The sequence below is a fragment of the Streptomyces sp. NPDC002623 genome (assembly GCF_053592635.1).
Window position 1 is genome coordinate 1 of sequence record NZ_JBSFWB010000037.1, and the last position, 57,671, is coordinate 57,671.

47 protein-coding genes and 1 pseudogene (1 of these 48 running past the window's edge) are annotated in these 57,671 nt (G+C 71.1%); 19 read left to right on the forward strand and 29 right to left on the reverse strand.

The genetic code is table 11. The annotated features are described in order from the left end of the window. From ACWD4O_RS40300 to ACWD4O_RS40315, 4 genes and pseudogenes are all read right to left on the reverse strand, one after another. Positions 1 to 96, reverse strand: a pseudogene (locus ACWD4O_RS40300) (TetR family transcriptional regulator); the annotation flags it as partial. Positions 97 to 127: 31 nt separating this feature from the next. Continuing rightward, entirely contained in the window at positions 128 to 1,612 is a 1,485-nt protein-coding gene (gene gltX / locus ACWD4O_RS40305; protein ID WP_451288024.1) for a glutamate--tRNA ligase, read from the reverse strand. Further along, a complete protein-coding gene (locus ACWD4O_RS40310; RefSeq protein ID WP_451288025.1) occupies positions 1,605 to 2,390 on the reverse strand; it encodes a fumarylacetoacetate hydrolase family protein in 786 nt (261 codons plus the stop codon). Before ACWD4O_RS40310 ends, gltX begins: the two co-directional genes overlap by 8 nt. A 147-nt stretch (positions 2,391 to 2,537) precedes the next feature. Further along, entirely contained in the window at positions 2,538 to 2,726 is a 189-nt protein-coding gene (locus ACWD4O_RS40315; protein WP_351911671.1) for a hypothetical protein, read from the reverse strand. Between the two features lie 601 nt (positions 2,727 to 3,327). Here ACWD4O_RS40315 and ACWD4O_RS40320 point away from each other — a divergent pair. The 8 genes from ACWD4O_RS40320 to ACWD4O_RS40355 all read left to right on the forward strand — a co-directional run bounded on the left by ACWD4O_RS40320 (position 3,328) and on the right by ACWD4O_RS40355 (position 13,928). Continuing rightward, the gene (locus tag ACWD4O_RS40320) at positions 3,328 to 7,071 is read left to right on the forward strand and encodes a nitrate- and nitrite sensing domain-containing protein (protein ID WP_451288026.1); all 3,744 of its coding nucleotides are present in this window, start codon (positions 3,328 to 3,330) and stop codon (positions 7,069 to 7,071) included. Between the two features lie 9 nt (positions 7,072 to 7,080). Then, a complete protein-coding gene (locus tag ACWD4O_RS40325; protein WP_003993189.1) occupies positions 7,081 to 7,494 on the forward strand; it encodes a roadblock/LC7 domain-containing protein in 414 nt (137 codons plus the stop codon). A 113-nt stretch (positions 7,495 to 7,607) separates the two neighbouring features. Then, a complete protein-coding gene (locus ACWD4O_RS40330; RefSeq protein ID WP_009190816.1) occupies positions 7,608 to 8,006 on the forward strand; it encodes a DUF742 domain-containing protein in 399 nt (132 codons plus the stop codon). Beyond that, complete coding sequence (locus ACWD4O_RS40335) at positions 7,987 to 8,562, forward strand: GTP-binding protein (RefSeq protein WP_054239771.1); 576 nt, start codon at positions 7,987 to 7,989, stop codon at positions 8,560 to 8,562. Before ACWD4O_RS40330 ends, ACWD4O_RS40335 begins: the two co-directional genes overlap by 20 nt. Before the next feature lie 375 nt (positions 8,563 to 8,937). Beyond that, complete coding sequence (locus ACWD4O_RS40340; protein WP_451288027.1) at positions 8,938 to 12,258, forward strand: sensor histidine kinase; 3,321 nt, start codon at positions 8,938 to 8,940, stop codon at positions 12,256 to 12,258. A gap of 10 nt (positions 12,259 to 12,268) precedes the next feature. Continuing rightward, a complete protein-coding gene (locus ACWD4O_RS40345) occupies positions 12,269 to 12,682 on the forward strand; it encodes a roadblock/LC7 domain-containing protein (RefSeq protein WP_037737006.1) in 414 nt (137 codons plus the stop codon). Between the two features lie 96 nt (positions 12,683 to 12,778). Continuing rightward, the gene (locus ACWD4O_RS40350; RefSeq protein WP_450950721.1) at positions 12,779 to 13,366 is read left to right on the forward strand and encodes a DUF742 domain-containing protein; all 588 of its coding nucleotides are present in this window, start codon (positions 12,779 to 12,781) and stop codon (positions 13,364 to 13,366) included. Next, a complete protein-coding gene (locus ACWD4O_RS40355; protein ID WP_006375305.1) occupies positions 13,347 to 13,928 on the forward strand; it encodes a GTP-binding protein in 582 nt (193 codons plus the stop codon). The genes ACWD4O_RS40350 and ACWD4O_RS40355 overlap by 20 nt, the downstream gene beginning before the upstream one ends. Positions 13,929 to 14,074: 146 nt before the next feature. Here ACWD4O_RS40355 and ACWD4O_RS40360 read toward each other — a convergent pair whose 3' ends face one another. Continuing rightward, complete coding sequence (locus tag ACWD4O_RS40360; protein WP_451288028.1) at positions 14,075 to 14,266, reverse strand: acyl-CoA carboxylase subunit epsilon; 192 nt, start codon at positions 14,264 to 14,266, stop codon at positions 14,075 to 14,077. A gap of 46 nt (positions 14,267 to 14,312) precedes the next feature. Continuing rightward, on the reverse strand, positions 14,313 to 15,908 hold the full coding sequence (locus tag ACWD4O_RS40365; RefSeq protein WP_451288029.1) for an acyl-CoA carboxylase subunit beta: 1,596 nt from the start codon (positions 15,906 to 15,908) through the stop codon (positions 14,313 to 14,315). Positions 15,909 to 16,297: 389 nt separating this feature from the next. On the opposite strand from ACWD4O_RS40365, the gene ACWD4O_RS40370 reads away from it, so the two are divergent. The 4 genes from ACWD4O_RS40370 to ACWD4O_RS40385 all read left to right on the forward strand — a co-directional run bounded on the left by ACWD4O_RS40370 (position 16,298) and on the right by ACWD4O_RS40385 (position 19,318). Further along, entirely contained in the window at positions 16,298 to 16,915 is a 618-nt protein-coding gene (locus ACWD4O_RS40370) for a YceI family protein (RefSeq protein WP_451288030.1), read from the forward strand. 93 nt (positions 16,916 to 17,008) lie between these two features. Next, positions 17,009 to 17,647: a hypothetical protein gene (locus ACWD4O_RS40375; protein ID WP_451288031.1), complete on the forward strand. Its 639-nt coding sequence runs from the start codon at positions 17,009 to 17,011 to the stop codon at positions 17,645 to 17,647. Between the two features lie 215 nt (positions 17,648 to 17,862). Further along, on the forward strand, positions 17,863 to 18,390 hold the full coding sequence (locus tag ACWD4O_RS40380) for an N-acetyltransferase family protein (protein WP_451288032.1): 528 nt from the start codon (positions 17,863 to 17,865) through the stop codon (positions 18,388 to 18,390). A gap of 142 nt (positions 18,391 to 18,532) precedes the next feature. After that, a complete protein-coding gene (locus ACWD4O_RS40385) occupies positions 18,533 to 19,318 on the forward strand; it encodes a S1 family peptidase (RefSeq protein WP_451288033.1) in 786 nt (261 codons plus the stop codon). 118 nt (positions 19,319 to 19,436) lie between these two features. On the opposite strand, the gene ACWD4O_RS40390 is transcribed toward ACWD4O_RS40385, so the two are convergent. The 8 genes from ACWD4O_RS40390 to ACWD4O_RS40425 form a co-directional block, all read right to left on the reverse strand. Next, a complete protein-coding gene (locus ACWD4O_RS40390) occupies positions 19,437 to 20,813 on the reverse strand; it encodes a hypothetical protein (RefSeq protein WP_451288034.1) in 1,377 nt (458 codons plus the stop codon). A gap of 52 nt (positions 20,814 to 20,865) precedes the next feature. Beyond that, positions 20,866 to 22,470, reverse strand: a complete 1,605-nt coding sequence (gene cimA / locus ACWD4O_RS40395) for a citramalate synthase (RefSeq protein WP_450950728.1) — start codon at positions 22,468 to 22,470, stop codon at positions 20,866 to 20,868. 328 nt (positions 22,471 to 22,798) lie between these two features. Then, entirely contained in the window at positions 22,799 to 23,887 is a 1,089-nt protein-coding gene (locus ACWD4O_RS40400) for a branched-chain amino acid aminotransferase (protein WP_451288035.1), read from the reverse strand. Positions 23,888 to 24,136: 249 nt separating this feature from the next. Further along, positions 24,137 to 25,180, reverse strand: a complete 1,044-nt coding sequence (locus tag ACWD4O_RS40405) for a 3-isopropylmalate dehydrogenase (RefSeq protein WP_451288036.1) — start codon at positions 25,178 to 25,180, stop codon at positions 24,137 to 24,139. Positions 25,181 to 25,342: 162 nt separating this feature from the next. Continuing rightward, the gene (locus ACWD4O_RS40410; RefSeq protein ID WP_351911685.1) at positions 25,343 to 25,474 is read right to left on the reverse strand and encodes a hypothetical protein; all 132 of its coding nucleotides are present in this window, start codon (positions 25,472 to 25,474) and stop codon (positions 25,343 to 25,345) included. A 196-nt stretch (positions 25,475 to 25,670) separates the two neighbouring features. Continuing rightward, positions 25,671 to 26,552 (reverse strand): alpha/beta fold hydrolase, encoded by an 882-nt coding sequence (locus ACWD4O_RS40415; protein WP_451288037.1) that lies wholly within the window; start codon positions 26,550 to 26,552, stop codon positions 25,671 to 25,673. Between the two features lie 42 nt (positions 26,553 to 26,594). After that, positions 26,595 to 28,226, reverse strand: a complete 1,632-nt coding sequence (gene pruA, locus ACWD4O_RS40420) for an L-glutamate gamma-semialdehyde dehydrogenase (protein WP_451288038.1) — start codon at positions 28,224 to 28,226, stop codon at positions 26,595 to 26,597. Positions 28,227 to 28,265: 39 nt separating this feature from the next. Continuing rightward, positions 28,266 to 29,192 (reverse strand): proline dehydrogenase family protein, encoded by a 927-nt coding sequence (locus ACWD4O_RS40425; RefSeq protein ID WP_451288039.1) that lies wholly within the window; start codon positions 29,190 to 29,192, stop codon positions 28,266 to 28,268. A gap of 127 nt (positions 29,193 to 29,319) precedes the next feature. Between ACWD4O_RS40425 and ACWD4O_RS40430 the strand changes: the two genes are divergently transcribed. From ACWD4O_RS40430 to ACWD4O_RS40450, 5 genes are all read left to right on the forward strand, one after another. Continuing rightward, complete coding sequence (locus ACWD4O_RS40430; RefSeq protein ID WP_451288040.1) at positions 29,320 to 30,504, forward strand: PucR family transcriptional regulator; 1,185 nt, start codon at positions 29,320 to 29,322, stop codon at positions 30,502 to 30,504. Positions 30,505 to 30,604: 100 nt separating this feature from the next. After that, on the forward strand, positions 30,605 to 32,101 hold the full coding sequence (locus tag ACWD4O_RS40435; protein ID WP_451288041.1) for an ABC transporter substrate-binding protein: 1,497 nt from the start codon (positions 30,605 to 30,607) through the stop codon (positions 32,099 to 32,101). Between the two features lie 17 nt (positions 32,102 to 32,118). Next, entirely contained in the window at positions 32,119 to 33,966 is a 1,848-nt protein-coding gene (locus tag ACWD4O_RS40440; protein WP_451288042.1) for an ABC transporter permease subunit, read from the forward strand. Beyond that, positions 33,926 to 34,885 carry an ABC transporter ATP-binding protein gene (locus tag ACWD4O_RS40445; protein ID WP_451288043.1) on the forward strand — a complete coding sequence of 320 codons (960 nt, stop codon included), beginning with the start codon at positions 33,926 to 33,928 and terminating at the stop codon, positions 34,883 to 34,885. Before ACWD4O_RS40440 ends, ACWD4O_RS40445 begins: the two co-directional genes overlap by 41 nt. After that, positions 34,882 to 35,556 (forward strand): ATP-binding cassette domain-containing protein, encoded by a 675-nt coding sequence (locus tag ACWD4O_RS40450; RefSeq protein ID WP_451288044.1) that lies wholly within the window; start codon positions 34,882 to 34,884, stop codon positions 35,554 to 35,556. Before ACWD4O_RS40445 ends, ACWD4O_RS40450 begins: the two co-directional genes overlap by 4 nt. A 119-nt stretch (positions 35,557 to 35,675) precedes the next feature. On the opposite strand, the gene serA is transcribed toward ACWD4O_RS40450, so the two are convergent. From serA to ACWD4O_RS40480, 6 genes are all read right to left on the reverse strand, one after another. After that, positions 35,676 to 37,265: a phosphoglycerate dehydrogenase gene (gene serA, locus ACWD4O_RS40455; protein ID WP_450950741.1), complete on the reverse strand. Its 1,590-nt coding sequence runs from the start codon at positions 37,263 to 37,265 to the stop codon at positions 35,676 to 35,678. Positions 37,266 to 37,490: 225 nt separating this feature from the next. Continuing rightward, the gene (gene ilvC, locus ACWD4O_RS40460) at positions 37,491 to 38,489 is read right to left on the reverse strand and encodes a ketol-acid reductoisomerase (RefSeq protein ID WP_358806558.1); all 999 of its coding nucleotides are present in this window, start codon (positions 38,487 to 38,489) and stop codon (positions 37,491 to 37,493) included. 130 nt (positions 38,490 to 38,619) lie between these two features. Further along, entirely contained in the window at positions 38,620 to 39,144 is a 525-nt protein-coding gene (ilvN, locus tag ACWD4O_RS40465) for an acetolactate synthase small subunit (protein ID WP_351916523.1), read from the reverse strand. A 22-nt stretch (positions 39,145 to 39,166) separates the two neighbouring features. Further along, entirely contained in the window at positions 39,167 to 41,014 is a 1,848-nt protein-coding gene (locus tag ACWD4O_RS40470; protein ID WP_451288045.1) for an acetolactate synthase large subunit, read from the reverse strand. Positions 41,015 to 41,269: 255 nt separating this feature from the next. Beyond that, on the reverse strand, positions 41,270 to 44,329 hold the full coding sequence (locus ACWD4O_RS40475) for a putative bifunctional diguanylate cyclase/phosphodiesterase (RefSeq protein WP_451288046.1): 3,060 nt from the start codon (positions 44,327 to 44,329) through the stop codon (positions 41,270 to 41,272). Between the two features lie 384 nt (positions 44,330 to 44,713). After that, complete coding sequence (locus tag ACWD4O_RS40480) at positions 44,714 to 45,679, reverse strand: 2-hydroxyacid dehydrogenase (RefSeq protein WP_451288072.1); 966 nt, start codon at positions 45,677 to 45,679, stop codon at positions 44,714 to 44,716. A gap of 88 nt (positions 45,680 to 45,767) precedes the next feature. On the opposite strand from ACWD4O_RS40480, the gene ACWD4O_RS40485 reads away from it, so the two are divergent. Both ACWD4O_RS40485 and ACWD4O_RS40490 read left to right on the forward strand, forming a co-directional pair. Next, on the forward strand, positions 45,768 to 46,766 hold the full coding sequence (locus tag ACWD4O_RS40485) for an aldo/keto reductase (RefSeq protein WP_451288047.1): 999 nt from the start codon (positions 45,768 to 45,770) through the stop codon (positions 46,764 to 46,766). A gap of 173 nt (positions 46,767 to 46,939) precedes the next feature. Next, on the forward strand, positions 46,940 to 48,112 hold the full coding sequence (locus ACWD4O_RS40490) for a PQQ-dependent sugar dehydrogenase (protein WP_451288048.1): 1,173 nt from the start codon (positions 46,940 to 46,942) through the stop codon (positions 48,110 to 48,112). Between the two features lie 129 nt (positions 48,113 to 48,241). Here the strand turns inward: ACWD4O_RS40490 and ACWD4O_RS40495 are convergent, their stop codons facing one another. The 9 genes from ACWD4O_RS40495 to ACWD4O_RS40535 all read right to left on the reverse strand — a co-directional run. After that, positions 48,242 to 48,430 carry a DUF6191 domain-containing protein gene (locus ACWD4O_RS40495; protein ID WP_351916513.1) on the reverse strand — a complete coding sequence of 63 codons (189 nt, stop codon included), beginning with the start codon at positions 48,428 to 48,430 and terminating at the stop codon, positions 48,242 to 48,244. Positions 48,431 to 48,462: 32 nt separating this feature from the next. Continuing rightward, entirely contained in the window at positions 48,463 to 51,507 is a 3,045-nt protein-coding gene (locus tag ACWD4O_RS40500; protein ID WP_451288049.1) for an ATP-binding protein, read from the reverse strand. 119 nt (positions 51,508 to 51,626) lie between these two features. After that, positions 51,627 to 51,836, reverse strand: coding sequence for a hypothetical protein (locus ACWD4O_RS40505; RefSeq protein ID WP_451288050.1), 210 nt, complete (start codon positions 51,834 to 51,836; stop codon positions 51,627 to 51,629). 198 nt (positions 51,837 to 52,034) lie between these two features. Continuing rightward, positions 52,035 to 52,634, reverse strand: a complete 600-nt coding sequence (locus tag ACWD4O_RS40510) for a hypothetical protein (RefSeq protein ID WP_451288051.1) — start codon at positions 52,632 to 52,634, stop codon at positions 52,035 to 52,037. Between the two features lie 35 nt (positions 52,635 to 52,669). Further along, positions 52,670 to 53,245 carry a GNAT family N-acetyltransferase gene (locus tag ACWD4O_RS40515; protein ID WP_451288052.1) on the reverse strand — a complete coding sequence of 192 codons (576 nt, stop codon included), beginning with the start codon at positions 53,243 to 53,245 and terminating at the stop codon, positions 52,670 to 52,672. Next, complete coding sequence (locus tag ACWD4O_RS40520) at positions 53,223 to 55,487, reverse strand: MMPL family transporter (protein ID WP_451288053.1); 2,265 nt, start codon at positions 55,485 to 55,487, stop codon at positions 53,223 to 53,225. Before ACWD4O_RS40520 ends, ACWD4O_RS40515 begins: the two co-directional genes overlap by 23 nt. Positions 55,488 to 55,671: 184 nt before the next feature. Further along, on the reverse strand, positions 55,672 to 56,025 hold the full coding sequence (locus tag ACWD4O_RS40525) for a hypothetical protein (RefSeq protein WP_451288054.1): 354 nt from the start codon (positions 56,023 to 56,025) through the stop codon (positions 55,672 to 55,674). 86 nt (positions 56,026 to 56,111) lie between these two features. Beyond that, the gene (gatB, locus tag ACWD4O_RS40530) at positions 56,112 to 57,626 is read right to left on the reverse strand and encodes an Asp-tRNA(Asn)/Glu-tRNA(Gln) amidotransferase subunit GatB (protein WP_451288055.1); all 1,515 of its coding nucleotides are present in this window, start codon (positions 57,624 to 57,626) and stop codon (positions 56,112 to 56,114) included. A gap of 15 nt (positions 57,627 to 57,641) precedes the next feature. Beyond that, positions 57,642 to 57,671 carry the 3' portion of a hypothetical protein gene (locus ACWD4O_RS40535; RefSeq protein WP_351916502.1) on the reverse strand. 210 nt of this gene lie beyond the right edge of the window, so the window shows 30 of its 240 coding nt (coding positions 211–240); the start codon falls outside the window, past its right edge; the stop codon is at positions 57,642 to 57,644.

Here is a 57,671-nt window from a genome sequence, read left to right on the forward strand (position 1 = left end):
ACCCTGCAGCAGGACGAGCAGCATGCGGGCCAGCGCGCGTGGATCACGGTCCTCGGGAAGCTCGCCCTGGGCCCGGGCCCGCACGAGCGAGGAGTTCCGGGTGCCGCCCCTCACCTGTGTCCGCCGGTTACGCCGCCAGCTTCGCCAGCGCCGTGTCGATCCGCGCCAGCGTCTTCTCCTTGCCCAGGATCTCCAGGGACTCGAAGAGGGGGAGGCCGACCGTGCGGCCGGTGACGGCCACGCGGACGGGAGCCTGGGCCTTGCCGAGCTTGAGGCCGTGGGCCTCGCCGGCGGCCAGGACGGCCTCCTTCAGGGACTCGGCGGAGGACCAGTCGGCCGACTCCAGCTTCTCCCGAGCGGTGGTCAGCAGGGCGTCGCTGCCCTCCTTCATCGCCTTCGTCCAGCTCGCCTCGTCGGAGACCGGCTCCGGGAGGAAGAGGAAGTCGACGTTGTCGGTGATCTCCGACAGCACCTTCAGCCGGGTCTGGGCGTGCGGGGCGATCGCCGCCCACTTGGCCTCGTCGAAGTCCTCCGGGGACCAGGGCGCGAAGGGGGCCTTCAGCCAGGGTGCACAGCGCTCCGTGAAATCCTTCACGTCCAGCAGCCGGATGTGGTCGGCGTTGATCGCCTCGCACTTCTTCAGGTCGAAGCGCGCCGGGTTGGGGTTGACGTCCGCGATGTCGAAGGCCGCGGTCATCTCGTCCATCGTGAAGATGTCCTGGTCGGCCGAGAGCGACCAGCCCAGCAGCGAGAGGTAGTTGAGCAGTCCCTCGGGGAGGAAGCCGCGCTCGCGGTAGAGGTTGAGGGACGACTCCGGGTCGCGCTTGGAGAGCTTCTTGTTGCCCTCGCCCATCACGTACGGCAGGTGACCGAAGGCCGGCACGGACTGCGCGATGCCGAGTTCGATCAGCGCCTTGTAGAGGGCGACCTGCCGCGGGGTGGAGGAGAGCAGGTCCTCGCCGCGCAGGACGTGCGTGATCTCCATCAGCGCGTCGTCCACCGGGTTGACCAGCGTGTACAGCGGAGCGCCGTTCGCCCGGACGATGCCGTAGTCGGGCACGTTCTCCGGGGTGAACGTGAGCTCGCCGCGGACCAGGTCCGTGAAGGTGATCGTCTCGTCGGGCATCCGGAAGCGCACGATCGGGGTGCGGCCCTGGGCCCGGTACTCGGCTTCCTGCACCTCGGTGAGGTCGCGGCAGTGGCCGTCGTAGCCGGACGGCCTGCCGGCCGCGCGGGCGGCGTCGCGGCGGGTGTCCAGCTCCTCCTGGGAGCAGTAGCAGCGGTAGGCGTGGCCGGCGGCGAGCAGCTTCTCGGCGACGTCTTTGTAGATGTCCATGCGCTGCGACTGGCGGTAGGGCGCGTGCGGGCCGCCGATCTCCGGGCCCTCGTCCCAGTCGAAGCCCAGCCAGCGCAGCGAGGCCAGGAGCTGCTCGTAGGACTCCTCTGAGTCGCGGGCCGCGTCGGTGTCCTCGATGCGGAAGACCAGGGTGCCCTGGTGGTGCTTGGCGAACGCCCAGTTGAACAGGGCCGTCCGCACCAGGCCCACGTGGGGGTTGCCGGTGGGCGAGGGACAGAAACGGACGCGTACGGGGGAGCCGGGTGCGCTAGCCACGCTTGACAACCTTGTTGGTGAGAGTGCCGATGCCTTCGATGGTGACGGCGACCTCGTCGCCGACAGCCAGGGGGCCGACCCCTGCCGGGGTGCCCGTGAGGATCACGTCGCCGGGGAGCAGCGTCATGGCCTCGGTGATGTTGACGATCAGATCCTCGATCGAGTGGATCATCTCGCTGGTGCGGCCGAGCTGCCGCTGTCCGCCGTTGACCGTGAGCTGGATGGTGAGGTCGCTCGCGGTCTTCAGGTCCAGGCCGGTCTCCACCCAGGGGCCGAGCGGGCAGGAGGTGTCGAAGCCCTTGGCCCGGGCCCACTGCTTCTCGCGCTTCTGGACGTCGCGGGCGGTGATGTCGTTCGCGCAGGTGTAGCCGAGGATCACGTCCTTGACGCGTTCGCGCGGGACCTCGCGGCAGAGCCGGCCGATGACCACGGCGAGCTCTGCCTCGTGGTGGACGTCCGTGGAGAAGGACGGGTACTGGATGTCGTCGCCGGAGCCGATCACCGAGGTGGACGGCTTGAAGAAGGCGAACGGGGCGTCCGGCACCTCGTTGCCCAGCTCACGCGCGTGCGCGGCGTAGTTGCGGCCGAAGGCCACGACCTTGTTGGGCAGCACGGGCGGGAGCAGTCGGACCTTGCTCAGCGGCACCTTCGTGCCGGAGAGCTCGAAGTCCGCGAACGGGATGCCCTTGATGATGTCGAGGACGAGCTCGTCCGGCTTGTCGCCCTCGACCGCGCCGAAGGCGACGTTCCCGTCGATGGAGAACCTGGCGATGCGCACGGGTTGGTTGGCCCCTTGACTGAGCTGGCTGGAGTGTGACGCTCCAGGCTAACGCGGAAGGGCGTCCCCGGCCGGGGACGCCCTTGACATCCGTGGGCGGCCGCCCTGAGCATTCGGCGGCCGGTGCGCGTACTTACCGGTCAGGAACTACTGCGGCGCGGCGGCCGCGACCGGGATCTCCATGAGGATGGTGCGCTTGGGGTTGGCAGTCTGGGCAGGGAGGTCGACGGAGTGCTCCGCCTGCTCCGGGAGCTGCAGTTCGTCGGCGTCCTTGAGGTGAGCCAGCGTCGTGCGTCGCGGGTTGGCGATCTTGTGGAACATCGTCGTCGTCTTCACTGTTGTACTTGACCCTGTCGTTTCCGGGCGCCGGGCGGGCCGTCGATGGGCGTCGCACAGGCGCGGCTTGTCGGGTTTGCCATCCCTGTAAAGCGTCAGGCTAAACACGCGATTCCCGGTGAACGCGTGAAGGTCCCATGATCACCGTGTGAGTTTGCTCACGAATCCATGGGCAAAGCGGTCAATCCAGGCATCCAAGCGATCGCTACGAAACGGACATTGGCCACCTGAAGCGCTCATTCCGCTCCTGATCATGGCGACTGGGACACCCCCCGCACCCCCCTCCTTCGCCCTCTTATGTCCGCCTTATGTGGGAACAGTTTCTACATCCCGTAACTTGACCCTTACGTGGTGTCACGGATGTCACAGCCTGGCCAACGGGCCTTGTTGGAGATCCTGCACTGTGCTGGAATTCCTCGGACCGCCGCGGGATCGAGCCGGCGCACAGGGGCGCACTACGCGCCCGGTGGCGGCGAGACAGGGGGAGCGAGCGCCGGTCATTCACGACCATCCGGGGGGCGTATTCAGGACGCTCCCCAACACGCCGACACCGTCTTTCCGTTCACGCGGAGAGGCGCCTGGTCCAGAGGTTGCGACGCTAGTGCAGGGACGTTTCAAGAGGGATGGCAGCGCTTCGGCCGAGCCGGAGCCGCACGGCGGGACCGGCCCGATGGCAGTCGGCTCCTCGCCCCAGCACGCCCAGAACCCGGGCCCGGCAGCGTCCGGCGACGGCGGTGAGCGCTCCGGGCGCCCCGGCGCGTCCGCGTCGCCGAGTTCTCTCCCCCCGACTCCGACGGCCAAACCACCGACCGGTCCCCCCGGTCCGGGCGCGCGGGTCGCGCTGCGCAACTGGCGCATCTCCACGCGTCTGGTGGCGCTGCTGACCCTGCCCGTGGTCGCGGCCACCACCCTGGGCGCGTTCCGCATCAACCAGTCCATGGACGACATCCAGCAGCTCGACAACATGAAGCTGCTGACGGACATGACCAAGCAGGCCACCGAGCTGGCCGTCCAGCTGCAGAACGAGCGCGACCGCTCCGCCGGCCCGCTGGCGCACGGCAGCTCGGCGACCGACTTCGGCGTCAAGGGCTACCGCGGCAAGACCGACAAGGCCCTGACCGCGTTCCAGGACGCCTCGGAGGAGATCGACGCCGCCAGTACGGACGGCAACCTCCAGGGTGTCCGCGACAGCCTCGTCGGCCTCCTCAGCGACCTCGGCAACCTCGCCAAGATCCGCAGCACCGCCTACGCGGACAAGGGCAACTCCACGCAGACGGTCGAGGCGTACCACCGCCTCATCACCAGCCTGCTGGACCTCTCCCAGGACATGGCGCAGGCCACGAACAACCCGGAGATGATCCAGCGCACGCGTGCCCTGGCCGCCTTCTCCTCCGCCAAGGAGTACGCCTCCATCCAGCGCGCCACCCTGGCGGCCGCGCTGCCCGTGGGCAACACCGCGCAGGGCTCCCTCAACGAGAACGACCGGCAGTACGCCGAGGCCGCTCTCGAGAACCAGGAAACCGAGCTCGCGAGTTTCCGCAGCATCTACGGCGACGACGACTCCGAAGAGCTGCTGCAGCCCATCCAGAAGGGCAACCCGGTCATCGAGGAGGCGGACACCTACGCCACCCGGGCCCTCAGCTCCTCCAACGGTCTGCAGTCGCTGGACAAGCGGTCGTACCAGGACTGGATCGACGACAGCTCGACCAAGATCCAGCAGATGAACAACATCGAGCACACGCTGCTCGAGCAGATGGAGCAGAAGGCGCGTGAGCTGCGCGCCGAGTCGGAGCGCGAAGCGATCATCTCCGGTGCGCTCATCCTGCTCGTCCTCGGTGTCTCGCTGGTCGGCGCGTTCGTCGTCGCCCGGTCCATGATCCGCTCGCTGCGCCGCCTCCAGGAGACCGCCACCAAGGTCGCCCAGGACCGACTGCCCGAGCTGGTCAAGCAGCTGTCCGAGTCCGACCCGCAGGACGTCGACACGTCCGTGGAGTCGGTCGGTGTGCACTCCCGGGACGAGATCGGCCAGGTGGCCGCGGCCTTCGACGACGTGCACCGCGAGGCCGTCCGTCTCGCCGCCGAGCAGGCCCTGCTGCGGGGCAACGTCAACGCGATGTTCACCAACCTCTCGCGCCGCTCCCAGGGTCTGATCCAGCGCCAGCTGTCGCTGATCTCCGAACTGGAGTCCCGCGAGGCCGACCCGGACCAGCTGTCCTCCCTCTTCAAGCTCGACCACCTCGCGACCCGCATGCGCCGTAACGGTGAGAACCTCCTGGTCCTCGCCGGTGAAGAGCCCGGCCGTCGCTGGACCCGTCCGGTCCCGCTGGTCGACGTGCTGCGCGCCGCCGCGTCCGAGGTGGAGCAGTACGAGCGCATCGAGCTGTCCTCGGTGCCGACCACCGAAGTGGCCGGCCGCGTCGTCAACGACCTCGTGCACCTCCTCGCCGAGCTGCTCGAGAACGCGACCTCGTTCTCCTCGCCGCAGACCAAGGTCAAGGTCACCGGTCACGCGCTGCCCGACGGCCGCGTCCTGATCGAGATCCACGACACCGGCATCGGCCTCTCCCCCGAGGACCTCGCCGCGATCAACGAGCGGCTCGCCTCGCCGCCGACCGTGGACGTCTCCGTCTCCCGCCGCATGGGCCTCTTCGTGGTCGGTCGGCTGTCGCAGCGACACGGCATCCGCATCCAGCTGCGCCCGTCCGACTCCGGTGGCACGACCGCGCTGGTCATGCTGCCGGTGGACGTCGCCCAGGGCGGCAAGAAGCCCCAGCCCAAGCCCGGTCAGGGCGCCGGCGCGAGCGGTCCCGCCGCCGCGCAGGCCGCCGCGGGCGTCGCCGCCGCGCGGCGCAACGGTCCGCAGGGCGGCCCCCTCGGCGCCGGCGCACCGGCCGGCGCGGGCGGCAGGCTCGCCGCGGGCCAGGGTCCCCGGGCCGCGCTGCCCGGCCGTGACGGCGGTGGCCGTCCCGGCGGCCAGCCGCCGCGTGGACCGCAGCAGCCCCAGTCCTCCCCCCAGCAGGGCCGACCGGCTCCGGCCGGTGCGGGCGCCGGCTTCGGCGGGCAGGCGCCGGGCGCGCCGCAGGGTCTGCAGGCGGCCGGCACCACCCCGCAGGGCACCGACATGTTCGGCGCCGGACGTCCGCCGCAGCGGGGCAACAAGTCCGAGCAGGGCGGCCGCGGCCGTCAGCCGCAGCTGCCGCCGCGCGGTGGTCCGCGCGCCGAGCTGCCCGGCGGCAACCCGCAGCCGCGCGTGCCCAGCTGGGGCGACGAGAACGCCCAGCCGCCGGTGCCGCGCACCCCGCTGGACGCCCCGCGCGGCCACGAGGAGCCGGACGTCGCCCAGACGTCGCGGATGCCGCGCATCGACGACCGTTCCGGTCCCGCGGCCACCGCCGAGATACCGGCGATCCCCCGGATGGACGAGCGCCAGGGGCCGGCCGGTCCCGCCGACTTCGGCCGGGCCACCTCGAACGGGCTGCACAGCACGGGCCAGTTCCCGGCCGTGACCGACAACTTCCAGTCGGGCCAGTTCCAGCGTCCGGGCACGAACGGACGGCCGGACACCGGCCAGTTCGAGCGGCCCGGCACCAGCGGCCGGCCGGACGAGAACGGCTTCACCCGCTCCGACGTCTTCGGCGCCCCGGGCGGGCAGAACGCTCCTGCGAACCCGAACCAGTTCGCTCCGCAGGCGTACGACAACAGCTCCACCGGCCAGTTCGCCGCCCCCGGCTACGACGGCTCCGCCACCGGACAGCACTCGCTGCCCGGCCGCCAGGACCCCTCGTCCACCGGCCAGTTCGCCGCTCCGCAGCAGAACGGCTACGGCACTCCGCAGCAGCCGGCGGTCCCGCCGCGGCCCAACCGCCGTCCGGAGCCGGAGGCGCTTCCGCCGGCCCCCGGTCCCGGTGACGGACGTACCCCGCTGTACGACACGCTGGAGACCAACTGGTTCCACGGTCAGCAGGCGGCGGGCGGTTCGGCTCCGGATCCCCAGCAGCAGCACCAGCAGCCGCAGGCTCCGGCTGCTCCTCAACGTCCCGCGGCCGCCACTTCCTCCTGGCGCACCTCGCCGAACGACGAACTCGTCCGGCAGGCCGAGCGCGTCAGGCAGCCGGCCGCGGGCGGCGTCACCACTTCCGGACTGCCGCGCCGGGTGCCCAGGGCGAACCTCGTCCCGGGCACGGCTCAGCAGCAACAGCACCAAGCCGGTCCGCAGGTCTCGCGTGCGCCTGACGACGTACGTGGACGGCTGACCAATCTCCGTCGGGGCATCGCGCAGGGTCGTCAGGCCGGCAACGGTCAGACCGGCAGTTTCCCGAGCCCCACTCACCAGCAGGAGCGTTAGTTGAGCCAGATGAGCCAGGCAGCACAGAACCTGAACTGGTTGATCACCAACTTCGTGGACAACACCCCTGGGGTGTCCCACACCGTCGTGGTGTCTGCCGACGGGCTCCTGCTCGCGATGTCAGAGGGCTTCCCGCGCGACCGTGCCGACCAGTTGGCGGCCGTCGCTTCGGGACTGACCTCGCTGACGGCCGGAGCCTCTCGGATCTTCGAGGGCGGCAGCGTTGCGCAGACCGTCGTCGAGATGGAACGAGGCTTCCTCTTCCTCATGTCCGTCTCGGACGGCTCTTCCCTCGCCGTACTGGCGCACCCCGAGTGCGACATCGGCCTCGTGGGCTACGAGATGGCACTCCTTGTCGATCGCGCGGGCGCGGTGCTCACGCCCGACCTGCGCGCCGAGCTCCAGGGCAGTCTGCTCCACTGACCCGCCCCAGTACCACCCACCTCACGAAATCACCGTCTGGCCGACACAATCCCCCCACCCGGCCTCGACGGACGGCACGACTGACCGAGAATGCTGTCCCGCCCGGAGGATCCATGACCCCGCCCACCGCCCATCATGATCCGTACGCGGAGCCGTACGGGGATGAGGGCGACCAGCCGCTGGTGCGTCCGTACGCGATGACCGGTGGCCGGACCCGGCCGCGCTATCAGCTCGCCATCGAGGCGCTGATCAGCACGACGGCCGACCCGGCAGCGCTCATGGGGCTGCTTCCGGAGCATCAGCGCATTTGTCATCTGTGCCGCGAGGTGAAGTCGGTCGCCGAGGTCTCGGCGCTTCTGGCCATGCCGCTGGGTGTGGCGCGGATCCTCGTCGCAGACCTCGCCGAGGCAGGCCTGGTGGCCATCCACCAGCCGGGCGGCGACGAGAACAACGGCGGCGCTCCGGACGTGACGCTGCTCGAAAGGGTGCTCAGTGGACTTCGCAAGCTCTGACGGGGGGCGGGCCACCACCTCCGCGAAGATCGTGGTGGCGGGCGGCTTCGGCGTGGGCAAGACCACGTTCGTGGGCGCCGTCTCCGAGATCAACCCGCTGCGCACGGAGGCCGTGATGACGTCCGCGAGCGCGGGCATCGACGACCTCACCCACACCGGGGACAAGACCACCACCACGGTGGCCATGGACTTCGGCCGTATCACGCTCGACCAGGACCTGATCCTCTACCTGTTCGGCACGCCCGGCCAGGACCGGTTCTGGTTCATGTGGGACGACCTGGTGCGCGGCGCGATCGGTGCGATCGTGCTGGTGGACACGCGCCGCCTCGCCGACTGCTTTCCCGCGGTCGACTACTTCGAGAACAGCGGACTGCCGTTCGTCGTCGCCCTCAACGGCTTCGACGGCTCGCAGCCCTACCAGCCCGAAGAGGTGCGCGAGGCGCTGCAGATCGGCCCGGACACCCCGATCATCACGACGGACGCCCGGCACCGGTCGGACGCCAAGAGCGCGCTGATCACCCTGGTCGAGCACGCGCTGATGGCACGACTGCGGTAGTTTCAAATACTCGGCGCCATACGGCACTTGTCGTAGACGCTTCGGAGCCGGCTGTGGCCTTTGACACGGCCGGCTCCGGTGTTCATAACGTTTCGGCAGAGGAATCGGGTGGTACCGCCACGCGTCGCGGTCACTTGGTCTCGCTGTGCTCACGAAGGCCCCGCCTTTTGGCGGGGCTCGTTCTTTTTGACCGTTTTATCTGGGGTTTACATCACGTCCAACCAACTCTTTCCCATGTTTGGAAGAGGACTGGTCGTCGTGCTGGAATGCCTGAACTGCCCAATAGTCAATGACGTACTCATGGTCGATGGCTGGCCGGGCTCTGAGACACTGCGGCACGACGAAGGTGCCGACCGCCGAGAGGTTGTTGGTCGAGTGAGGCGAAGCAAGAAAAGTCCCGAGCCGGCGGCCCGGGGCAACTTCACGCCGCCGCCGCGCGGAGCGGCGTCCGCCCCTGTGCCCGGATCCGAGCCGACGGCCGCACCCGCGAAGAGCGGCGGCCGTCTCTCCCCGCGCAACTGGCGGGTGCCGACCCGGCTGAACGCGATTCTGCTCATACCCGTGGTGGTCGGCCTGGTCATGGGCGGCTTCCAGGTGAAGAGCTCGATCGACACCTGGCAGGAGGCCGAGGACGCGGAGAACACCGCGCGCCTGGTCCGGGCCGCGCTGAGCTACGGCGACGCCCTCTACAAGGAGCGCGACATCTCGGCCGCGCCCCTCCTCGCGGGCAAGCGGACCGACGCGACGGTCACCGCGGCCCGCAAGGCCACCGACACCGCCGCCGACGCCTTCGACGTGGCCGCGCAGGACATGCCGGCCAAGGCCGGTCTGGAGCGCCGACTGCAGCTGTTCCGCACCGCGGAGACCAAGCTGACGACGCTGCGCGCGGCCGCCTACACCGCCAAGCTCACCGGTGTGCAGACCGAAGAGGGCTACACCCAGGTCGCCCACCCCCTGATGGAGTTCTCCAACGAACTCGGTCTGGGCACCGGAAACATCACCTCCTACGGCCGTACCGTCTACGCCATCTCGCTGACCAAGGCCGCGCTCTCGCTGGAGCGCTCGATCGGCATGCATCTGCTGATCAAGCCGGGTCCCGAGGACACCGACTTCGCCAAGCAGAAGGTCTCCCTCTCCTCCTACGCCTACCTCGAGGGCATCGCCGTCGAGGAGTACATCGGCGGTGGCACCGAGGCCGACGCGAAGAAGCTGGACGACGCCGAGGCGAAGATCAAGTCCGACGGCGCCGCACAGGCCGCCGAGGCGAAGCAGAAGGACCCGGACTACGTACCGCCGCCGTCCGATCCGACCACGATGGTCGGCGCCATCTCCACGATGGAGACGACCTCGGGCGCCGAGCGCGCCGGGCTCGCCGAGAAGGGCATCAGCAAGGAGAACTGGTGGGCGGTCACCACTCTCAAGTACGACGCCTACCGGCAGATCGAGTCGGACATGGCCGACAAGGCCGTGACCGAGGCCTCGGACATCGCCGCTGACGCCAAGACCTCCGCGATCATCACCGGTGCCGCCGTCGTCGTCGCCCTCCTCCTGGCGTTCATCCTCGCCGGCGCCGTGGCCCGCCAGATGAGCCGTGCAATGCGCCAGCTGCGCAACGCGGCCTTCGGCATCGCCGAACAGCGGCTGCCGATGCTGGTCGACCAGCTCTCCCGCACCGACCCCGGCCGGGTCGACACCCGGGTGGCCCCGATCCCGATCACCACCACGGACGAGATCGGCGAGGTCGCCCGCGCCTTCGACCAGGTCCACCGTGAGGCGGTCCGACTGGCCGCCGAGCAGGCCCTGCTGCGGGGCAACATCAACGCGATCTTCACCAACCTGTCGCGCCGCAACCAGTCCCTGATCGAGGGCCAGCTGACCCTGATCACCGACCTGGAGAACAACGAGGCCGACCCCGACCAGCTGGAGAACCTCTTCCGGCTGGACCACCTAGCCACCCGTATGCGCCGCAACGGCGAGAACCTCCTGGTCCTCGCCGGCGAGGAGCCCGGCCGCCGCTGGGACCAGCCGGTCCCGCTGGTCGACGTGCTGCGCGCCGCCTCCTCCGAGGTGGAGCAGTACGAGCGCATCGAGCTGTCGGGCGTCCCGGAGGCCGAGATCCACGGCCGCGCCGTGACCGACCTCGTGCACCTGCTGGCCGAGCTGCTGGAGAACGCCACGACGTTCTCCTCCCCGCAGACCAAGGTTCGGGTCACGGCCACCCGTCTCCCCGACGGTCGGGTCATGATCGAGATCCACGACAAGGGAATCGGCCTCACCGCCGAGGACTTCGCCGACATCAACCACAAGCTGGCCAACCCGCCGACGGTGGACGCCGCGATCTCGCAGCGCATGGGCCTGTTCGTGGTCGGCCGGCTGTCCGACCGGCACGGCATCCGCGTCCAGCTGCGCCCCTCGGGCGAGCAGGCCGGCACCACCTCGCTGGTCATGCTGCCGGACGCCATCACCCACGGCGGTGGCGGCGACAACCAGCAGCCGCGCGACGAGTTCACGGTCTCGCAGATCATCCCGGAGCAGCAGCAGCCGAGCTTCGGCGGCGAGGACTTCAGCAACGGTCTGCCGATGCGCACCGCCGCCGAACTGGGCTTCGACGACAGCCGCTACGAGGTCCCCGACGACATCCGCGAGCTGGACCCGGTCGGGCGCTCCCTGCAGCGCGAGGAACGCCGGGCGGCCCTGGAAACCCACCCGGGCCAGCCGGACCAGCCGAACGCACAGCCGCAGTCCGGCGAGACGCCGGCGTACGGCGAGGGCTTCGACGCCAACCGTCAGCCGTCGGCCTACGACGTCGGCGCGAACGGCTACGACCCGGCTCAGAACGGCGCCCGGGCCGGCTACGACAGCGGTGCGACCGGCTATGCCGAGGCGCCCGCCTCGTTCGACCAGCAGACGGCGTACGAGGAGCAGCAGCGCCCGGCGTACGACGACCAGTACTTCGCGCCGAACGGCGGTGCGCCGCAGAGCGGCGACTCGTTCACCGCGAACGGCGGCTACCCCGACCCGGCGTATGCGGAACCCGTCCAGGAGGACCGGACGGCGGCTCCCGCGGGCGCTCAGGAGAGCTTCCAGCCGTACCAGGAGCAGCAGCCCTACCAGGACGACTGGCCCCAGCAGAACGGCCATGCCAACGGCCGCTCCAACGGCTACCAGAACGGCTACCCGGACCAGTACGCTCCGGAAGCGGAGTCCACGTCGGTCGCTGACGCGGCCGAGCACAACCGCGTAGGCTTCGACCGTCCGGGACCGGCCCCCTCCGCCCCCCATGCGCTGACCGACGCCGGTCTGCCCCGCCGCGGATCCACCGCAAGCGGTTCCAACGGCGCCCGGCCCGCGAAGCAGGAAACGCCGGCCTCCACCCCGGAGAGCAACGGCGGCGGCGGCGACGCCTGGCGTTCGGCGAACGACGAGCGCTGGCAGCAGGCCTCCGCTCTGAAGAAGCCCAAGGCGGGCGGGGTCACCTCCTCCGGTCTGCCGCGGCGGGTGCCCAAGGCCAACCTGGTCGAGGGCGCCGCCGAGAACACCCCCCAGGGAGGCCCACAGGTCTCCCGCGCCCCGGAGGACGTCCGGGGCAGGTTGAGCAACCTGCGACGCGGCGTGCAGCGTGGCCGCAGCGCAGGCAGCAGTGAAACGAACGGCCAGGGCCTCGGTCCTGACAGCACCTACAACCAGGAGCGTTAGTGTGAGCCCGATGAGCCAGGCGGCACAGAACCTGAACTGGGTGATCACCAACTTCGTGGACAACACCCCGGGGGTGTCCCACACGGTGGTGGTCTCCGCCGACGGACTCCTTCTGGCGATGTCCGAAGGCTTCCCCCGCGACCGAGCCGACCAGCTCGCGGCCGTGGCCTCCGGTCTGACGTCCCTGACGGCAGGCGCCTCCCGGATCTTCGAGGGAGGCAGCGTGAACCAGACGGTTGTGGAGATGGAGCGGGGATTCCTCTTCCTCATGTCCATCTCCGACGGTTCCTCGCTCGCCGTTCTCGCCCACCCGGAGGCGGACATCGGCCTCATTGGGTACGAGATGGCACTTCTGGTGGACCGAGCAGGCTCGGTCCTGACGCCCGACCTTCGTGCGGAGCTCCAAGGGAGCCTTCTCAACTAACAGACGGACGGTGCGTTTTGGCGTCCCGAGGCCGTAGGGTTTCGGGACGCGGCGTCCACGTGATGGGTGCCAGGCACAGTCGGAGGAGGAGAGAAAGTGGCAACACCCCCAGGCGGTTCGAATTCGGGTAACTGGTCGTACGGCCCTGCCCAGGGCCAGGGCGACGGTTCCCAGAACCCGAACCGTTACAACTTCCCCTCCGCGCCCAGCCAGCAGCGGCCGTACGCACCCCAGAGCCCGCAGGGCCCCGGGCCGTCGCCGTACGACCAGCCGCAGGCCCCGCGTATCCAGCCTGTGCAGCCGCAGCGCCGCTCCCCCGAGCCGGCGCCCGCCGGAGCGGCACACAACCCGCTGGTGCGTCCGTACGCCATGACCGGTGGCCGGACCCGCCCGCGTTACCAGCTCGCCATCGAGGCGCTGGTGCACACCACTGCGCAGCCGCACCAGATGCAGGGCCAACTGCCCGAGCATCAGCGGATCTGCAACCTCTGCCGAGAGATCAAGTCGGTCGCCGAGATCTCGGCGCTGCTGACCATCCCCCTCGGCGTGGCCAGGATCCTCGTCGCCGATTTGGCGGAGGCGGGCCTGGTCGCCATTCATCAGCCCGGCGGCGACGAGAGCGCCGGCGGCCAGCCAGCCGTGACACTGCTCGAAAGGGTGCTCAGTGGACTTCGCAAGCTCTAGCGGGGGTCCGTCCCGCTCCACCACTTCCGCGAAGATCGTGGTGGCGGGCGGCTTCGGCGTGGGCAAGACCACGTTCGTCGGGGCTGTTTCGGAGATCAATCCGCTGCGTACCGAGGCCGTCATGACGTCCGCGTCGGCGGGCATCGACGACCTCACCCACACCGGGGACAAGACGACCACGACGGTCGCCATGGACTTCGGCCGCATCACCCTGGATCAGGACCTGATCCTGTACCTCTTCGGTACGCCCGGCCAGGACCGGTTCTGGTTCATGTGGGACGACCTGGTGCGCGGCGCGATCGGTGCGATCGTGCTGGTGGACACGCGCCGCCTCGCCGACTGCTTCCCCGCGGTCGACTACTTCGAGAACTCGGGTCTGCCGTTCGTGATCGCCCTGAACGGCTTCGACGGCAGTCAGCCGTACAACCCGGACGAGGTGCGCGAGGCGCTGCAGATCGGCCCCGACACACCGATCATCACGACGGACGCGCGGCATCGCGCCGACGCGAAGTCTGCGCTCATCACTCTGGTGGAGCATGCGTTGATGGCTCGGCTGCGGTAGGTAGCTGCTTGTACGGCCACTGGGCTGCCACGGACGGTTGTATGCCGTCTGCGGCAGCCCTTTCGGCTTGTCGCGCAGTTCCCCGCGCCCCTGAAACGACGGAAGGGCCCCTCTCGCAAGAGAGGGGCCCTTCCGTCGTTTCACACTCAGTGCCAGCTGTGCGGGGCGCGGAAGCCGCCCTCGCGCTCCAGGCGGCGCCAGCCGGCCTTGGGGCGGCTTCGGTGGGTGTCGGCGGTGGCGGGCTGGGCGGCGGCGCGGGCCAGGAGGATCGCCGTGATGGCGGCGACTTCCTCGGGCTCGGCGTGGCCCTTCTCGACGCGAATGTCGGGAGCGTTCATGTGTGTAAGTCTCCGTGGATGAGGTTTCCGCAGGGGATCCGTCGGGTTACTGCGGGGGGTTGCCGTGCTTGCGCGAGGGCAGATCCGCGTGCTTCGACTGGAGCATGGCCAGGGACTTGATGAGGACCTCGCGGGTCTCGGCGGGGTCGATGACGTCGTCGACCAGACCGCGCTCCGCCGCGTAGTACGGGTGCATCAGCTCGGACTTGTACTCCTTGACCATGCGGGCCCGCATCGCGTCGGGGTCCTCGGCCTCGGCGATCTGACGCCGGAAGATGACGTTGGCGGCGCCTTCGGCACCCATCACGGCGATCTCGTTCGTCGGCCACGCGTAGGTGAGGTCGGCGCCGATGGACTGACTGTCCATGACGATGTAGGCGCCTCCATACGCCTTGCGCAGGATCAGCGAGATCCGCGGCACGGTCGCGTTGCAGTAGGCGTAGAGCAGCTTCGCGCCGTGCCTGATGATTCCGCCGTGCTCCTGGTCGACGCCCGGGAGGAATCCGGGGACGTCCAGGAAGGTGACGATCGGGATATTGAAAGCGTCACACATCTGGACAAAGCGTGCAGCTTTTTCCGACGCCTCGATGTCCAGGACACCCGCGAGGGACTGCGGCTGGTTGGCCACGATGCCGACGACCCGGCCGTCGAGCCGGGCCATCGCGCAGATGATGTTGCGGGCCCAGCGCTCGTGGATCTCCACGTACTCGCCGTCGTCGACGATCTCCTCGATGACCTTGGTCATGTCGTACGGACGGTTGCCGTCCGCCGGGACCAGGTCGAGCAGGACGTCGCTGCGGCGGTCGGCGGGGTCGCCCGACTCGACGCGCGGGGGGTTCTCGCGGTTGTTCTGCGGGAGCAGCGAGAGGAGGTAGCGGACCTCCGCGATGCAGGTCTCCTCGTCGTCGTACGCGAAGTGGCAGACGCCGGAGGTCTCGGCGTGCACATCGGCGCCGCCGAGGCCGTTCTGGGTGATCTCCTCGCCGGTGACGGCCTTGACGACGTCCGGGCCGGTGATGAACATCTGCGAGGTCTCGCGGACCATGAAGACGAAGTCGGTGAGGGCGGGGCTGTAGGCCGCGCCGCCGGCGCAGGGGCCGAGCATCACGCTGATCTGCGGGATCACACCGGAGGCGCGGGTGTTGCGCTGGAAGATGCCGCCGTAGCCGGCGAGGGCGGAGACGCCCTCCTGGATACGGGCGCCGGCGCCGTCGTTGAGGGAGACCAGCGGGGCGCCGGCCGCGATGGCCATGTCCATGATCTTGTGGATCTTCGTGGCGTGGGCCTCGCCCAGCGCGCCGCCGAAGATGCGGAAGTCATGGGCGTAGACGAAGACCGTGCGGCCCTCGACCGTGCCCCAGCCGGTGATGACGCCGTCGGTGAACGGCTTCTTGGACTCCAGGCCGAAGCCGGTCGCCCGGTGCCGGCGCAGCTGCTCGACCTCCTGGAAGGACCCCGGGTCCACGAGGAGCTCGATCCGCTCCCGGGCGGTCAGCTTGCCCTTGGCGTGCTGCGCCTGGGTCGCCCTCTCGCTCGGGCCGGCCAGCGCCTGGGCACGGATCTCCAGCAGCTCGGCCACTCGGCCGCGCGCGTCCGTGGGTTCCCCGGTCGGCTCACCCGTCGTCTCTTCCAAAACGGTCATGTAGCGACCTTACGAAGCTCGCCAAGGAAAGAGAGACGTCGACTCCGTACAGTCTCCGGAGCCATTTCCTGGTACCCCTGAACAGAACCCGACCGGCATGCAGCCGTTCCGACTGCTCAGAGGGCCAGGAGCTTGTAGGGGTCGAACAAACCCGGACGCTGAGACCCAGCTCACAATTCCTGCCCGCGCATGCCATCCCCGGGGTGAACGGAGCCCCGGACGACGATTCACGGGCACCGACCTCAGTGCAGGAGGTGCACCCTCGAAAGCAACAGGAGACACGCCGCGAATGAAGTTGAATGTTGAACGGAATAGGTCTACGGTCTCCCGTGTTGACCTCGTTGAAGATTAAACATCAACGATCTTCCCCCGTCCCCAAGGAGCACGTCATGGGCATCTTCGGCCGCAAGAGCACCGACGAGACCACCGCCGCCACCACCGCCGCGGACGGCACGGTGAACCCCGAGCTCGCCGCCCTGACCGGCGAGTACTCGATCGACCCGGCGCACTCGGCGATCGGCTTCGTCGCCCGTCACGCGATGGTCACCAACGTCAAGGGCAAGTTCGGCGACTTCACCGGCACGCTGCACCTGGACGGCGCCGACCCGTCCCGCTCGACCGCCTCCATCGACGTCAAGATGGAGAGCGTCGACACCGGGTCCGCCGACCGTGACGGCCACCTCAAGAGCGCGGACTTCTTCAAGACCGAAGAGTTCCCGACGATGACCTTCCGCTCCACCTCCGCCGAGGCCCTGGGCGGCGACGACTACCGCATCACCGGTGACCTGAGCATCCTCGGCGTCACCAAGCAGCTCGCCATCGACCTGGAGTTCAACGGCTCCGCCAAGGACCCGTTCGGCAACGAGCGCGTCGGCTTCGAGGGCAAGGCCGAGATCCTGCGCTCCGAGTGGGGCCTGACCTGGAACGCCGCGCTGGAGACGGGTGGCGTGCTGGTCTCCGACAAGATCAAGCTGAACTTCGACATCTCGGCGATCAAGAACGCCTAAGCATGCGGCCCATTTCAGAAGAAATCGGCGGATAGGGGCCGGAAGCGAAGAGCTTCCGGCCCCTCGCTGTGTTCCGTGTCACAGTCACAAGGCATGAGCACCAGGACCGGACCCCAGCACTACCCCGGCGCGAACCGCGACCACTGGTACCAGGACGACTTCGGCGGCGACCGCATGGAGGTCAACGTCATCGTCCTGCACACCACGGAGGGCGGCTCGCTGCCCGACTACCAGGGCGGCGCCGTCGCACCCAACCTGACGGCGGTGCCGGACTTCGCCGCCAAACGGCTGAAGTGGTACCAGCACTTCGACATCGACATCTCCTCGCGGGCGCTGGCCAACCGCAGGGGCGGCGTCGAGACGAACACGCTGAACGTCTGCCAGGCGGAACTCGTCGGCACCTGCGACCCCGAACTGCACGCCAAGTGGAAGGCCCGCGGACAGGCCCACATGTACTGGCCGAAGGCCCCGGAGTGGGCACTGCGCGCCGTCGCCCAGTACCTGGCGTGGATGCACATCCACCACGACGTGCCGCTGCGCGGACCGACGCTGTGGCCGGCGTACCCGAAGTCGGCGGGGAACGGCGGCGGGCAGCGGATGAGCGGGGAGCGGTGGAACGGGTTCAAGGGGGTGTGCGGGCACATGCACGTCCCCGAGAACGCGCACGGGGATCCGGGGGCGATCGACTTCGAGGCACTGCTCGGCTTCGCCAAGGCGGCGGTCCAGGACTGACGGCGGTCCGCCGGGAACCGCGACCCCGCTCACCCGGAACCGGCGGCCGCCTCCTCCGACTTCGCGAGCGCGGCCGCCGGTCGGGCCCTGCGGGCCTGCGCCCCTGTCCGCCGGAGGCCTGGAACCGTCCTTCAGGACCAGCCCGCCGCGTCCCCTCCGTCCGAGGGGCGGAATTGCGTGGACACGGCTCGCGGCGGTCGCCCATGATCCTGCGCATGATCCGAGCCGCCACGCCGAACGACGTACCGGAGATCCGCGCGATGATCCGGGAGCTGGCCGCGTACGAGAAGGCGGTCGAGCAGGCCAGGGCCGGCGAGGAACAGGTGCGCGATGCGCTGTTCGGGGAGCATCCCGCGGCCTTCGCCCTGATCGCCGAGGACGACGGCGGCACGGGCGAGGTGCTGGGGTTCGCGCTGTGGTTCCCCCGCTTCTCCACCTGGACCGGGACCCGGGGCATGCATCTGGAGGACCTCTACGTCCGGCCGCAGGCCCGTGGCGGCGGCCACGGCAAGGCGCTGCTCGCCGCTCTCGCCGCGCTCTGCCGGGAGAAGGGCTACGAGCGCTTCGAGTGGTGGGTGCTGGACTGGAACCAGCCGGCGATCGACTTCTACAAGTCGCTCGGGGTGGAGTTCCTGGAGGAGTGGAAGGTCTGCCGGCTGAGCGGTGAGCCCCTCGGCGCGCTCGCCGGCCTCGCTCCTGTCCCGGCCCCGGCACCGGCCGCCCCCGCTGCCGGGCGTGGCTGAATCAGCCCCCTTGTGCAAGGGCTCACAGCCTTCTCATAATCCAACAACAGATTTGACCTGACCATGCCAGCGCATGGGCATTTCTTTGTCCATCGGTTTGACATGATCGCGCCAAACTCAACCCCCCACGGAAGGCAGCACCTTGAAGAAGCTCCTCACGGCGTTCAAGAGATTCGCCGCCGTCGGCGCGGCCGCGCTCGCGATCGCCAGCCTCCAGCCCGTCTCGGCCGCGCAGGCCGCGCCCTCCCCCGTCGTCGGCGGAACCCGTGCCGCGCAGGGCGAGTTCCCGTTCATGGTCCGGCTCTCCATGGGCTGCGGCGGGTCCCTGCTCACCCAGCAGATCGTGCTCACCGCCGCGCACTGCGTCAGCGGGACCGGCGCCAACACCAGCATCACCGCCACCGCCGGCGTCGTGGACCTGCAGTCCACCACCGGCCGGGTCCAGGTCAAGTCCACGTACGTGTACCGGGCCCCCGGCTACAACGGCAACGGCAAGGACTGGGCGCTGATCAAGCTCGCCTCGCCCATCACCACCCAGGCCACCCTGAAGATCGCCACCACCACGCAGTACAACACCGGCACCTTCACCATCGCCGGCTGGGGTTCGGCCTCCGAGGGCGGCGCCCAGCAGCGCTACCTGCTCAAGGCCACCGTGCCGTTCGTGAGTGACGCGACCTGTCGTGCGTACAGCGGCTACAGCGGGCTCGTCGCCAGCGACGAGATCTGCGCCGGTTACGCGGCCGGCGGCACCGACACCTGCCAGGGCGACTCGGGCGGCCCGATGTTCCGCCGGGACGCCGCCAACGCGTGGATCCAGGTCGGCATCGTGAGCTGGGGCATCGGCTGCGCCCGCGCCAACGCCCCCGGCGTCTACTCCGAGGTGTCCACCTTCGCCTCGGCGATCACCGCCGCGGCCGCCACGCTCTGACGCAGGCGACTGCGCCGCCGTGAGCCGCGCTCACGAGCGACGACCTCGTACGAAGGCCACGGGCCCGGCGCCGACCTGCGCCGGGCCCGTGCCCGTTCCCCGTCTCCTGCCCGGGTCTTCAGAACCCGCCGCCGAAGTCGCCCCCGCCACCCCCGCCGAAGTCCCCTCCCCCACCGCCGAAGCCGCCGAAGTCGCCCGCGTCGAAGTCCGCGCCGGAGACGTCGCCGCCCTCGTGACCGCCGCCGAAGTCGCCGTAGCCGGCGCCGTAGTCGGAGGCGTACGACGGGGCGGCCATCAGGGAGCCGAGCATGGTGCCGACGAGCAGACCGGGCAGGATGCCGCCGCCGAAGTAGCCGCCCGCCCAGGGGCCGTAGGCGGGGCCGGCCTCCCAGTACGGGCGGCGGCCGTAGTCGCTGTCGACCTCGCGGATCACGGGGTCGCGGCCGTCGGCCAGCCGGGTCGCGTCCGCCGCGCAGACCGGGACCTCGCGGGTGGCGCCGCCGGACGGCGTCCAGGTGGCGTCGGTGACCGAGGGCCCGTGGCGGGGGTCGAAGAAGCAGGGCGGACGGCGCTCGGGCAGCGGCTCGCCCGCACGGCGGGCGGCGAGCTGGGCGAGGGAGAAGCGGCCGTCCTCCACGGACTGGGTGACGGCGCGGACGTCCTCCGGTCTCGTCGCCGCGGCCATGAGCGACTTCGCCTGCTCGTAGGCGTCCAGGGCGCGTTCGTAGTCGGCGCGCATCAGGTCGTCGGCGCCCGGCTCGGACGGATGGAAGTCCAGCCGGTCGAGTTCCTCGCCGAAGGCCGTGATGTCCTCGTCGACGACGACCCGCAGCCGTTCGAGGGAGGCCCGCTGCTCCTGCTCGTGACGCCGGCGGCCTCGCCGCACGAGGGTGTACGCGCCCGCGCCGCCGGCCACCAGGACCGCGCCCGCGGCGATCAGCGCGGTGGACGAGACGCCGTCGCCGCCGCCCGAGGAGTTCCAGCTCGCGGGGGCCGAGCCGCCCATGTCGGCCAGCGCACGGTCGGTGAAGTCGTCCAGCTGGGTCTTGGCGTCGCTCTCGCCCCGGACGCTGGTGACCAGGTTCTGCACGGCCGTGCGCGACATGACGGAGGAGTCGGCGCGGGCGTCGAAGCGGTCGCCGAGGCGGATCGCGTAGAGGCCGGTGACGCCGGTGGCGGTGCGCAGGTCGGTGAAGAGGTCCGCCGTGGGGTGGCCGGCGGGCAGGACCGCGATGAACAGCGGTTTGTCGGCGTTCTCGATCTGCTGCTGGAGCGCGTGCGCGTCCGCCTGGGACAGCTGGGCGCTCGCGTCGGGGTCGACGTAGACCGGGCTCTTGCGGAGCGAGTCGGCGATGGTCGAGAGGTCGGTCGAGGCCGCGGTGGCTCGCGGGGCGCCCGCCGACAGCACGGTCAGGACCGTCAGGACGGCGAGCGCCAGTGCGAACAGCAGTCCGGTGAGGCCTCGGGGAGGCCGGGTCGAGGTCGCGACCTTCATACCTCGAAGCTACCCGAAACCCACCGATACCAGACATGCCGTGGACGGGGAACTACTCCGCCGGGTCCACGCCCGCCTTCAGCAGCCCGTAGGTGCACGCGTCCTCCAGGGCCTGCCACGAGGCCGCGATGACGTTCTCGGCGACGCCGACCGTGGACCACTCGCCGGCGCCGTCGGTCGTGGAGATCAGGACGCGGGTGGTGGACTCGGTGCCGTGCACGCCCTCCAGGATGCGGACCTTGTAGTCGACCAGCTCGAGCTTGGCCAGCTGGGGGTAGATCTTCTCCAGGGCCACGCGCAGGGCCCGGTCCAGGGCGTTGACCGGGCCGTTGCCCTCCGCCGTCGCGACGATCCGCTCGCCCTTGGCCCACAGCTTGACCGTGGCCTCGTTGGCGTGGGTGCCGTCGGGGCGGTCCTCGACGATGGCGCGCCAGGACTCGACCTCGAAGTACTTCAGCGGCTTGCCCTCGACCTCGGCGCGCAGCAGGAGTTCGAAGGAGGCGTCCGCGGCCTCGTAGGTGTAGCCCTTGAGCTCGCGCTCCTTGACCCGCTCCACGACCCGGGCGACCACTTCGCGGTCGTCGCCCAGGTCGACGCCGAGCTCCTTGCCCTTGAGCTCGACGGAGGCGCGGCCGGCCATGTCGGAGACCAGCATCCGCATGGTGTTGCCGACCTGCTCGGGGTCGATGTGCTGGTAGAGGTCGGGGTCGACCTTGATGGCCGAGGCGTGCAGGCCCGCCTTGTGGGCGAAGGCCGAGACTCCCACGTACGGCTGATGCGTGGACGGCGTGAGGTTGACGACCTCGGCGATCGCGTGCGAGATCCGGGTCATCTCGCGCAGCCGGCCCTCGGGCAGCACCTTCTTGCCGTACTTCAGCTCCAGGGCGGCGACCACCGGGAACAGGTTGGCGTTGCCGACCCGCTCGCCGTAGCCGTTCGCCGTGCACTGGACGTGCGTCGCGCCCGCGTCCACCGCGGCGAGGGTGTTGGCGACCGCGCAGCCGGTGTCGTCCTGGGTGTGGATGCCGAGGCGGGCGCCGGTGTCGGCGAGGACGGTGGAGACGACCGCCTGGATCTGCGCCGGGAGCATGCCGCCGTTGGTGTCGCAGAGGACGACCACGTCCGCGCCGGCCTCGGCGGCCGCCCGGACGACCGCCTTGGCGTACTCCGGGTTCGCGCGGTAGCCGTCGAAGAAGTGCTCGCAGTCGACGAAGACCCGGCGGCCCTGGCTCTTCAGGAAGGACACCGTGTCGCCGACCATCGCCAGGTTCTCGTCCAGCGTCGTGCGCAGGGCCAGCTCGACATGCCGGTCGTGGGACTTCGCGACCAGGGTGATCACCCCGGCGCCCGACTCCAGCAGCGCCCTGACCTGCGGGTCCTCCGCCGCCTTGGCGCCGGCCCGGCGGGTCGCGCCGAAGGCGACCAGCGCCGCGTGCTTGAAGTCGATCTCCGCCTGCGCGCGGGCGAAGAACTCGGTGTCGCGGGGGTTGGCGCCGGGCCAGCCGCCTTCGATGAAGCCCACTCCGAAGTCGTCCAGGTGCCGGGCGATGGCCAGCTTGTCGGCGACGGTGAGGTTGATGCCCTCACGCTGCGCGCCGTCGCGCAGGGTGGTGTCGAAGACGTGGAAAGAGTCGTCGAGTTCGCTGGTTTCGGTCATGGTCTGAAGGCTCCTGTGTTGGATCTCGGTCGTTACCGGAATGACCGGCTCCACCATCCCCCCATGGTCCCTCGCGCTCTCGCTCCCGGCTGTGGGTGGGCCAGAAAAGCGAAAAACCTCTCGCGGGTGCGAGAGGTCTGCGCGCGGGTCGAGGACACGATGTCCGCTCGTACCTTGTCGTACGGAGCGGTCACTGCGGACCGGCGCGCCTGCTGCCAATAATCATGGCGAACGAGAGCACGGGGGCAGTCTGGCACAGACCGCCCCCGCGCTCACGGGTGTCTCAGAATGCGAGCAATGCGCCCACCGGCGATCACCCGTAAGGGCGTCAGCCCAGCTTGTGCATCCACCCGTGCTGGTCCACGGCAGTGCCCCGCTGGATGTCCAGCAGGGCCTGGCGGAGCTTGAGGGTGACCTCGCCGGGCTCGCCGTCCGACTGCTGCCACTCGCCGCCGGTGCGCTTGACCGTGCCGACCGGGGTGATCACAGCGGCGGTGCCGCAGGCGAAGACCTCCTTCAGCGTGCCGTTCTCGGAGTCGCGCTGCCACTGGTCGACGGAGACGCGGCCCTCCTCGGCCGGGTAGCCGAGGTCGCGGGCGACGGTGAGGAGGCTGTCGCGGGTGACGCCCTCCAGGATGGAGCCGGTGAGGGACGGGGTGACGATCTTGTCCTCGTACACGAAGTACAGGTTCATGCCGCCGAGTTCCTCGACCCACTTGCGCTCGACCGCGTCGAGGTAGCAGACCTGGGCGCAGCCCTGTTCGGCGGCCTCGGCCTGGGCGAGCAGGGAGGCCGCGTAGTTGCCGCCCGTCTTGGCGTCGCCCATGCCGCCGGGGACGGCCCGGACGTGCTCCTCGGAGACCCAGATGGAGACGGGCTTCACGCCGCCCGGGAAGTAGGCGCCGGCGGGCGAGGCGATGACCAGGAAGAGGTACTCGTTGGCCGGCTTCACGCCCAGCCCGACCTCGGTCGCGATCATGAAGGGGCGCAGGTAGAGGGACTCCTCGCCGCCGTGCGCGGGCACCCAGTCCTTGTCCTGGCCGACGAGGGCGTCGCACGCCTCGATGAACGTCTCGACCGGCAGCTCGGGCATGGCCAGGCGGCGGGCGGAGCGCTGGAAGCGCTTGGCGTTCTGGTCCGGGCGGAAGGTGGCGACGGAGCCGTCGGGGCGGCGGTAGGCCTTCAGGCCCTCGAAGATCTCCTGCGCGTAGTGCAGGACCATGGTGGCCGGGTCCAGGGGGATCGGCGCGTACGGAACGAGCTGGCCGTCGTGCCAGCCGCGGCCCTCGGTCCACTTGATCGTCACCATGTGGTCGGTGAAGTGGCGGCCGAAACCGGGGTTCGCCAGTATCGCCTGCCGCTCGGCGGCGGAGGTCGGGCTGGCGGAGGGCTTGAGCTCGATCGTGGGCGTCGTCATGAGTGGTTGTCCTTCACCGGTTGTGTAGTGACGGGCCGCGCTCACGTCCGAACGGCCGGTGGCCGGTGCTAGGACGTCCGAGCATTCCCTCATACCGCGGCTCCGCGTTCGATTATCGCAAGCGGGGTCCGAGGAAGAAAACGGCGTGAATGCGACCCAGGGTTGATGGTTGCACCCGGCCGGACATACGAGAAGCCGCCGGGTGCGGATGCGACCCGGCGGCTTCGAAAGGTTTCGTGCAGCGCGGGGTCAGCCGGCTACTCGTACGGAGAGCGCGTCACCGATCTCGGAGGTGCTGCGCGCGGGCAGCGAGCCGCGCTCCGCCAGGTCGGCGGAGACGGCTTCCTCGATGCGGACCGCTTCCGCCTCGTGGCCGAGGTGACGCAGCAGCAGGGCGACGGACAGGACCGTGGCGGTGGGGTCGGCCTTGCCCTGGCCGGCGATGTCCGGGGCCGAGCCGTGCACCGGCTCGAACATGGACGGGAACTCGCCGGACGGGTTGATGTTCCCGCTGGCGGCGACGCCGATGCCGCCGGAGACGGCCGCGGCGAGGTCGGTGATGATGTCGCCGAAGAGGTTGTCGGTGACGATGACGTCGAACCGGCCCGGGTCGGTGACCAGGTAGATCGTGGCCGCGTCGACGTGGATGTAGTCGGTGGTGACCTCGGGGAACTCCTCGGCCACCTTGTTGAAGACGTTCGTCCACAGGTGGCCGGCGAAGGCCAGCACGTTGTTCTTGTGGACCAGCGTCAGCTTCTTGCGGGGGCGGGCCTGGGCGCGGGCGAACGCGTCCCGGACGACACGCTCGACGCCGAAGGCCGTGTTCACGGAGACCTCGGTGGCGACCTCGTGCGGGGTGCCCTTGCGGATGGTGCCGCCGTTGCCGGTGTACGGGCCCTCGGTGCCCTCGCGGACCACGATGAAGTCGATCTCGGGCTGGCCGGCCAGCGGGGTGGCGACGCCCGGGAGGAGCTTCGACGGACGCAGGTTCACATGGTGGTCGAAGAGGAAGCGCAGCTTGAGCAGGAAGCCCCGCTCCAGGACGCCGGACGGGACGCTCGGGTCGCCGATCGCGCCGAGCAGGATGGCGTCGTGCTGCCGAAGCGCCTCGGTGTCGGCGTCGGTGAGGGTCTCACCGGTGGCGTGGTAGCGCCGGGCGCCGAAGTCGTACTCCTTGGTCTCCAGCTTCACATCCTGCGGGAGGACGGCGGAGAGGACCTTGAGACCTTCGGCCACGACCTCCTGGCCGATGCCGTCACCGGGAATCACTGCGAGATTGAGGCTGCGAGACATGCGGGAACCCTACTCCTCCGTCCCATGGGATGACATGAACTGTCCGCCATACGGACGACGGAGTCGAGGTGCGGCGCGGGTCCCGAAGTCCCGTTCGGGGCCCGCGCCACACCCCGTGCGGGTGCGGCTCCCGGACTTGCGGCCGGCTCTGCCCGGCTCGGCTCAGTGGCCGGTCTCGCCGCCGTTGTCACGGCGGTCGAGGGCGCGCTGGAGGGCGGCGGCGGCGTTCTTGCGGTCGGACTCGCTCGTACCGGAGACGTGACGGACTCGGCGGCGGACGGTCGTCTCGGCCATGGGAAATCGACTCCTTCGAATTCCAGGGAGTGCTGAAGGGGGGTTCGAGACGCCGGTGGGCGGGGAGCGGGCCGCAGGGGTTGCCTGCACGGGGCCCGGCTCACGACCGCCATTCGCTTGATCGAGCGAGACGTTCGGCTCCTACAAAGCTAAGCGAGGAGCGCGCGCCTGTCTCTACAAATACTCGGACTTCCTACTATCTGAGACGGCGGCCCCCGTCGAGGGCCGCCGCCACGGCCTCCCGGAAGCCCCTCGGCTGCTCCACCCACGGCAGGTGCCCGGCCTCCGGAAAGATCACCCGCCGTCCCCGCGGCAGGGCCCGCTCCAGCGAGTCGACGGCCGAACGCGGCCGGATGTCGCGGGCGCCGTCGACGATCGTCACGGGCACGTCGAGCGCCTGGCAGGCGGTGTACAGCTCGGGGGCGCCCCAGTCGCGTCCGGTCTCGGCGTTCAGGGCGTCGTTGCACTCCACGTTGATCCCGAACCAGGGGTCGGCCATGCGTCCGGCGTGCTCCAGCGCCCGGTCCCGGTCCTCGAACTCGATCGACCACTGCAGCACGGCCCGCTCGGGGACCTCCTTCGACAGCTCCCGCCAGCGGGCGAGCCGGTCGGGCGCCTCCCCGAGCCGGGCGAGGAAGTTCTCGGAGAACGACCCGTGCCAGGAGGACACCGGGTCGATGCCCGTACCGCTGACGTACAGCAGCGCGCCGACGCGTTCCGGGTGGGCCAGCGCATAGCTCAGCGCGAGCTGCGCGCCCCAGGAGTGGCCGAGCAGCACCATCCGTTCGAGGCCGAAGTGCCGTCGTACGGCGTCCAGATCGGCCACGAAGCGCTCGGTGGTCCACGGTCCGGCGCAGCGCTCCGACCGCCCGCAGCCGCGCTGGTCCCAGCGGATCACCGGCGCCAGGTCGTCGAGCCGGGCGGCCACGTCCTCGAACATGTCCCACAGGCCGGGCCCGCCGTGGCACAGCACCAGCGCTTCGCCCGTCCCGTCGCGCCCCGACCGCGCGGCCCACAGCCGCACTCCGTCGTCGGCCTGCACGGTCACACTCTCCGTCATGCCTGTCATGTCTGTCATGGCGAAGAGTGTGACCGGCGGCCGGGGAAGGCGGAGTGGGTGTCAGCCCATGTGCGGGTACGTGTAGTCGGTCGGCGGGACCAGGGTCTCCTTGATGGCGCGGGTCAGCGTCCAGCGCATCAGGTTCTGCGGGGCGCCGGCCTTGTCGTCGGTGCCGGAGGCGCGGCCGCCGCCGAAGGGCTGCTGGCCGACGACAGCGCCGGTCGACTTGTCGTTGATGTAGAAGTTGCCGGCCGCGTAGCGCAGCTTGTCCATCGTGTACGCGGCGGCCGCGCGGTCGTTCGCGATGACCGAGCCGGTGAGCGCGTAGTCGGACACCGACTCCATCTGCGTCAGCATCTCGTCGTAGGCGTCGTCCTCGTAGACGTGCACGGCGAGGAACGGGCCGAAGTACTCGGTCGTGAAGACCTCGTTCGCCGGGTCGGTGCACTCGACGACGGTCGGGCGGACGAACCAGCCGACCGAGTCGTCGTAGGAGCCGCCCGCGACGATCGTGCAGGTCGGGTCCGCCTTCGCACGGTCGATGGCGGCCTTGTTCTTGGCGAAGGAACGCTCGTCGATGACGGCGCCGACGAAGTTGGCGAGGTCGGTGACGTCGCCCATGGTGAGGTAGTCGACCTCGGCCGCGAACTCCTCCTTGAAGCCGGAGTTCCAGATGGAGGCCGGGATGTAGGCCCGGGAGGTCGCGCTGCACTTCTGGCCCTGGTACTCGAAGGCGCCGCGCGTGAGGGCGGTCTTGAGGACCGCGCGGTCGGCGCTCGGGTGGGCGACGACGAAGTCCTTGCCGCCGGTCTCGCCGACCAGCCGCGGGTAGGAGCGGTACTTCTCGATGTTGGCGCCGACCGTCTTCCACAGGTACTGGAAGGTCTTGGTCGAGCCGGTGAAGTGGATGCCGGCCAGGTCGCGGTGGTTCAGGGCCACGTCGGAGACCTCGATGCCGTCGCCGGTGACGAGGTTGATGACGCCCTTGGGCAGCCCGGCCTCCTCCAGCAACTGCATCAGCAGGACGGCCGCGTGGGTCTGGGTCGGCGACGGCTTCCACACGACCACGTTGCCCATCAGCGCGGGCGCGGTCGGCAGGTTGCCGGCGATGGCCGTGAAGTTGAACGGCGTGATCGCGTAGACGAAGCCCTCGAGCGGACGGTGGTCGAGGCGGTTCCAGACGCCCGGCGAGTTCGCCGGGGGCTGCTCGGCCAGGATCTGGCGGGCGTAGGCGACGTTGAAGCGCCAGAAGTCGACCAGTTCGCAGGGACAGTCGATCTCCGCCTGCTGGGCGGTCTTCGACTGGCCGAGCATGGTGGAGGCGGCCAGCGTCTCGCGCCAGGGACCGGCGAGCAGTTCGGCGGCGCGCAGGATGATCGCGGCGCGGTCGTCGAAGGACATCGCGCGCCAGGCGGGCGCGGCGGCGAGGGCCGCGTCGACGGCGTCCTGGGCGTCCTGCTGCGTGGCATTGGCGTAGGTGCCGAGGCGGGCCTTGCGGTTGTGCGGCTGCACGACGTCGAACCGCTTGCCGCCGCCCATCCGCCGCTCGCCGCCGATGGTGCAGGGCAGCTCGATCGGGTTGTCGGCCAGCTCCTTGAGCCTGGCCTCCAGCCGGGCGCGCTCGGGCGAGCCGGGGGCGTAGCCGTGCACCGGCTCGTTGACGGGGGTGGGGACCTGGGTCACAGCGTCCATGAGATCCGTAACTCCTTGAACTTGAGCGGGTGTTCGGGCTCAGCCTTTGGTGATCATGCTGCGGACGAAGAACCGCAGGTTGGCCGGCTTCTCGGCCAGGCGGCGCATGAAGTAGCCGTACCAGTCGGTGCCGTAGGCGGTGTAGACGCGCATGCGGTGGCCTTCGGCGGCCAGCCGCAGGTGCTCGTCGCTGCGGATGCCGTAGAGCATCTGGAACTCGTACTCGTCGAGCTTGCGGCCGGCGCGGTGGGCGAGCTCCTGCGCGATGGTGATCAGGCGCGGGTCGTGGGATCCGACCATCGGGTACCCGGCGCCGTCCATGAGGGTCTTCAGGATCCGGACGTACGCCTTGTCGATCTCGTGTTTCTGCTGGTGGGCGACCTCGGCGGGCTCCTTGTAGGCGCCCTTGACCAGCCGTACCCGGCTGCCGTTCGCGGCGAGACGGCGGGCGTCGGCCTCGGTGCGGAACAGGTACGCCTGGATGACGCAGCCGGTCTGCGGGAAGTCCTCCCGCAGCGCGTCGTGGATCGCGAACATCGAGTCGAGGGTGGTGTGGTCCTCGGCGTCGAGGGTGACGGTCGTCCCGATGGCGGCCGCGGCCTCCACGACCGGGCGGACGTTGGCGAGGGCCAGCTCATGGCCGCCGTCGAGCGCCTGTCCGAACATGGAGAGCTTGACGGACATCTCGACCCGTTCGCCGAGGTCGAGCGCGCCGAGCCGGTCGATCAGCGCCAGATAGGCGTCGCGGGCGGCGGCGGCCTGCCCGGGGGTGGTGATGTCCTCGCCGACGACGTCCATCGTCAGCTCCAGCCCCTCGGCGGTGAGCTCCTCGATGATCGGGACGATGTCGTCGACCGTCTCACCGGGGATGAAGCGGTCCACGACCTGTTTCGTCACCGGGGCCGCCGAGATCAGGCGTCGCATCCGGTCGCTGCGCGACGCGGCAAGAATCACGGGACCCAGCACGGGGCACCTCCACAAACCAGCAGATAGAACCACCGTGAAACCTAAGGATCCCTCCGATCGTCGGCCATCGACACCTGTCACGCATCCGTGCCGCAGATCTCAGACAGATGTATGAAGGCTTTCGAAAATGCGGGAGAATGCCCGGGTGACAGCCGACTACAAAGGCGACTACCAGGAACTGGTCGATGAGATCTCGGAGCTTCTCGGCGCTCCGGCGACCCTGGAGAACCGGGACTTCGAGCTGATCGCCTTCGGCGCGTACGACAGCGAGGGTGAGCTGGACGCGTCCGCGCTGGATCCGGTGCGCACCCGCTCGATCCTGACCCGCCGCTCCACGGCGGCCGTGCGCACCTGGTTCGAGGGCTTCGGCATCACGCGCGCGAGCGGCCCGGTCCGGATCCCGCCGACCCCGGAGGCGGGGGTGTACCGGGGGCGGGTCTGCCTCCCGGTACGGCACCGGGGGGTCGTCCTCGGTTACGTCTGGCTGCTGGACGACGATCCCGGGCCGTCGGAGGCCCAGTTGTCGGCCGCGATGGAGGTGACCGCCCGGATCGGCGCGCTGCTCGCCGACGAGGCGCAGCACGGGGCCGACCTCACCCGGGAGCTGCGGGCGGTGCTGACCGCGCAGCCCGGCTGGCAGCGGGACATGGCGGTCGCGGAGCTGCGCACCGCGCTGGGCGCCCGCGCGGACGGCCCGCACACGGTGGTGTGCGTGACCCCGTGGCCGTCCGCCGACCCGGACGACGCCCCTTCCGTCCGTACGCTGCCGGGGGCGACGGCGCTGTGCACGGTGCCGTGGGGCACCGCGTCCCAGTCGCTGGCCCTGCTGGTCCGGCTGCGCTCGACGGACACCCTCGCCCCGGCGACCGCGGCGGCGGCCCGGCTCCTCGAGCGGGCGGGAGAGGCGGCGGCGGGAGTGGCCGCGGGGCGCGTCGGTCTGACGGAACTCGGCGCCGCCTGGGAGGAGGCGTCGGCGTCGGCGCGGGCCGCCCTGGCGGAGCCCCGCCTCGGCCCGGTCGCGCAGTGGGCGTCCATCGGCCCGTACCGTCTGCTGACCGCCCTGCCGCCGCAGTCCCTCCAGGACCCGGCCGTACGGTCCCTGCTCGCCCCCGCCCACCGTGAACTCGCCCGCACGGCGGAGGTGTATCTCGACTGCGCGGGCCAGGCGGGCCGCACGGCCGCCGAGCTGGGAATCCACCGCCAGACGCTGTACTACCGGCTGTCCCGGGTGGAACAGCTGACCGGCCTGGACCTGGACGACGGCGAGGACCGACTGCTGCTGCACATGACCTTGAAGGCGGCCCGGCTGTAAATCACGCCCAGAGCGCTTTCAGTCGCTTTACTGAAAACGATTATCATCATGCTAATGTCGGCGCATCCAGTCTTGACCACCCCTTTACCCGGAGGGTTCCGTGCGCCTGCCCGCTCGCCGTCTGCTTCCCGTCACCGCCCTGACGGCCGCCTCCACGCTGCTCACCGGGTGTTTCACCGGTGACGGGTCCGCCGCCGCCGGGGACGCCGAGGGGAAACGGGTGCGGGTCGCGATGATGCAGCCGCCGCGCTCGGGGCTGTCCCCGCTCTCCGACGACGCCTTCAAGCTCTCCCGCTGGTCGACCGCCGAGACCCTCGTCGAACTGGACGCGGACGGCGACCCCAAAGCCTCGCTCGCCACCTCCTGGCGGCAGAGCGGCCGGACCTGGAGCTTCGCGATACGCGACGGCGTCACCTTCCACGACGGCACGAAGCTCGACGCCGAAGCGGTCGTCAGATCGCTGACCAGGGCCGCCACCGCCGCCCCCAAGCCCCGCATCCTGGACGGCGTGCAGCTCACCGTGCGGGCCGCCGACGCCGGCACGGTCACCGTCACCACCGCCGACGAGGACCCCCTGCTCCCGCAGCGGCTCAGCTCGCCGCAGTTGTCGATCCTCGCGGCGAAGGCGTACACCGGGAAGACGGTGAACCCGGTCGGGGCGGGCACCGGCCCCTTCGAGCTGACGAAGGTGAACGGCACGTCCTCCGCCACCCTCGACCGCTACGACGCCTACTGGGGCGGCAAGGCCAGGGCGCCCGGCATCGACGTACGGTTCGTCCCCGACGGCACCGCCCGCGCGGCCGCCCTGCGCAGCGGCGAGGCCGACATCGTCGAGGCGGTTCCCGTCTCGCAGGCCGCGCTGCTGGACGAGGACCTCGTCACCGAGGTGCCCATGCCCCGCACCAACACCCTGTACCTGAACACCGGGAACGGCGTGTTCGAGGACGCCTCGCTGCGGGCCGCCGCCCGGGAGGCAATCGACGCCGAGTCGATCGTGCGGGGCGTCTACGAGGGGCGCGCGGACATCGCCGAGGGCCTGCTCGGACCGGCGCTGCCGTGGGCGGCCGGGCTGCGCACACCGGTGGCCCGCGCGAAGGCGGGCGACCCGGCCGGCAAGGCGATCACCATCGGCACGTTCACCGACCGCGCCGAGTTGCCCGAGGTCGCCGCCGCCCTGCAACAGCAGCTGCAGAAGGCGGGGTTCGAGGTGAAGCTGGAGGTGCGCGAGTACGCCAATATCGAGGCGGACGCGCTGGCCGGCGCCTTCGACGCGTTCATCCTGTCCCGGGCCACCGTCCTGGACTCCGGCGACCCGGCCGCCTACCTCTACAGCGACTTCGCCTCCGACGGCTCCTTCAACATCGCCCAGCTCGACGACCCTGCCGTGGACGCCGCGGTGCGGACGGCCGCCGAGACGCCCACCGGTGAGGCCCGCCGCAAGGCCGTCATCGCCGCCGAGGCCGCCGTCCTGGCCGCCGACGCGGCCGTGCCGATGCTGCACGAGCGGGTCGTCCAGGGCGACGCCGCCGGGGTCGTCGGCGCCGCGCACGACCCGCGGGAGCGGGAGCTGGTCACGGCCGCCACCTACGTCAAGTGAGGTGGCCGGTAAGGGCGTTGAGGCCGTCCCCGGCCGCGGCCACCCGTACCCTCGCGCTTCTCGCGGTGCTCGCCGCCGTGGGTCTGCTGCCCTGGCTCTCGGGCCGCGACCCCGCCCTGACCGTCCTGCGCGCCCGCTCCGCCGAACAGGAACCCACGCCGGAGGCGCTGGCCGCGATCCGGCGCGACCTCGGCCTGGACGCGGGTCCCCTCCCCCTGCTGGGGAGTTGGGCCGCCGACCTGGCGCACGGCGACCTCGGCACGTCCTGGGTCTCCGGCACCGACGTCCTGCCGTCGGTCGCGAGCGGCCTGAAGGTGTCGCTGGCGCTGATGGGCGCGGCCCTCGGCGTGGCGCTGCTGCTCGCCGTCGCGCTGGTCGCGCCGGTGCTGCTGCGCGGGCGGGCCTCGGCCGGTGCGGGCGCGGCGATGCTGGCCGCCGTGCCGGAGTTCCTGCTGGCCACGGTGGGACTGCTGGTGTGCGGGGTGTGGCTGGGCCTGCTGCCGACCTCGGGCTGGGAGGGGCCGCGGCACCTGGTCCTGCCGGCCGTCGCCCTCGGCGTCCCGGCCGGCGGGCTGCTCGGCCGTCTGGTCGCGGACGCGCTGCCCGCCGTCCTGGACGAGCGGTGGGCGCAGCTGTGGCGGGGCGCCGGAGTGAGCGGGGTCCGTGTCTCGGCGGCCGCGTTGCGCCGTGTGCTGCCCCCGCTGCTCCCGCAGTTCGGGATGGCCGCGGTGGGTCTGACGGGCGGCGCGGTCGCGGTGGAGACGGTGTTCGCGGTGCCCGGCATCGGCCGTACGGCCCTCGGGGCGGCCAAGTCGCAGGATCTGCCGCTGCTCCAGGGCTCGGTACTGGCGCTGCTGCTGCTCGGCCTGCTCACCGGCGCGCTCGCGGCACTGGCCCGGCGCCGGCTGCTGGGCCCGGCGCTGCGGGACGCCTCGCTGAGCCTGCCCCCGGCCCGCCCGGCCCGCACGCACCCGGCGATCCCGCTCGCCCTCGCCGCCGTCCTCGGGACGACGATCGGCTGGGGCCTGCTGCGCGACCCGTACGCGGTGGACACGGCCGCCCGGCTGACCCCGCCGTCCTGGGCGCATCCGCTCGGCGCCGACGGACTGGGCCGTGACGTGCTGGCCCGGCTCGGCCATGGCGCCGCCACGACCGTCGGCACGGCGGCGGCCGTCTGTCTCCTGAGTCTGGTCCTGTCGTTGGCGCTGGGCTTTCTGCCGGGCGTCGCGGCGGGCGCGGCGGACATCGCCAACGCGCTGCCCCCGGTGATCGTCGGCATCCTGGTCGCCGCGGCGGCCGGACCCGGTACCGGCGGCGCGGCCCTGGCGGTCGCGCTGATCTCCTGGCCGCCGCTGGCCGCGCACACGGCGGCGCTGGTCCAGGAGGTGCGGGCCTCGTCGTTCCTCACCGCCCAGCGGGCGATCGGCGCGACCCCGTGGTGGATCCTCACCCGGCACGTCCTGCCGTCGGTGGCGGCCCCGGTCGCCCGGCACGCCCTGCTGCGCCTGCCCGGCATCGCCCTCGCGCTGGCCTCCCTGGGCTTCCTCGGCCTGGGCGCCCAGCCGCCCGCCCCCGAGTGGGGGCTGCTCCTCGACGAGTCCCGCGCCTATGTGGAACGGGCCCCGTGGGCGGCCCTCGCGCCGGCGGTCGCCCTGGCCCTGCTGGCGGGCCTGGCCGTGTCGGGAGCGGCGTACACCCAGGGCCGCGGCCGTGGCCGTGGCCGTGGCCGTGGCCGTGGCCGTGCACGAACGACGAAGAAGGAGAACCCCGTTGCCCCCGCTGCCCCCGCTGCCCCCTTCGCCTCCGTCGACCCCGCTGCTCCCCTTGCCCCCGACGGCGTCCGAGCCCCTGCTCCGCGTCCGTGACCTGCGGATCTCCGTCGGCGGCCGGGAGGCCGTGCGCGGGGTGTCGTTCGACGTGCGGGCGCGCGAGGTGTTCGCCCTGGTGGGCGAGTCGGGCGCGGGCAAGAGCCTGACCGCCCGGGCGCTGCTGGGCCTGCTGCCGCGACAGGCCACGACCACCGGCACGGTCCGCCCGGACCTGTCCGGCGCGCGTGGCCGCCGGATCGCGCTGGTCCCGCAGGACGCGCTCGCCGCGCTGTCCCCCGTCCACCCGGTGGGCGACCAACTCGCGGCGGCCGTACGGTCGGTGAGCGGTCTCTCCCGCCGCGAGGCACGGGCGCGCGCGGTGGCCGCGCTGGACCGGGTGGGCATCCCCGACGCGGCCCGCACGGCACGCGCGTACCCGCACGAGTACTCCGGCGGCATGCGCCAGCGGGCCGTCATCGCGATGGCGGTCGTCAACGAACCCGAGATCCTGGTCGCCGACGAGCCGACCACCGCGCTGGACGCCGACCGCCGGGAGTCGGTGCTGAAGCTGCTCGCGGAGCAGCGGGAGGCGGTCGGCGCGGCGCTCGTGCTGGTCACCCATGACATGGACGCGGTACGGCGGCATGCGCACCGGATGCTGGTGATGTACGCCGGCCGCGCGGTGGAGACGGGCCCGGCGCGCGAGATCCTGGCGCACCCGCGGGCACCGTACACCGCGGGCCTGCTGGCCGCCCTCCCCCGGGCCGAAGGCCCCCGGCGCCGTCGGCTGCCCGCCCTCCCCGGCACCCCTCCCCCGCCGGGGACACTGCCGCCGGGCTGTGCGTTCGCCCCGCGCTGCCCCCTGGCCGCCGAGGTCTGCCACCGCGAGGAGCCGGCCGAGCACGAGGTCGCCGGACGCCTGGTCGCCTGTCATCGCGCGGGCGAAGTCACCGATCCCCTGGGGGAGTTCGCATGACAGGGACGACGACCCGCCCCTTGCTGGACGTCCGTGACCTGGTCGTCCGCTACGGCGCGCTGACAGCCGTCGACCACGTCTCCTTCGCCCTCGAACCGGGCGAAACCCTCGCTCTAGACGGCCCGTCCGGCTGCGGCAAGTCCTCCACCGCCCTGGCGGTACTGCAGCTGCGCCGCCCGGACGCGGGCGAAGTCCGCTTCGAGGGAAGGGAGTTGACCACCCTCACCGACCGCGAACTGCGCCCGCTGCGCCCCCGAATGCAGCCGGTCTTCCAGGACCCGTACGGCTCCCTCAGCCCCCGTCACCGGATCCGCGACGCGGTGGCGGAACCGCTGAGGGTGCAGGGCCGCTGGAGCGCGACCGACGGCCCGGCCAAGGTGGCCGAACTCCTCGACCGGGTGGGCCTCGACCCCTCGTACGGCGAGCGTCGTCCGGACGAGCTCTCCGGCGGCCAGTGCCAGCGCGTCGGCATCGCCCGGGCGCTGGCCTCGGACCCGCGGCTGCTGGTCCTCGACGAGCCGGTGTCGGCCCTCGACCCGTCCGTCCGGGCCGGCGTCCTGAACCTGCTGTCCGACCTCCAGGACGACCTGGGCCTCGGCTATCTGTTCATCTGCCACGACCGGGACGTCCTACGGCACTTCGCGGACCGGGTGGTGGAGCTGCCGAAGTGACGGGACAGAAAAACGCCGGACGGGCTGACTCGGTCAGCCCGTCCGGCGTTCGAGGACGAGGCCCCTTCAGGGCCGAAGCGGGGGCCTGGGGGCAGCAGCGCCCAGACCGGGCGGCAACCTCAGACGAGGTTCACCGCACGAGCAGACGTCGCGCCGATCTCCGTCGCGACCTCCGCCAGCACCCCGGCGGGAACCGTGTCGTCGACGGTCAGGACCGCCAGCGCCTCGCCGCCCGCAGCCGCGCGGGCGACCTGCATACCGGCGATGTTGATGCCCGCCTCGCCGAAGACCCGGCCCACGGTGCCGACGACGCCCGGACGGTCCTCGTAGTTGAGGACGACCATGTGGTCGGCGAGCGCGAGGTCGACGTCGTACTCGCCGACGGCGACGATCTTCTGGAGGTGCTTCGGACCGGCCAGCGTGCCGGAGACCGACACCTCCTCGCCGTCCGAGAGCGTGCCGCGCACGGTGACGACATTGCGGTGGTCGGCCGACTCGGAGCTGGTCGTCAGCCGCACCTCGACGCCGCGCTCCTGCGCGAACAGGGGCGCGTTGACGTACGAGACGGTCTCGTCGACGACGTCCTCGAAGACGCCCTTGAGGGCGCTGAGCTCCAGCACCTTCACATCGTGCTGGGTGATCTCGCCGTAGACCTCGACGTCGAGGCGGACCGCGACCTCGCCGGCGAGCGCGGTGAAGATCCGGCCCAGCCGCTCGGCGAGCGGCAGACCGGGCTTGACGTCCTCGGCGATGACTCCGCCCTGGACGTTCACCGCGTCCGGCACGAGCTCACCCGCGAGGGCGAGGCGCACCGAGCGCGCGACCGCGATGCCGGCCTTCTCCTGCGCCTCGTCGGTGGAGGCGCCGAGGTGCGGGGTGGCGACGACCTGGTCGAACTCGAACAGCGGGGAGTCCGTGCAGGGCTCCTTCGCGTACACGTCGAGGCCGGCGCCGGCGACCCGGCCCTCCTTCAGCGCCGAGTACAGCGCCTCCTCGTCGACGATCCCGCCGCGCGCGGCGTTGACGATGCGCACGCTCGGCTTGACCTTGCGCAGCGCCTCGTCGCCGATCAGACCGACCGTCTCGGGGGTCTTCGGCAGGTGGACGGTGATGAAGTCGGAGACCTCGAGCAGCTCGTCCAGCGAGAGCACCTTGACGCCCATCTGGGCGGCGCGCGCGGGCTGGATGTAGGGGTCGTACGCGACGACCTTCATGCCGAAGCCGGACATGCGCTGCGCGACGAGCGCGCCGATGCGGCCGAGGCCGACGACGCCGAGGGTCTTCTCGGCGAGCTCCACGCCCGTGTACTTGCTGCGCTTCCACTCGCCGTTCTTCAGCGCGGCATTGGCCTGCGGAATGTGGCGGGCGGTGGCGAGCAGGAGTCCGCAGGCCAGTTCGGCGGCGGTCACGATGTTGGAGGTCGGGGCGTTGACGACCATCACGCCGGCCTTGGTGGCGGAAGGCACGTCGACGTTGTCCAGGCCGACGCCGGCCCGTGCGACGACCTTCAGCTTGCCGGCGGCGGCGATCGCCTCCGCGTCGACCTTGGTGGCCGAGCGGATCAGGATCGCGTCGACGTCGGCGATGGCGGGGAGCAGTTCGGCTCGGTCCGCTCCGTTGCAGTGCCGGATCTCGAAGTCCGGGCCAAGCGCGTCCACAGTCGCGGGCGACAGCTCTTCAGCGATGAGTACGACAGGTTTCGAGCTCACGTGAGTCCTCACAAGTCCAATGCGTGCGGACGGCCGTCCCGACGGCCGCAGGCGGAGGAGGTGCTAGCCGCGTGGAGACGCACGACGCTGTGGGCCTGTAACGCGTATGTAGTCCAGCAGTCTAGTGCTGCCACAGAGGTCGCCTTACGCCTCCGCGGAATGATCACCCGGGCAGAGCCCCGCGACGGCGCCCCGGAACCGGCGGCGCCGTCGCGGACCCACGGCTTACGCCTCTTCGTTCACCCAGCTCATCAGCTTGCGCAGCTGCTTGCCGGTGGTCTCCAGCAGGTGCTCGGAGTCGGCCGTCTTGTACTCGTTGTACTTCTTCAGACCGCCGTGGTACTCGTCCATCCAGTTCTGCGCGAAGGTGCCGTCCTGGATCTCCGCGAGAACCTGCTTCATCTCGGCCTTGGTGGCGTCGGTGATGATGCGCGGGCCGGTGATGTAGTCGCCCCACTCGGCGGTCTCGGAGACGCTCCAGCGCATCTTCTCCAGGCCGCCCTCGTACATGAGGTCCACGATCAGCTTCAGCTCGTGCAGGCACTCGAAGTACGCGATCTCCGGCTGGTAGCCCGCCTCGACCAGCGTCTCGAAGCCCGCCTTGACCAGCGCCGAGGTGCCACCGCACAGCACGGCCTGCTCACCGAACAGGTCGGTCTCGGTCTCCTCGGTGAAGGTCGTCTTGATGACGCCCGCGCGCGTGCCGCCGATGCCCTTGGCGTACGACAGCGCCAGCGCGAACGCGTTGCCCGTCGCGTCCTGCTCGACCGCGGCGATCGCGGGGACGCCACGACCCTCCTCGTACTGACGGCGCACGAGGTGACCGGGGCCCTTCGGGGCGACCAGGGCCACGTCGACGCCGGCCGGGGCCTTGATGAAGCCGAAGCGGATGTTGAAGCCGTGCGCGAAGAACAGCGCGTCGCCGTCCTTCAGGTTCGGCGCGATGGACTCCTCGTAGACCTGGGCCTGGATCGGGTCCGGGATCAGGATCATGATGACGTCGGCCTCGGCGGCGGCCTCGGCGGGCGTCACCACGCGCAGGCCCTGCTCCTCGGCCTTCGCCTTGGACTTGGAGCCCTCGTGCAGACCGACGCGGACGTCGACGCCCGAGTCACGGAGCGACAGCGCGTGCGCATGGCCCTGGCTGCCGTAACCGATGACCGCGACCTTGCGGCCCTGGATGATGGACAGGTCGGCGTCGGCGTCGTAGAACAGCTCGGCCACTTTGGGTTCTCTCCTTGTGTGCAGGTGTTGCGTCCCACCGTATGACGGCGGGCGGAAGGGAAGTCTCGGGGTCTCGGTATACGGGCGGGACACGGACGGGTCGGTGACGCCGACCCGTCCGTTCCCATACTTACGCCGACCGGTCGAGCGCGCGCAGCGAACGGTCCGTGATCGAACGGGCGCCGCGGCCGATCGCGATCGTGCCGGACTGGACCAGCTCCTTGATGCCGTACGGTTCCAGCATCTTGAGCATGGCGGACAGCTTGTCGTGGCTGCCGGTGGCCTCGATGGTCACGGCCTCCGGGGAGACGTCGACCGTCTTGGCACGGAACAGCTGGACGATCTCGACGATCTGGGAGCGCGTCTCGTTGTCGGAGCGCACCTTCACCAGAACGAGTTCGCGGTGAACGGCCGTCCCGGGCTCCAGTTCGACGATCTTCAGCACCTCGACGAGCTTGTTGAGCTGCTTGGTGACCTGCTCCAGCGGCAGGGCGTCGACGCTCACCACGATCGTGATGCGGGAGATGTCGGCGTGCTCGGTGACGCCGACGGCGAGCGAGTCGATGTTGAAGCCCCGGCGGGAGAACAGGGCGGCGATCCTGGCCAGGATGCCCGGCTTGTTCTCCACCAGGACGGAGAGCGTGTGCTTGGACATGTCTTCTTTACGTCTCTCTCGCTCAGTCGTCTTCGTTGTCGCCGAAGTCGGGGCGGACGTCCCGGGCGGCCAGGATCTCGTCGTTGGAGGTGCCTGCGGCGACCATCGGCCACACCATGGCGTCCTCGTGGACGATGAAGTCGATGACGACCGGGCGGTCGTTGATCGAGTTCGCCTCTTCGATGACCTTGTCGAGGTCGTCCGGGGACTCGCAGCGGATCGCGTAGCAGCCCATGGCCTCCGACAGCTTCACGAAGTCGGGGACGCGGGTGCCGCGGGCGTCGGGGTTGACGTCGTTCGGACCGCTGTGCAGCACGGTGTTGGAGTACCGCTGGTTGTAGAACAGGGTCTGCCACTGGCGGACCATCCCGAGGGCGCCGTTGTTGATGATGGCGACCTTGATCGGAATGTTGTTGAGGGCGCAGGTGGTGAGTTCCTGGTTGGTCATCTGGAAGCAGCCGTCGCCGTCGATCGCCCAGACCGTCCGGTCCGGGGCGCCGGCCTTGGCGCCCATCGCGGCCGGGACCGCGTAGCCCATGGTGCCCGCGCCGCCGGAGTTCAGCCAGGTGGCGGGCTTCTCGTAGCGGATGAAGTGGGCGGCCCACATCTGGTGCTGGCCGACGCCCGCGGTGAAGATCGTGTCCGCCGGGGCGAGCCGCCCGATGCGCTCGATGACCTGCTGCGGGGAGAGCGAGCCGTCGGACGGCTGGTCGTAGCCGAGCGGGTAGGTCTCGCGCCAACGGCTCAGGTCCTTCCACCAGGCGCTGTAGTCGCCCTGCTGGCCCTCGCTGTGCTCCTTCTGGACGGCCTGGACCAGATCCGCGATGACCTCGCGCGCGTCACCGACGATCGGCACGTCGGCGGCGCGGTTCTTGCCGATCTCGGCCGGGTCGATGTCCGCGTGGACGATCTTGGCGTGCGGCGCGAAGCTGTCCAGCTTGCCGGTGACGCGGTCGTCGAAGCGGGCGCCGAGGGCGACGATCAGGTCGGCCTTCTGCAGACCGGTGACGGCGGCCACCGAGCCGTGCATGCCCGGCATGCCCAGGTGCTGCGGGTGGCTGTCGGGGAACGCGCCCAGCGCCATCAGCGTGGTGGTGACGGGCGCGCCGGTCAGCTCGGCGAGGACCTTCAGCTCGGCGGTGGCGCCGGCCTTGAGGACACCGCCGCCGACGTACAGGATCGGCCGCTTGGCGGCGGTGATCAGCTTGGCGGCCTCGCGGATCTGCTTGGCGTGCGGCTTGGTCACCGGGCGGTAGCCGGGCAGGTCCATGACCGGCGGCCAGGAGAACGTCGTCTTCGCCTGGAGGATGTCCTTGGGGATGTCGACCAGGACCGGGCCGGGGCGGCCGGTGGAGGCGATGTGGAAGGCCTGCGCGATCACCCGGGGGATGTCCTCGGCCTTGGTGACCAGGAAGCTGTGCTTGGTGATCGGCATGGTGATGCCGACGATGTCCGCCTCCTGGAAGGCGTCCGTGCCGATCGCCTTGGACGCCACCTGGCCGGTGATCGCCACGAGCGGCACCGAGTCCATGTGGGCGTCGGCGATCGGGGTCACCAGGTTGGTGGCGCCCGGCCCTGAGGTGGCCATGCAGACGCCGACCCGGCCGGTGGCCTGCGCGTATCCGGTGGCCGCGTGACCCGCGCCCTGCTCGTGCCGGACCAGGACGTGGCGGACCCTCGTCGAGTCCATCATCGGGTCGTAGGCGGGCAGGATCGTACCGCCGGGAATGCCGAATACCGTCTCGGCGCCGACCTCCTCGAGCGAACGGATGAGGGACTGCGCACCCGTCACTTGCTCGACGGACGCGGAGTGCTGTCCTCCGGATCGGGGCCGTGGCTGCGGATGGGCCCCGGTGGCCTGCTCGGTCATCGGCATTCTCTTCTCGATGCTGAGGGTTTTACTGAGGGTTTTGCTGGGTTCTGCTGGGGGTCTTACTGGGGTGCTGCGGGTTTTGTGCAACAAAAAACCCCTCGTGCCAGAAGGCAAGCGAGGGGAGCGCGCCGGGTGTGGGTCGCTGTGCGTTCCGGGTCCTCCCGGACGTCACCAGCGTCAGCCGACGCGCTTTCCAAGTACGAGAATTCGGGTGCGCATGGCATTGACCCTCCCCCTGGCGCGCACCGACTGTCAAGTGGGTGGGACGGGAGTCTCATTATGTGAGCGAAGGGCACTTCCGCTCCCCAGGACGGCGGTGACACCGGCGGTCACCCCACTGGTGTACACCCCCGCGCCGCCGCCCGCGAACGCGGGCTCGGCGGGCCCGTGCGGCACCGGATAGCGGCCGGTCGCGAGCCCCCGGCGCAGCCGGTACTCGTCGAGCGGTCCGGAGAACGCCATGCCCTGGCCGTGCGTGCAGCCCAGCGCGCGCAGGGCGACGACCTGTTCGGGCAGGTCCACGCCGTCGGCCACGGACTGCAGCCCGAGATCGCCCGCGATCCGCAGCAGCCCGCCGGTGATCTTGTGCAGCCGCGCGGACTCGACGACCCCCTCGACCAGCGAGCGGTCGAGCTTGAGCACGTCGACGGGGAGTCGCCGCAGCGCCGTGAAGGTCGCGTAGCCGCTGCCGAAGCCGTCCAGGGCGATGCGGACGCCGAGGCGCCGCAGGGCCCCCAGCCGGCGCTCCAGCTCGTCCAGCGGCACCCTGGGGTCGGTGTCCGACAGCTCGACCACCAGCGACCCGGACGGCAGCCCGTGCCGTGTCAGCAGGGCCTCCACCGAGCCCAGCGGCATCGACCGGTCCAGCAGCCGCCGGGCGCCCACCCGTACGACCACCGGCACGGTCAGCCCGCTCGCGGCCCGGTCGGCGGCCTGTTCGACGGCCTCCTCCAGCAGCCAGCGGTCCAGCTCGGCGGTCTTGTCGCTGTCCTCCGCGACCCGCAGGAACTCGGCGGGCGTGAAGAGCACCCCCTGGGAGGAGCGCCAGCGGGCCTGCGCGGCGACCGACGAGATCCGGCCGTCCTCCAGGCGCACCACGGGCTGGTGCAGCAGGGCGAACTCGCCGTCGTGCAGCGCGGCACGCAGCCGCGTGGCCAGCTCCGCCTTGCGTACGACGTCCTGCTGCATCTGCGGCTTGTACAGCTCGACCCGACCCTTGCCGCCCGCCTTGGCGCGGTACATGGCGAGGTCGGCGTTGCGCAGCAGCTCACCGGCGCCGAGCCCCGGTTCGGCGAAGGCGACGCCGATGGACGCGGCGACCCGGACCTCGTTGCCGTCGATCAGATAGGGCTGCGAGAGCGTGAGCCTGAGGCGGTCGGCGAGTTCCAGTATGTGGCGTTCCCGGGCGGCCCGGTCGCGGGTGCCGTCGCCGACGATCAGCGCCGCGAACTCGTCGCCGCCCAGCCGGGAGGCGGTGTCGCCCTTGCGGACCGCGTCCTGGAGCCTGCGGGCGGCCTGGACCAGCAGTTCGTCCCCGGCCGCGTGGCCGATGGTGTCGTTGACGGCCTTGAAGCCGTCGAGGTCGATGAAGAGGACCGCCGTGTTGCGCAGCGCGGGGCCCCGGTCGGAGCTGCGGCGGCCGGACAGGGCCTGCTGGACGCGCCGGGTGAACAGCGCGCGGTTGGGCAGGTCGGTGAGCGGGTCGTGCTCGGCGTTGTGCTGGAGCTGCGCCTGCAGGCGGACGCGTTCGGTCACGTCCCGGCTGTTGAAGATCAGGCCGCCGTGGTGCCGGTTGACGGTCGACTCGACGTTGAGCCAGCCTCCGTCGCCGGAGCGGAAGCGGCACTCGATGCGGGTCGTGGGTTCGTCCTGGGGACTCGCGGCGAGGAAGCGGCGCACCTCGTGCACCACGCAGCCCAGGTCCTCCGGGTGGATCAGGTTCGCCAGTTCGCTGCCGACCAGCTCTTCCGCGGGCCGGCCGTAGACCCCGGCGGCGGCCGGGGAGACATAGCGCAGGATGCCGCTGGGGGCGGCGATCATGATGACGTCGCTGGAGCCCTGCACCAGGGAGCGGAAGTGGTTCTCCTTCTGCGCCAGTTCCTGGGTGAGGGTGATGTTGTCGAGCAGCATGATCCCCTGGCGCACCACCAGGGCGAGCACCACGGCGCCGCCGGTCAGCAGCACCACACGGTCGACGCTGCGGCCGTTGAGGACGTTGTAGAGGATCCCCAGGGTGCAGACGGCCGCGGCGAGATAGGGCGTCAGCGCGGCCAGGGACCCGGTGATGGGGCGGGTGACCGGATACCGGCCGTGATCGCCGCCCTGGGGAGGCGGCTGCGCCGACGGATCGGCGGCCGGGTGAGCGGCCGGGCGCGACGGTCCGTGCGGGTGACCCCCGGTGCGCTGGCCGGGTACGTGCTCGTGCACCACACGCGTGTGCCCCTCGTCCGATGCCGGTCCCTGCCGGCGGGAAGCGGCCCAGGGCGCGTACGCCAGGAGCAGCGAGCCGGCGAACCAGCCCGCGTCGAGCAGTTGGCCCGAGCGGTAGTTGTTGTGCAGCAGCGGTGAGGTGAACAGGGCGTCGCACATCACGGTCAGCGCGAGTGCGCCGACGGCCGTGTTGACCGCCGAGCGGTTCACCGCGGTACGCCGGAAGTGCAGCACCAGCACCATGCTCACCAGGGCGATGTCGAGCAGCGGATACGCCAGCGACAGCGCCGCGTGCGCCACGCTCGGCCCGTCGAACTTCGCCGCCTGGGCGAGCGCGAGGCTCCAGGAGAGGGTGAGCAGCGAGCCGGCGATCAGCCAGGCGTCCAGCGCCAGACAGACCCAGCCCGCCTTCGTCATCGGTCGGGCGGCGAGCACGAGAAGTCCCACGATGGCGGGGGGCGCGAAGCAGAGGAAGAACAGATCGGCGAAGCTGGGGCTGGGCACGGGCCGCCCCAGGACCACCTCGTACCACCCCCAGACCGCGTTGCCGAGGGCCGCCATCGCCGAGGAGAGCGCGAACAGCAGCCAGGCGGGTCGAAAGCGGATGCGGCGGGTGCGCGCGTACAGGAAGCACGAGACGGCGGCGGTGCCCGCCGCGGCGCTGAGCCCGAAGTCACCCATGATCAGAGCGAGTTCGTCCGAGCCCCAGCCGAGCGCGGAACCGACGGCGTATCCCGCGCACAGCAGGGCCAGGAGCAGTTGGTGGACGAGGTTGGATGCGGGGCCGCCCTTGGCCGGCGGCACGGTGCGTGGCGTCCCCGTCGAGGGCTGCGTCCGCAGCTTTCCGTCGAGGAGAGTCGTGGAGGTGGTGGGCGAGCTCACCGGGTCCTCCCGGTCCGCGTCGCTCCCGAATCCCTCGGGTCCGAGAACGCCGGCTGTGCGTGGCTCCTGTGGCGGTGAGTGTCGTGGCCGTGCCTGCGCGCGGCCGAGCGCCAGGGTCGCCGCCGGCGGCTCCGCCGCGTCGGATCGTTCGTCCATAGGCCGTGCATCGCCCGTCGCCCCCCTCACAAGTCTGAAATGTCCATCCCTCACGCCGAAAGTGCGCGGCGCAGCCCCTGTCGGGACGATACACCAGTCTCGTCACTCAGGGACATAGTTCCTCTACGCTGCGTGACGATCATCGGCATATGCGCCCGGAAGAGGTACGGACCGCGTCCGGGGGACTGCGGAGGGTGCCCGAACCGGACTACGGGAGTGCCGAGGCCGTCACGATCCGTTCGCCGTGCCCGTCGTAAGGATCACGTTCCGCAGCGGCTCCCGGTTCACGAAGCGGCTCAACTGGTCCACCAGCAGGCGCTTGGCCCGGGGCAGGAAAGCGGAGGTGGGGCCTCCGACGTGCGGGCTGACGAGGACGCCCGGCGCGGTCCACAGCCGGTGGCCCGGGGGCAGCGGTTCGGGGTCGGTGACGTCCAGCGCTGCGGTGATGCGGCCGGTCTCCACTTCGGCGAGCAGCGCCTCGGTGTCGACGACCGCGCCGCGGGCCACGTTGACCAGCAGTGCGCCGTCCTTCATCCGGCCCAGGAAGGGGGCGTCGACCAGGCCGACGGTGCTCTCGGTCAGCGGCGTGGACAGGATCACGACGTCCGCCTCGGGGAGCAGGGCGGGCAGTTCGGCGATCGGATGCACAGGCCCGCGCGCCGTCGTGCGCCAGGAGCGCGCGACGCGCGCCACCCGCGCCACCTCGAAGGGCACGAGCCGGTCCTCGATGGCGGAGCCGATGGAGCCGTATCCGACGATGAGCACGTTCTTGTCGGCGAGCGCGGGGTGGAACCCGCTCTGCCACAGCCCCTTGTCCTGGGCGCGCACGAAGTCGGGGATGCCGCGCAGGGCGGCGAGGGTCAGGGTGAGCGCGAGCTCGGCGGTGCTCGCCTCGTGCACCCCGCGCGCGTTGCACAGCCGCACACCGGGCACGAGATCCGCCAGCTGCACGCTGACGTCGTCGACGCCGGCGCTGAGCGTCTGCACGACCTGCAGGCGGCGCATCTGCCGCAGCGGCCGTACCTTGACGGACTGCTGTTTCAGGTAGGGCACCACATAGAAGGCACAGTCCGCGGGATCGCCCGGGAACTCCTGGTCCCCGGCCTCTCCCCCGTCCCAGAAGCGGTAGTCGAGCCCCTCGGGAAGACCGTCGATGTCTTCGGGCGGAAGGGGCAGCCACACGTCGAGTGCCATGTCAGAGCTCATGGTCAGGAGGCTATGTCAGGCACACGTCGACACAGAGGTTAGGTTGGGGGGTCTGGAGAGGGAGGGTTTCGGGCAGGTGGAGCGCAGGAGGATCGGCGCGGGGGCGCTCGAGGTGGGGTCCGTCGGACTCGGGTGCATGCCGATGAGCTGGGCGTACAGCGGGTCGCGGCAGCGGGGCGACGAGTCGCTCAGGGCGGTGCACCGGGCGCTGGATGCGGGTTCGTCCCTGCTGGACACCGCCGACATGTACGGCCCGTTCACCAACGAGCTCCTGGTGGGGCGGGTGTTGAAGGAGCGGCGCGAGGACGCGTTCGTGTCGACGAAGGTCGGTCTGCTCGTCGGTGAGCAGCACGTCGTGGCCAACGGCCGTCCCGGGTATGTGAAGCGGGCCTGCGACGCCTCCCTGCGCCGGCTGCAGACGGACGTCATCGACCTCTACCAGCTGCACCGTGCCGACCCCGAGGTTCCGGTCGAGGAGACCTGGGGCGCGATGGCCGAGCTGGTGGCGGCGGGCAAGGTGCGGGCGTTGGGGCTGTGCGCGGTGGGGGCGCGGGGCGGTCGGCGATCCGGTGGGCGGCTGCACGACGGAACGATTCGGCAGCTGCGGCGCGTGCAGCAGGTCTTCCCGGTGAGCACGGTGGAGGCGGAGCTGTCGGTGTGGTCGCCGGAGGCGCTGGACGACCTGCTGCCGTGGTGCGCGGCGCGGGGTGTCGGCCTCATGGCGGCGATGCCGCTCGGCAACGGCTTCCTCACCGGCACGCTGACCCCCGGCGAGGGCTTCGAACCCGACGACATGCGGGCCCGGCACCCCCGGTTCACCGCCGAGATGATGGCCGCGAACCAGCCGATCGTCGCCGGTCTGCGCCGGGTCGCCGCCCGGCACGGGGACGCGGTGACAGCGGCGCAGGTGGCTCTTGCCTGGGTGCTGGCGCAGGGCCGGCACGTGGTCCCGGTGCCCGGCGCCAAGCACGAGCGCTGGGTGGCGGAGAACGCGGAGGCGTCCGCGCTGCGGCTGACGCCGCAGGACCTGGCGGAGGTGGCGGAACTGCCGGGGGCACGGGGATCGTGGGAGTGAGCGCCGCTTTCGGGTGCCGCTTCGGTTCCCGCTTCGGATCCTGCTTCAGGTCCCGCTTCGGATCCTGCTTCAGGTCCCGCTTTCGGGTCGGTCGACGCGGATCGGGAACCCCTGAGGCGTCTGCGGCGTAGGACAGGTGGGGCCCGCCGAAGGCGCCTCCGTGCCGAAGGGACATGATCGTGCAACGTCGAGCTGTGTCGGCCGTGTTGGCCACGAGCGCACTCCTGCTGACGGCCGGCTGCTCCTCCGAGGGCGGAGGAACGGCCGGGGCGGCCGGAAGCGCCTCGCCGGGAGGTACGACGACGGCGTCCGCGTCCTCGCCGTCCCCGTCCGCCGAGGAGACCCCGCCCGCGAAGGGCACGGTCAAGGTGGTGCGTACCGTCGCCGAGGGCCTGAACAGCCCCTGGGGCCTCGCTCCCCTCCCCGAGGGCGGCCTGCTGGTCGCCTCACGCGACGAGGGGACGATCACACTGGTGGACGAGGAGACGGGCGAGAAGAGCGGGGTCGGCGAGGTGCCGGGCGTCTCCGCCGCGGGCGAGGGCGGCCTGCTGGGCCTCGCGCTCTCCCCCGACTACGCCTCGGACCACATGGTCTACGCGTACTTCACCTCGGCCTCGGACAACCGCATCGTCCGCATGATCTACGACGCGAAGCGGCCCGCCGGGGACCGGCTGGGAGCGCCCGACACGGTCTTCAAGGGCATCCCGAAGGGCACGATCCACAACGGCGGCCGGATCGCGTTCGGCCCGGACGGCATGCTGTACGTCGGCACGGGCGAGAGCGGCGACCGGGGTCTGTCCCAGGACAAGAAGTCCCTGGGCGGCAAGATCCTGCGGCTGACCCCGGAGGGCGAACCGGCCCCCGGCAACCCGTTCCCGGACTCCGCGGTGTACTCGTACGGCCACCGCAATGTGCAGGGTCTGGCCTGGGACTCCAAGCAGCGCCTGTTCGCGTCGGAGTTCGGCCAGAACACATGGGACGAACTGAACGCGATCGAACCGGGCGCGAACTACGGCTGGCCGGAGGCGGAGGGCGAGTCGAAGGACGACGCCTACAAGAACCCGATAGCCCAGTGGGGCACCGACGACGCCTCTCCCAGCGGCATCGCCTACGCCGAGGGCTCGATCTGGATGGCGGGGCTGAAGGGACAGCGCCTGTGGCGCATCCCGCTGAAGGGCACGGCGGCCTCGGCGGACCCGCAGTCCTTCCTCGAGGGCGAGTACGGCCGGCTGCGCACGGTGGTGTCGGCGGGCGGCGACAAACTGTGGGTCACGACCAGCAACACGGACGGCCGCGGCGACCCGAAGCCGGGCGACGACCGAATACTGGAGCTCCAGGTGAGCTGACCCGCTCCGCTGGAGACCAGGAGACCAGGAGATCCGGTACCTCGTCAGCGGGTCCGTCGTGGCTGGTCGCTCCCCCACTCTCGGCTTCGCTCGAGCGGGGGGACCCCCATCGCGGCGGAGCCGCAGATGTCACAGCCCGCGCCCCTTCGGGGCGCCGTCCTCGGGGGCCCGCACCACGACCTTGCCGGACGCGAGGTCTATCGGCCCGCGCCCGGGATCGGCGTCGCCGACGTCCTCCCGGGTCAGCTCCAGCCTGTTCTGCTCGTCCCGGGTGTGCTTGCGACCCGGTGAGAACAGTTCCTCGAAGGCGTTGAACATCGCTGTTCCCTCCTGGTGGCCTGCCGCCGCCATTATCGCGCCACCACCCCCTCCCCCGCCCCCGGCGGGAACAAGTCCAGTCGGTGGGCGAGGGCTGCCGCCTCTCCGCGGCCTGTGACATCGAGCTTGGAGAGGATGTTCGAGACGTGGACGCTTGCGGTCTTCGGGGAGATGAAGAGCTCCTCGGCGATCTGGCGGTTGCTGCGGCCTACGGAGACCAGGCGCAGGACGTCGCGTTCACGGCTGGTGAGGCCGAGGGCCGTGAGGGGGTCGGCGTCGGGGTCCGGGCGGCCCGGGGTGAGGGGCAGGGAGAACCGGGCGCGCCGGGCGAGCAGGGTGACGGCCTCGGCGACCGGGCGGGCGCCGAGGTGGGTGGCGACCGCGTGGGCGAGGCGGAGCAGTTCGGCGGCGCGGTCGCGTTCGTCCTCGCCGCCGACGGAGAGGAGGGCCTCGGCGAGGCGGTGCCGGGTGCGGGCCAGGTCGTAGGGGCGGTCCAGGCGCTCGAAGGCGGCGACCACCTCGGACCAGTCGTCCGGGTCGGTGCGGCCCTCGGCGCGCAGGAGTTCCGCGCGGACCCAGCGTTCGTGGGCCTGCCAGACGGGGGCGAGCGTGGCGAGCTGCTTGGCGACGGCGCGGATCCGGTCGAGGAGTTCGGCGCGGCCCGGTTCGGCGGCGGGCAGTGCGCGGGCGTCGCCCTCCGCGGAGGCGGCGGCGAGCAGCAGGGGCCAGGCGTAGTTCTGGGTGCCGGGCGGGAAGTCGCGGTCGAGGACGGGTGCGAGGCAGGCGCGGGCGTCCAGGGGGCGCCCCTCGGCCGCGGCAAGTCCGATGGCAAGGCGGGCGAGGGGGAAGTGGTGCTGGGGCGCGTGTTCATGGGCGGCGAAGAAGTCATGCCCGGCGGCGAGTCGGCGATCGGCCTCCGTGAAGTCGCCCCGCGCGAGGGCGAGTTCGGCGCACAGGGCGGCGTGCGTGCCGCGGATCGCCACGCCCTGGCCGAGCCGTCCGGCGAGGGCGCAGGCGCGGTCGGCCTCCTCCCAGCGGCCCAGCGAGAACAGGGACTCGGCGAGGTTGCTCGCCATCCAGGCCTCGGTGTCGGGCAGTCCGTGCCGTTCGGCGAAGGCGAGGCCCTTCTCCAGGATCGGGACGGCCTCCCTGGAACGGCCGACCGCCTCCAGTTCGGAGGGCAGGTTGACGTAGGCGTTGAGGGCGACGGGCGGCATGTCCTCGGCGAGGGCCCGTTCCCTGACCTCGTACAGCTCCGCGAGCCCGGCCTCGATATGGCCGGCGTGGACCATGAGGACGCCGAGGATCTGGCGGGCGTTGAGCTCGGTCTCGCGGGCGCCGACCAGGCGGGCGTACTCCACGGCCCGCTCGGCGTCGGCGTAGGCGTCGGGGCCGGGGGCGTGGAGCATGGACCAGTTGGCGATGTGCATGAGCACCTCGGCGTGCACCTCGCTGGGCGGCTGACCGCGCACCAGCTCCTGGGCGGCGGCCAGCTCCCCGCGGCCGCTGCCCCGGCCCAGGGAGCGCATCAGCCGGGAGCGCTGTACCCAGAACCAGGCGGAGCGCAGGGGGTCGTTGTCGTCGTCCAGCAGGTGCAGTGCGCGCTTGGTGATCTTCAGGGCGCGTTCGCGTTCGCCGCAGTAGCGGCCGGCGACGGCGGCCTCGGCCATGAGGTCGAGGTAGCGCAGCGGGGTGGTGGCCGGGTCGCAGCCGCAGGGAGGGAAGGATTCGGTGTAGTCGACCGGGCGCAGGGCGGCCCGGATGTCCTCGGGCGCGGTCTCCCACAGTTCCATCGCGCGTTCCAGGAGCCGCAGTTGTTCGCTGTAGGCGCGCCGGGAGCGGGCCTCGACGGACGCGTCCAGGACGGCGGGCAGGGCTTTCGCCGGGTCGTGCGCGTGGTACCAGTAGCTGGCCAGCCGCATGACGCGCTCTTCGCCGGGGACGAGGGTCGGGTCCGCCTGGAGGGCTTCGGCGTAGCGGCGGTTGAGGCGGGAGCGTTCGCCGGGCAGGAGGTCGTCGCTCACGGCCTCGCGGACCAGGGAGTGGCGGAACCGGTAGCCGTCGCCGGCGGGGGTGGCGAGCAGGAGGTTGGCGTTCACGGCGGCGCGCAGGGCCTCGATGAGCTCGTCCTCGGCGAGCCGGGCGACGGCGTCGAGCAGCCGGGACTCGACGGTGGAGCCGCCCTCGGCGACGATCCGGGCGATTTTCTGAGCGCCCTCCGGCAGCGCCTCGACACGGACCAGCAGCAGGTCGCGCAGGGTGTCGGTGAGGCCGGTGCGACAGCCCTCGTGGGCGGCGACGGCGAGTTCCTCGACGAAGAAGGCGTTGCCGTCGGAGCGTCGGAAGATGTCGTCGACCTGGTCGGGGTCGGGTTCCTGGGCCAGGATCCCGGCGATCTGGCGGCAGACCTCGTCGCGGGTGAGGCGGGCGAGGTCGAGCCGCCGGACCGTGCGCAGCCGGTCGAGTTCGGCGAGCAGGGGGCGCAGCGGGTGGCGGCGGTGGATGTCGTCGGCGCGGTAGGTGGCGAGGACGACCAGCCGGCCGGTGCGCAGGGTGCGCAGCAGGTAGGACAGGAGGTGGCGGGTGGAGGCGTCGGCCCAGTGCAGGTCCTCCAGGGCGAGGACGACCGTGCGGTCGGCGGCGACGCGTTCCAGGAGGCGGGCGGTGAGTTCGAAGAGCCGCGCCATGCCCTCCTCGTCGTGCCGGCCGGTCCCGCTGCGGCCCAGCTCCGGCAGCAGCCGGGCGAGTTCCTCCTCCTGACCGGCCGCGGCGGCGGCCAGTTCGTCCGGCAGAGCCCGGTGCAGGGCGCGCAGGGCGGTGGAGAACGGGGCGAAGGGCAGTCCGTCGGCGCCGATCTCGACGCAGCCGCCGAGCGCGACGACCGCGTCCCGGCGGTGGGCGGCCGTGGCGAACTCCTCGACGAGCCGGGTCTTGCCGACCCCGGCCTCACCGCCGATGAGCAGTGCCTGTGGCTCTCCCGCGGCGGCGCGGGCGAGCGCGTCGTTCAGGGTGTCCAACTCGTCGGCGCGACCGACGAAGACGGGGCTGACGGACCTGGTCTCCACGGGGGCGAGCATGGCACGCGGGGGTGCGGGCGGCCCAGCGGTTATCGCCGGGCCGCCCGGGCTCCCGAGGGGAGGGCGGCCGACCCCCGTGCGGCCGCCCTCCGCCACTGCGCCCGCCCCGGCGCGGGGGTTCACGCCGGCCGGGCGAACCGGAGCCGGCGGAGGCGGCCGGTATGCGATTCGCTCTCGGCCCCGCCGTCCGACCGTTCGGCGGCGGCGCGTTCGGCGGCCTCGCGGCGGGCGGCGCGGGCGCTGCGGACGGCCTCGCGGACCTGCAGCTCGTGTGCGGCCCGGCGGAGGAGTTCGGCGGAACGGGCCTGCTGAAGCTCGTACTCGTACATGGTGGGTGTCCCCTGAGGTCGGTTTTTCCGGCTTCGCTTGTTGCGATGCCTCAACCTTCGTCTCCCAGGGGGGTCCGCCACATCGGGAGAGTTCCGCATCTTCGGCGGCGGGCGGGGCCTTAGACGCGCCTGAGGGGTCTTAAGGCCCGCCGTAAGGTGCTTACGGCGGGCCTAAGACCCCTCGTGACGTGCGGGAACTCAGCTCGCGGAGGGCAGGCCGAGCAGCGCGTCGGTGTACTTCAGGACGGCGAGGAGCAGTCCGATGACGCCGAGCGCGACGCCGGCCCAGGAGACCGACTTGATCCAGGTCGCCTGGGGACGGGCGGGGTTGCCGAAGGCCGGGCGGGCCAGCACGACGACGCCGACGACCAGCGCGGCCAGCGCGAACAGGCCGGCCCACAGCGCGGTGGTCTGCCAGGCGTCGCCGTAGACGGCCTGGATCTGCGTGGCGACGCTCGCGGAGGACGAGGTCTCCAGCTGGCCGACGAGGGTCTGCCGGGCCCCGGCGACCGTGCCGATCCAGCTGCCGGTGAGCGACACGAAGCCGAGGACGGCGGCGACGACGGCGCCCGCGCCCTGGCCGACGCCGGTCGGTCCCTGCTCGGCGACGAGCTCGTCGGCGCCCTCCTCGAAGTCCGCGGCCTCGTCGGTCTCCTCGGTGTCGGCGGCCTCGTCGCTCTCCCGGGGCTGCGTCACCTCGTCCGAGGCGTCGGTCTTGGTGACGTCCACCTTCTTGTCGTCGGTCTTCGCCTCGGGGCCGGTCTCTGCGCCGGCCTCGTCAACAGTCTTGGTTCCCATACCTCGCACCGTACGGACGCTCTCTGAGAGGTCCCTTAATGATCGTTGTGAGCGCCGCGCGCGCGTGCGTCGCGCCACTCCTGGGCCAGCACGGACCACACTTCGAGGTCGTGCCGCACCCCACGATAGGGGTAGGCCTGCCGGTGGACGCCGTCGCGGGTCATCCCCAGCCGCCGGGCGACGTTCAGACTCGGTGTGTTCCCCGCGGCGGCCACCCACTCGACGCGCTGCATCCCGCGCTGCTCCACGGCGAAGTCGATCAGCACCCGGATGGCCCGGGTGATCAGCCCGCGGCCGGTGCCGTCGGGTTCCAGCCAGCAGCCGACCTCGCAGTTCGCCGCCTCGGCGTCGAAGTTCAGGAAGAGCACCCCGCCGACGAGCGTGCCGTCCTGCCAGATGCCGTGCAGCGAGCCGGTGTCGGCGGCGCGCATGTCGGCGTACCGCTGCAGCGCCTCCCGCGCGCCGGCCACGTCGGTGGCCTTGGAGCCGAACGGGACGTACTGGTTGATGAACTCCCGGCCGCGCTCCAGGTGCGCCAGGAACTCCTCGGCGTGCCAGGGTTCCAGGGGGCGCAGTTCCGCTCCGTCGTCACCCAGCGATATCGCGTACATCGGGCCGCGGCTCCTTCTCCAGTGCCTCCACTACCTCGGTGAGCCTCTCATGGGCGGCGCGGGTCTCGGGCGGCTCGATGCTGATCCGCGGCAGCCGCCGGTCCAGCCAGCGCGGCAGCCACCAGTTGGCGCCGCCGAGCAGGTGCATGAGGGCGGGGACGAGGAGGGTGCGCAGGACGAACGCGTCGAGGGCGACGGCCGAGGCCAGCGCGATGCCGAACATGGCGATCACCCGGTCGCCGCTGAGGACGAAGGCGAGGAAGACGGAGATCATGATGACCGCGGCGGAGTTGATCACGCTGCCGGTCTCGGCGAGGCCGATCCGGACGGCGCGCCGGTTGTCGCCGGTCTCCAGCCACTCCTCGTACATCCGGCTGACCAGGAAGACCTGGTAGTCCATGGAGAGGCCGAACAGCACCGACACCATGATCACGGGGAGGAAGGGCTCGATCGGCCCCGCCCGGCCGAGGCCGAGCAGCTCGCTCCCCCAGCCCCACTGGAAGATCGCGACGACGACCCCGAAGGCGGCGGCCACGGCGGCCACGTTCATCGCGGCGGCCTTGAGCGGTATGCCGACGGACCGGAACGCGAGCAGGAGCAGCAGACAGCCCAGGCCGATGACGACGCCCACGAAGAGCGGCAGTTTGCCGACGATGACGTCCGCGAAGTCGTCGTAACCGGCCGTCACGCCGCCGACGTGCACGTCGAGGGAGGTGCCGGCCTCGGCGCGGGGCAGTACCTCGGTGCGCAGCCGGTCGACGAGTTCGCTGGTGCGCTGCGACTGCGGGGCGGACTCCGGCACGACGGTGAGATACGCGGTGCGGCCGCCGGAGTCGAAGGTCACCGGGGTCACCGACGCCACGCCCTCGGTGGTGCGCAGGGCGAGGTCCAGGCTGTCGAGGGCGAGCCGGTCCTCGGCGCCGTGGACGGAGGTCACCAGCGTCAGCGGACCGTTGACGCCCGGGCCGAAGCCTCCCCCACTCTCGGCTGCGCTCGAGCGGGAGGTGCCCCCAGCGAGGAGGTCGTAGGCCTGGCGGGTGGTGGCCGACTTCGGGTTGTTGCCCTGGTCGGAGGTGCCGAGGTGGAGGGCGAAGGTGGGCAGCGCGAGGACGGAGATGACGCCCAGGGCGATGGCGCCGAGCAGTTTGGGGTGGCGCTCCACGAACGCCGACCAGCGGGCGGCGAACCCGGCCGGCACCTCCGGCTGGGGCCCGTGCTCGGCGAGCCGGCGGCGCTCGCGGCGGCTGAGGGCGCGCATGCCGATGAGGGACAGCAGCGCGGGCAGCAGGGTCACGGAGGCGGCGACCGTGAGGACGACGGTCAGGGAGGCCGCTATCGCCACGCCGTTGAGGAAGCTCAGGCGCAGGATGAACATGCCGAGCAGGGCTATGCAGACGGTGGCGCCCGCGAAGACGACCGCGCGTCCGGTGGTGGCGACGGCGTGCGTGGCGGCCTCGGTGACCGTGAGCCCCCGTTTCAGCCCGCGCCGGTGCCGGGTCACGATGAACAGCGCGTAGTCGATGCCGACGCCGAGGCCGACGAGCATGCCGAGCATGGGCGCGAAGTCGGCGACGGTCATGGCGTGTCCGAGCAGCACGATGCCGGCGTACGCGGTGCCGACGCCGACCAGGGCGGTGGCGATGGGCAGCAGCGACGCGGCGAGCGAGCCGAAGGCGAGGAACAGCACGACCGCGGCGACGACCACGCCGACGACCTCGGCGAGATGCCCGCCGGAGGACTCGGTGAGCCCGATCGCGGTGCCGCCCAGCTCGACCTGGAGCCCGTCGGTCCCGGCGGCCCGGGCGGCGTCGACGACGGCTTGTGCCTGGCCCTCGTCGAGGTCCTCGGCGCGGTCCTCGAAGACGACGACGGCGTAGGCGGTGCGCCCGTCCCTGCTGATCTGTGCGCTGCCCTGGTCGTCGTAGGGGCCGGCGACGGAGGCCACGCCGGGCAGGTCGGCGATCCGCTCCAGCGTGCCGGTCATGGTCTGTTCGACGTCGGCGGCGCGGACGGTGCCCGAGGCGGTGTGCCAGACAACGGTGTCGCTGTCCCCTCCGAGATCCGGGAAGCCCGCCTCGAGGAGCTGGGTGGCGCGGCCGGACTCGGTGCCGGGGACCTCGTAGTCGTTGGAGTACGCGGAGCCGGTGACGGCGGCGGCGCCGGCCGTGGCGCCGAGGGCGAGGAGCCAGAGCAGAACCGCGAGAAGGCGGTTGCGAACACACCATCGTGCGAGGGCTGCCACTGGTGCTCCCGGAGGCCGAATTGTGGATCTTTGACCGGGAACCGTCGTGCCTGAACTGAACAGCCCGCAAAGAACTTATGAGCGATGTGTGGTCACTCTCGCAGGCGCTGAAGATCGTTTGATGCGGTAGTGCGTCTTTTCACAAGAGTGCGAGTCTTGTCACAGGACAATAACGGCGACGGTGTCAGTCGGCCTGGTCGCCGAACGCCATCACCATCACGCCGGCGATCAGCAGCCACAGGGCGCGCCGGGTCCGGCCGCGGGAGCCCAGCAGCGCGGCGAGGGCGCAGACGGCGGCGCCGAGGGCGTAGGCCGCCGGGACGAGGGCCGGGGAGGAGCCGGTCAGGCGCAGCAGGGACGCGGCGAGGCCGGCGAGGGTGAGCAGCGCTCCGGTGCCGGTCGCGGTCCAGCGGGCCCGCCGGGCGTCCTCGAAGTCGAGTTCGTCGTCCGTGTCCGTGTCCGTGTCCTCGATGTCGCCGTCCTTCGTGTCGCCGTCCTCTATGTCGCTGTCGGGGTCGGAGTCGGTTCGTGCACTCATGGCGGGCGAGCGTAGCGCGTCGGGCTGAGAACGGGAGAAGGGATGCACCGACGAGTCAATGCATCCCTTCTTGAAGCTGCCGGGTCTCAGCCCTCGCTGACGCCCAGTTTCTCCAGGATCAGCTCCTTGACGCGGGCCGCGTCGGCCTGTCCGCGGGTGGCCTTCATCACGGCGCCGACGAGGGCGCCGACGGCGGCCACCTTGCCGCCGCGGATCTTCTCGGCGATGCCCGGGTTGCCGGCGATGGCCTCGTCGACGGCCGTGCCGAGCGCCGAGTCGTCGGAGACGACCTTGAGCCCGCGCTTGACGACGACCTCGTCCGGGGTGCCCTCGCCCGCGAGGACGCCCTCGATGACCTGGCGGGCCAGCTTGTCGTTCAGGTCCCCGGAGGTGACCAGCTCGGCGACCCGGGCGACCTGCTCGGAGGTGATCGCCAGCTCGTCGAGGGACTTTCCGGACTCGTTGGCGCTGCGGGCCAGTTCGCCCATCCACCACTTGCGGGCGGAGGCCGCGTCGGCGCCGGCGTCGATCGTGGTGACGATCAGGTCCAGCGCACCGGCGTTGAGGATCGACTGCATGTCGGTGGCGGAGACGCCCCAGTCGGCGATCAGCCGGCCCCGGCGGGCCAACGGCATCTCGGGCAGCCCGGCGCGGATCTCCTCGACCCACTCGCGGGACGGGGCGACCGGCACCAGGTCGGGCTCCGGGAAGTACCGGTAGTCCTCGGCCTCCTCCTTCACGCGGCCCGAGGTCGTCGACCCGGTGTCCTCGTGGAAGTGGCGGGTCTCCTGGATGATCGTCCCGCCGCCGTTCAGGACGGCCGCGTGCCGCTGGATCTCGAAACGGGCCGCACGCTCCACGGACCGCAGCGAGTTCACGTTCTTGGTCTCGCTGCGGGTGCCGAACTTCTCCCGGCCGTGCGGGCGCAGCGACAGGTTCACGTCGCAGCGCATCTGGCCCATCTCCATCCGGGCCTCCGACACGCCGAGCGCCCTGATGACCTCGCGCAGCTCACGGACGTACGCCCGGGCGACCTCGGGGGCGCGCTCGCCCGCACCCTCGATCGGCTTGGTGACGATCTCGATGAGCGGGATGCCGGCGCGGTTGTAGTCCAGCAGGGAGTGGGACGCGCCGTGGATACGGCCGGTGGCGCCGCCGACGTGCGTCGACTTGCCGGTGTCCTCCTCCATGTGGGCGCGCTCGATCTCCACACGGAAGGTCTCGCCGTCCTCCAGCTGCACGTCGAGGTAGCCGTTGAAGGCGATCGGCTCGTCGTACTGGGAGGTCTGGAAGTTCTTCGGCATGTCCGGATAGAAGTAGTTCTTCCGGGCGAACCGGCACCACTCGGCGATCTCGCAGTTCAGCGCGAGACCGATCTTGATCGCCGACTCGATGCCGATCGCGTTGACGACCGGGAGCGCGCCGGGCAGGCCGAGGCAGGTGGGACAGGTCTGCGTGTTGGCATCCTGACCGAGTTCGGTCGAACAGCCGCAGAACATCTTCGTCTTGGTGCCGAGTTCGACATGGACCTCGAGGCCCATGACGGGGTCGTACGACGCCAGTGCGTCCTCGTACGACTCCAGGTCGGTCGTGGTGGTCACGGTGAAACTTCCCTCTCAGCCCAGCAGGACGTCGTCGTCGCCCAG

Coding starts and splice junctions, on each gene's coding strand:
- ACWD4O_RS40325 (WP_003993189.1), top strand. CDS start 7,081: ATGAGCCAGGCAGCACAGAACCTGAACTGGTTGATCACCAACTTCGTG.
- ACWD4O_RS40330 (WP_009190816.1), top strand. CDS start 7,608: ATGACCCCGCCCACCGCCCATCATGATCCGTACGCGGAGCCGTACGGG.
- ACWD4O_RS40345 (WP_037737006.1), top strand. CDS start 12,269: ATGAGCCAGGCGGCACAGAACCTGAACTGGGTGATCACCAACTTCGTG.
- ACWD4O_RS40360 (WP_451288028.1), bottom strand. CDS start 14,266: ATGAACGCTCCCGACATTCGCGTCGAGAAGGGCCACGCCGAGCCCGAG.
- ACWD4O_RS40365 (WP_451288029.1), bottom strand. CDS start 15,908: ATGACCGTTTTGGAAGAGACGACGGGTGAGCCGACCGGGGAACCCACG.
- ACWD4O_RS40370 (WP_451288030.1), top strand. CDS start 16,298: ATGGGCATCTTCGGCCGCAAGAGCACCGACGAGACCACCGCCGCCACC.
- ACWD4O_RS40375 (WP_451288031.1), top strand. CDS start 17,009: ATGAGCACCAGGACCGGACCCCAGCACTACCCCGGCGCGAACCGCGAC.
- ACWD4O_RS40380 (WP_451288032.1), top strand. CDS start 17,863: ATGATCCGAGCCGCCACGCCGAACGACGTACCGGAGATCCGCGCGATG.
- ACWD4O_RS40390 (WP_451288034.1), bottom strand. CDS start 20,813: ATGAAGGTCGCGACCTCGACCCGGCCTCCCCGAGGCCTCACCGGACTG.
- cimA (WP_450950728.1), bottom strand. CDS start 22,470: ATGACCGAAACCAGCGAACTCGACGACTCTTTCCACGTCTTCGACACC.
- ACWD4O_RS40400 (WP_451288035.1), bottom strand. CDS start 23,887: ATGACGACGCCCACGATCGAGCTCAAGCCCTCCGCCAGCCCGACCTCC.
- ACWD4O_RS40405 (WP_451288036.1), bottom strand. CDS start 25,180: ATGTCTCGCAGCCTCAATCTCGCAGTGATTCCCGGTGACGGCATCGGC.
- ACWD4O_RS40410 (WP_351911685.1), bottom strand. CDS start 25,474: ATGGCCGAGACGACCGTCCGCCGCCGAGTCCGTCACGTCTCCGGTACG.
- ACWD4O_RS40415 (WP_451288037.1), bottom strand. CDS start 26,552: ATGACAGACATGACAGGCATGACGGAGAGTGTGACCGTGCAGGCCGAC.
- pruA (WP_451288038.1), bottom strand. CDS start 28,226: ATGGACGCTGTGACCCAGGTCCCCACCCCCGTCAACGAGCCGGTGCAC.
- ACWD4O_RS40430 (WP_451288040.1), top strand. CDS start 29,320: ATGCGGGAGAATGCCCGGGTGACAGCCGACTACAAAGGCGACTACCAG.
- ACWD4O_RS40450 (WP_451288044.1), top strand. CDS start 34,882: ATGACAGGGACGACGACCCGCCCCTTGCTGGACGTCCGTGACCTGGTC.
- ilvN (WP_351916523.1), bottom strand. CDS start 39,144: ATGTCCAAGCACACGCTCTCCGTCCTGGTGGAGAACAAGCCGGGCATC.
- ACWD4O_RS40470 (WP_451288045.1), bottom strand. CDS start 41,014: ATGACCGAGCAGGCCACCGGGGCCCATCCGCAGCCACGGCCCCGATCC.
- ACWD4O_RS40480 (WP_451288072.1), bottom strand. CDS start 45,679: ATGGCACTCGACGTGTGGCTGCCCCTTCCGCCCGAAGACATCGACGGT.
- ACWD4O_RS40490 (WP_451288048.1), top strand. CDS start 46,940: ATGATCGTGCAACGTCGAGCTGTGTCGGCCGTGTTGGCCACGAGCGCA.
- ACWD4O_RS40495 (WP_351916513.1), bottom strand. CDS start 48,430: ATGTTCAACGCCTTCGAGGAACTGTTCTCACCGGGTCGCAAGCACACC.
- ACWD4O_RS40500 (WP_451288049.1), bottom strand. CDS start 51,507: ATGCTCGCCCCCGTGGAGACCAGGTCCGTCAGCCCCGTCTTCGTCGGT.
- ACWD4O_RS40505 (WP_451288050.1), bottom strand. CDS start 51,836: ATGTACGAGTACGAGCTTCAGCAGGCCCGTTCCGCCGAACTCCTCCGC.
- ACWD4O_RS40510 (WP_451288051.1), bottom strand. CDS start 52,634: ATGGGAACCAAGACTGTTGACGAGGCCGGCGCAGAGACCGGCCCCGAG.
- ACWD4O_RS40515 (WP_451288052.1), bottom strand. CDS start 53,245: ATGTACGCGATATCGCTGGGTGACGACGGAGCGGAACTGCGCCCCCTG.
- ACWD4O_RS40525 (WP_451288054.1), bottom strand. CDS start 56,025: ATGAGTGCACGAACCGACTCCGACCCCGACAGCGACATAGAGGACGGC.